At 55.2% G+C, this 57,671-nt stretch carries 38 protein-coding genes and 2 pseudogenes (2 of these 40 cut by a window edge); 20 read left to right on the top strand and 20 right to left on the bottom strand.

The features are described 5' to 3' along the window. Together BM485_09065 and BM485_09060 are read left to right on the top strand one after the other, a co-directional pair. Positions 1–419 carry the 3' portion of an exodeoxyribonuclease V subunit beta gene (locus tag BM485_09065; GenBank protein OKY75399.1) on the top strand. Its footprint begins 3,214 nt before the window's first position, so 419 of the gene's 3,633 nt are visible here — the last part of the coding sequence; its start codon lies beyond the left edge, outside the window; it ends in the stop codon at positions 417–419. 2 nt (positions 420–421) lie between these two features. Beyond that, positions 422–2,242, top strand: a complete 1,821-nt coding sequence (locus tag BM485_09060; protein OKY75419.1) for an exodeoxyribonuclease V subunit alpha — start codon at positions 422–424, stop codon at positions 2,240–2,242. Here BM485_09060 and BM485_09055 read toward each other — a convergent pair. The 9 genes from BM485_09055 to BM485_09015 form a co-directional block, all read right to left on the bottom strand. Next, on the bottom strand, positions 2,205–4,601 hold the full coding sequence (locus tag BM485_09055) for a hypothetical protein (protein ID OKY75398.1): 2,397 nt from the start codon (positions 4,599–4,601) through the stop codon (positions 2,205–2,207). The genes BM485_09060 and BM485_09055 overlap by 38 nt on opposite strands. A gap of 12 nt (positions 4,602–4,613) precedes the next feature. Further along, on the bottom strand, positions 4,614–5,138 hold the full coding sequence (locus tag BM485_09050) for a transcriptional regulator (GenBank protein ID OKY75397.1): 525 nt from the start codon (positions 5,136–5,138) through the stop codon (positions 4,614–4,616). A gap of 102 nt (positions 5,139–5,240) precedes the next feature. Beyond that, the gene (locus tag BM485_09045; protein ID OKY75396.1) at positions 5,241–7,943 is read right to left on the bottom strand and encodes a hypothetical protein; all 2,703 of its coding nucleotides are present in this window, start codon (positions 7,941–7,943) and stop codon (positions 5,241–5,243) included. A gap of 168 nt (positions 7,944–8,111) precedes the next feature. Then, positions 8,112–8,702: a hypothetical protein gene (locus BM485_09040; GenBank protein ID OKY75395.1), complete on the bottom strand. Its 591-nt coding sequence runs from the start codon at positions 8,700–8,702 to the stop codon at positions 8,112–8,114. Between the two features lie 47 nt (positions 8,703–8,749). Then, a complete protein-coding gene (locus tag BM485_09035) occupies positions 8,750–10,132 on the bottom strand; it encodes a hypothetical protein (protein OKY75394.1) in 1,383 nt (460 codons plus the stop codon). 192 nt (positions 10,133–10,324) lie between these two features. Continuing rightward, a complete protein-coding gene (locus BM485_09030; GenBank protein ID OKY75393.1) occupies positions 10,325–13,444 on the bottom strand; it encodes a cobalt-zinc-cadmium resistance protein in 3,120 nt (1,039 codons plus the stop codon). Then, positions 13,444–14,658: a hypothetical protein gene (locus BM485_09025; protein ID OKY75418.1), complete on the bottom strand. Its 1,215-nt coding sequence runs from the start codon at positions 14,656–14,658 to the stop codon at positions 13,444–13,446. Before BM485_09025 ends, BM485_09030 begins: the two co-directional genes overlap by 1 nt. Before the next feature lie 48 nt (positions 14,659–14,706). After that, complete coding sequence (locus BM485_09020; GenBank protein ID OKY75417.1) at positions 14,707–16,116, bottom strand: hypothetical protein; 1,410 nt, start codon at positions 16,114–16,116, stop codon at positions 14,707–14,709. Positions 16,117–16,130: 14 nt separating this feature from the next. Further along, positions 16,131–16,814 (bottom strand): TetR family transcriptional regulator, encoded by a 684-nt coding sequence (locus BM485_09015; protein OKY75392.1) that lies wholly within the window; start codon positions 16,812–16,814, stop codon positions 16,131–16,133. 305 nt (positions 16,815–17,119) lie between these two features. Between BM485_09015 and BM485_09010 the strand changes: the two genes are divergently transcribed. From BM485_09010 to BM485_08980, 7 genes are all read left to right on the top strand, one after another. Beyond that, positions 17,120–19,993, top strand: a complete 2,874-nt coding sequence (locus tag BM485_09010) for a hypothetical protein (protein ID OKY75391.1) — start codon at positions 17,120–17,122, stop codon at positions 19,991–19,993. Continuing rightward, positions 19,986–22,121: a hypothetical protein gene (locus BM485_09005; GenBank protein ID OKY75416.1), complete on the top strand. Its 2,136-nt coding sequence runs from the start codon at positions 19,986–19,988 to the stop codon at positions 22,119–22,121. The genes BM485_09010 and BM485_09005 overlap by 8 nt, the downstream gene beginning before the upstream one ends. Before the next feature lie 49 nt (positions 22,122–22,170). Then, positions 22,171–24,906, top strand: a complete 2,736-nt coding sequence (locus tag BM485_09000) for a hypothetical protein (protein ID OKY75390.1) — start codon at positions 22,171–22,173, stop codon at positions 24,904–24,906. 57 nt (positions 24,907–24,963) lie between these two features. Further along, positions 24,964–28,023, top strand: coding sequence for a hypothetical protein (locus BM485_08995; protein OKY75389.1), 3,060 nt, complete (start codon positions 24,964–24,966; stop codon positions 28,021–28,023). A 332-nt stretch (positions 28,024–28,355) separates the two neighbouring features. Continuing rightward, positions 28,356–29,615, top strand: a complete 1,260-nt coding sequence (locus tag BM485_08990) for a DNA repair exonuclease (GenBank protein OKY75388.1) — start codon at positions 28,356–28,358, stop codon at positions 29,613–29,615. Beyond that, positions 29,612–33,115, top strand: a complete 3,504-nt coding sequence (locus tag BM485_08985; GenBank protein OKY75387.1) for a hypothetical protein — start codon at positions 29,612–29,614, stop codon at positions 33,113–33,115. Before BM485_08990 ends, BM485_08985 begins: the two co-directional genes overlap by 4 nt. Positions 33,116–33,459: 344 nt before the next feature. Beyond that, positions 33,460–33,930 carry a hypothetical protein gene (locus tag BM485_08980; GenBank protein ID OKY75386.1) on the top strand — a complete coding sequence of 157 codons (471 nt, stop codon included), beginning with the start codon at positions 33,460–33,462 and terminating at the stop codon, positions 33,928–33,930. Between the two features lie 58 nt (positions 33,931–33,988). Here the strand turns inward: BM485_08980 and BM485_08975 are convergent, their stop codons facing one another. After that, positions 33,989–34,243, bottom strand: coding sequence for a hypothetical protein (locus BM485_08975; GenBank protein ID OKY75385.1), 255 nt, complete (start codon positions 34,241–34,243; stop codon positions 33,989–33,991). Between the two features lie 12 nt (positions 34,244–34,255). Between BM485_08975 and BM485_08970 the strand changes: the two genes are divergently transcribed. The 7 genes and pseudogenes from BM485_08970 to BM485_08940 all read left to right on the top strand — a co-directional run bounded on the left by BM485_08970 (position 34,256) and on the right by BM485_08940 (position 40,273). Then, on the top strand, positions 34,256–34,834 hold the full coding sequence (locus BM485_08970) for a hypothetical protein (protein OKY75384.1): 579 nt from the start codon (positions 34,256–34,258) through the stop codon (positions 34,832–34,834). After that, positions 34,824–35,456, top strand: coding sequence for a hypothetical protein (locus BM485_08965; protein ID OKY75383.1), 633 nt, complete (start codon positions 34,824–34,826; stop codon positions 35,454–35,456). Before BM485_08970 ends, BM485_08965 begins: the two co-directional genes overlap by 11 nt. Next, complete coding sequence (locus BM485_08960) at positions 35,200–36,135, top strand: hypothetical protein (protein ID OKY75382.1); 936 nt, start codon at positions 35,200–35,202, stop codon at positions 36,133–36,135. The genes BM485_08965 and BM485_08960 overlap by 257 nt, the downstream gene beginning before the upstream one ends. 113 nt (positions 36,136–36,248) lie before the next feature. Further along, positions 36,249–36,572, top strand: coding sequence for a hypothetical protein (locus BM485_08955; protein OKY75381.1), 324 nt, complete (start codon positions 36,249–36,251; stop codon positions 36,570–36,572). A gap of 153 nt (positions 36,573–36,725) precedes the next feature. Continuing rightward, positions 36,726–37,809 (top strand): annotated as a pseudogene (locus tag BM485_08950) (ABC transporter substrate-binding protein). A 160-nt stretch (positions 37,810–37,969) separates the two neighbouring features. Then, positions 37,970–38,410: pseudogene (locus tag BM485_08945) on the top strand (hypothetical protein). A gap of 510 nt (positions 38,411–38,920) precedes the next feature. Then, entirely contained in the window at positions 38,921–40,273 is a 1,353-nt protein-coding gene (locus BM485_08940) for a hypothetical protein (GenBank protein ID OKY75415.1), read from the top strand. Between the two features lie 106 nt (positions 40,274–40,379). Here the strand turns inward: BM485_08940 and BM485_08935 are convergent, their stop codons facing one another. From BM485_08935 to BM485_08910, 6 genes are all read right to left on the bottom strand, one after another. Further along, positions 40,380–40,589: a hypothetical protein gene (locus BM485_08935; GenBank protein ID OKY75380.1), complete on the bottom strand. Its 210-nt coding sequence runs from the start codon at positions 40,587–40,589 to the stop codon at positions 40,380–40,382. A gap of 21 nt (positions 40,590–40,610) precedes the next feature. Then, complete coding sequence (locus tag BM485_08930; protein OKY75379.1) at positions 40,611–40,826, bottom strand: hypothetical protein; 216 nt, start codon at positions 40,824–40,826, stop codon at positions 40,611–40,613. A gap of 404 nt (positions 40,827–41,230) precedes the next feature. Continuing rightward, entirely contained in the window at positions 41,231–42,286 is a 1,056-nt protein-coding gene (locus BM485_08925) for a hypothetical protein (protein ID OKY75378.1), read from the bottom strand. Further along, the gene (locus BM485_08920) at positions 42,283–43,497 is read right to left on the bottom strand and encodes a hypothetical protein (protein ID OKY75377.1); all 1,215 of its coding nucleotides are present in this window, start codon (positions 43,495–43,497) and stop codon (positions 42,283–42,285) included. The genes BM485_08925 and BM485_08920 overlap by 4 nt, the downstream gene beginning before the upstream one ends. A 214-nt stretch (positions 43,498–43,711) precedes the next feature. Beyond that, positions 43,712–44,848, bottom strand: coding sequence for a hypothetical protein (locus BM485_08915; protein OKY75376.1), 1,137 nt, complete (start codon positions 44,846–44,848; stop codon positions 43,712–43,714). 252 nt (positions 44,849–45,100) lie between these two features. Next, positions 45,101–47,125, bottom strand: coding sequence for a hypothetical protein (locus tag BM485_08910; protein ID OKY75375.1), 2,025 nt, complete (start codon positions 47,123–47,125; stop codon positions 45,101–45,103). A gap of 239 nt (positions 47,126–47,364) precedes the next feature. On the opposite strand from BM485_08910, the gene BM485_08905 reads away from it, so the two are divergent. From BM485_08905 to BM485_08895, 3 genes are read left to right on the top strand one after another with little or no spacing between them, the layout of a single operon-like run. Continuing rightward, on the top strand, positions 47,365–48,321 hold the full coding sequence (locus BM485_08905) for a histone deacetylase (GenBank protein ID OKY75414.1): 957 nt from the start codon (positions 47,365–47,367) through the stop codon (positions 48,319–48,321). A 10-nt stretch (positions 48,322–48,331) separates the two neighbouring features. Next, positions 48,332–49,009 carry a hypothetical protein gene (locus tag BM485_08900; GenBank protein ID OKY75374.1) on the top strand — a complete coding sequence of 226 codons (678 nt, stop codon included), beginning with the start codon at positions 48,332–48,334 and terminating at the stop codon, positions 49,007–49,009. Between the two features lie 30 nt (positions 49,010–49,039). After that, positions 49,040–50,503 (top strand): hypothetical protein, encoded by a 1,464-nt coding sequence (locus tag BM485_08895; protein OKY75373.1) that lies wholly within the window; start codon positions 49,040–49,042, stop codon positions 50,501–50,503. Positions 50,504–50,523: 20 nt separating this feature from the next. Here the strand turns inward: BM485_08895 and BM485_08890 are convergent, their stop codons facing one another. Then, a complete protein-coding gene (locus tag BM485_08890; protein ID OKY75372.1) occupies positions 50,524–52,461 on the bottom strand; it encodes a hypothetical protein in 1,938 nt (645 codons plus the stop codon). A gap of 11 nt (positions 52,462–52,472) precedes the next feature. Beyond that, positions 52,473–53,687 carry a hypothetical protein gene (locus BM485_08885; protein OKY75371.1) on the bottom strand — a complete coding sequence of 405 codons (1,215 nt, stop codon included), beginning with the start codon at positions 53,685–53,687 and terminating at the stop codon, positions 52,473–52,475. A 204-nt stretch (positions 53,688–53,891) separates the two neighbouring features. Here BM485_08885 and BM485_08880 point away from each other — a divergent pair, with 204 nt between their 5' ends. After that, the gene (locus BM485_08880) at positions 53,892–56,804 is read left to right on the top strand and encodes a hypothetical protein (GenBank protein ID OKY75370.1); all 2,913 of its coding nucleotides are present in this window, start codon (positions 53,892–53,894) and stop codon (positions 56,802–56,804) included. Positions 56,805–56,887: 83 nt separating this feature from the next. Here BM485_08880 and BM485_08875 read toward each other — a convergent pair whose 3' ends face one another. Next, the gene (locus BM485_08875) at positions 56,888–57,424 is read right to left on the bottom strand and encodes an HPP family protein (protein OKY75369.1); all 537 of its coding nucleotides are present in this window, start codon (positions 57,422–57,424) and stop codon (positions 56,888–56,890) included. Positions 57,425–57,427: 3 nt separating this feature from the next. Continuing rightward, positions 57,428–57,671 carry the end of a hypothetical protein gene (locus tag BM485_08870; GenBank protein OKY75413.1) on the bottom strand. It continues 347 nt past the right edge of the window, so 244 of the gene's 591 nt are visible here — the last part of the coding sequence; its start codon lies off the right edge, out of view — the gene reads right to left on this strand; the stop codon is at positions 57,428–57,430.

Below are 57,671 nucleotides of genomic sequence, written 5' to 3'. Positions count from 1 at the left end.
GCGGCCACTCCGAAATGTTCGGGGAGCGGAGTCGCGGGCTTCATTTTTCCCCCTTGCACGGCTATATGCACGGTTTTATCGATCTTGTCCTGGAGCATGGGGAGAAATTTTATCTCATTGACTGGAAGTCGAACCATCTGGGGGATAGTGCGGCGGATTATAACGCAAACGCCCTCAGCCGGGTGATGATCGAAAGTTATTACTTCCTGCAGTATCATCTCTATACCCTGGCCCTTCACCTGCATTTGCGCGCTTCGCTTCCGGATTACAGCTACGAACGTCATTTCGGCGGCGTTTATTATCTTTTTCTCCGCGGCATTGACGCCGGCCGTCCGGCGGCCACCGGTGTTTACTTCGACAGACCAGCCCGGACCCTGGTGGAAAGGATGGAAGAACTGTTTCTTCCCGGAGTTTGCTGATGATGGATATTGTGGATAAACTGTGGCAAGAAGGTCATATCCGGTCGGTTGACCGCCATCTTGCCCGCTTGCTGACGGATCGTTTCGGCGGCCACGACTCGCTTGCCCTGCTGTATGCCCTGGTGAGCGCGAACACCGGCGACGGCCACACCTGTCTTGATCTTGCCGGGGTAGGTGATCTGCCCTTTTACCGGGAGTATGCCGGCGAGCTCAACCGGCTGGTCGAGGAGGACCCGGCAAGTCCGGCCATCGGCGGACCGGGGGATTATTTGCCGCTGATTCGCGATGGGAAGCGGTTGTATCTGCATCGTTATTATCAGTATGAAACCATGATAGTGCACCATCTCGCGGCGCGGATGAAGCGGCATGACGGCTGTCCGGCCCCGGAACAGTTACGCCGCGCCATGACCGATTACGGTTATTTCCCCACAAACGGCGGCAATGATATCGACTGGCAGCAGGTGGCCGCGGCCATGGCGGCGCTCAATAATTTTGCCGTGATCTCCGGCGGACCGGGTACCGGCAAAACAACCACGGTGGCCAAGGTGCTTGGCGTGCTCATCCGGATGGGGCTTGTCGCGCCGGGGCGGGTGGCCATTGCCGCGCCCACCGGCAAGGCGGCGGTCAGGCTGCAGGAGGCGATCGGCAAGGCAAAAAGCAAGCTGGGTTGCGACGCGATTCCGGACCGGACCTCAACCATCCACCGACTTCTCGGCGTCATCCCCGGCAGACCGGCTTTCCGGCACAACCGGGACAATCTTCTGCCCGTTGATCTTGTCATTGTCGACGAGGTGTCGATGATTGATGTCGCCCTCATGGCGCGGCTGCTTGACGCCGTGCCGCTCCGGGCGAAGCTTGTCCTGCTGGGCGACAAGGACCAGCTTGCCTCGGTTAATCCCGGTTCGGTCTTCGGTGATCTGTGCGGAGCGGGCGATATCGATGACTTCAGCCCGGCAGCGGCCGCTCTGCTGACACAGGCCACGGGTTTTGCTGTTGCGGCGGGCAAGAACGTCACCCCTATTCAGGATCATATCGTCGGCTTGCGCCGAAGCTATCGCTATGCGGCGGAAAGCCGCATCGGCAGGCTTGCCGGGCGGATTAACGCGGGACGGGCGGAGGAGGCCCTGCAGGTGTTTGCGCAGCGTGGGGCGGGCGATGCCGCCTTTTTTCCCCCCGCGGCAATGGAGGAGGAACTCGGCACGCTGATACGAGATCATTACGGCCTCTATCTCCGCGAAATGGAGGTTGAAAAAATATTTGCGGCCTTTGACCGATTTCGTATTTTTTCCGCCGTGCGCCGAGGGCCGTACGGTATTGCCGGCATCAATTCCTTTGTGGAAAAAATGCTTGGCCGGCAGGGCATTATCGATCCCGTGGGCAATGCTTCCTATCATGGCCGTCCGATAATCGTTACCCGCAATGATTATTCGATCAGGCTGTTCAACGGCGATACCGGTATCGTCCTCCACGACCGGGAGGAAGACCGGCTGCTGGCCTTTTTCCCTTCGCCGGATGGAGGCTTCCGCAAATTTCCTCCTTCCCGCCTGCCGGAGCATGAAACGGCCTTTGCCCTGACCGTGCATAAGGCCCAGGGCTCCGAGTATGACCATGTTGTCGTTGTTCTTCCCCCCGGGAATGTGCCGGTCGTAACCCGGGAGCTGATTTATACCGCAATCACCCGCGCCAGAAAGAGTGTAACGGTTTTTGCCGAGCACGGCTCCTTCTCGGAAGGTGTTGCCCGGCAGGCGAAACGGATGTCCGGTCTGCGGGAAAGACTGATGCGGATCAGCCGGGAGCCGGACGGCTGTCCAGCGCCGTTCTGATTGCCCCGGCGAGATCGCGGGTCAGCACCGGCTTCATGAGGAATCGATATATGCCGCATTGCCGGGCGGTTTCCTCGTTGATCAGCTCGCTGAATCCCGTGCAGAGGATAACCGGCAGGTCGGGACGCAGGCTCTTCACCTCACGGGCCAGGTCCAGTCCGCTTATCCTGGGCATGGTCATGTCGGTGACAATCAGGTCGATGTCCCCCGGATGCGTCCAAATTTCCTTCATGGCCTCTTCACAGTCGGTGAAGGGCTTCACCTGGTAGCCCAGCCCTTCAAGAAGTTTCTGCTGCATGGAAACAATCGCTTGTTCGTCATCCACCACGAGAATCCGTTCTCCGTTGCCCCTGGGGATTTCCTCGTGCAGGGTGGACCGGACCAATGATGGTTCTCCCGCAAGGGCCGGCAGGTAGATGTGAAAGGCGGTGCCCTTTCCCGGTTCGCTGTAGACCGAGATGTGGCCTCCGTATGATTTGACGATGCCATGCACCACGGCAAGGCCCAGGCCGGTACCTTCGCCTTTTTGTTTGGTGGTGAAATAGGGCTCGAAAATTTTATCCTGAATCATGCGGTCCATGCCGCAGCCGGTGTCGCTCACCACGAGCTTGACATAGGGGCCTGGGGCAAGTCCCAGTACGGAGGTTTTGCTGTCCGATTGATCCAGGGTGAGACGGCTGAGGTTGATGGCCAGCACGCCGGCGGCGGTCGCCTGCATGGCGTGGTAGGCGTTGGTGCAGAGGTTCATGAGGATCTGATGGATCTGGGTTGGATCCGCCAGAACAACCCCGCTGTCCGCCGTGATATTCCGGCGGATTTCGATGGAGGTCGGCAGCGAGGAACGCAACAGCTTGAGCGCCTCCTTGATAATGAGATGGATCTGCAGCGGTTTGCGTTCCCCGGAGCTTTGCCGGCTGAAGGAAAGGATCTGGCGGACCAGATCCCGTGCCCGTTTGGCGGCCTGGAGGACATGGGCGAGATCGGAGGAGATCGGGTGATTCGGCCCGATTTTTGTCAGGGAAAGCTCGGTGAAGCCGATGATGGGTGAAAGAACATTGTTGAAGTCATGGGCAATGCCGCCGGCCAGGGTGCCCACCGCCTCCATTTTCTGGGCCTGGCGCAGCTGTTCCTGCAACAGGGACTGTTCGGTTATGTCCTTGGCGATGTGGACAAACATGTTTGCGTTCCCCAGTTCATCGAGAATGGGAGAGGAGGAGACGCTGAAGGTTCTTTTGATATCCGGATGATATATTTCGTTGCTGTGCGGGAGGAGATCGGCCTTGGCCCGCAGTTCCGGGCAGTCGGCGCATGGTTCGAACGTTTTGCGGAAAACTTCATAACATTTCCTGCCGATCAGGGCCTGGGGGGCGAGGCCGAAGAGCCGGCCCGCGGCCAGGTTGGCCCGGATAATAGTCATCTCGCGATCATGAATGGTGACCACCTCATCGATGGCGTCAAAGGTCAGTTCCCATTCCCTTTTGGCCTTGCTGATTTTTTCCTCCGCCTCCTTTTTTGCGGTGATGTCGGTGGCGATTTCCAGACGGACCGTTCTGTTGTCGACCCAGCGGATGGCCCGGTCAATGATGTGATACCAGTGGTTTGTTCTGCTGTTTTGGAATTCCCAGATATGGGGTGGAAGGATTTTTCCTTCATCATCGACCAGATATTTGTTGGTGCAGAAGGGGCATGGCCCGTTCTGACCCTCCTGGATCGACTGCCAGCAGATTTTCCCACGGATATCCCCCAACAAATCGCGGCAATATTTGTTGATGAAGAGCACCTCATGGGTCTGCATGTCGGCCACGTAGACAAAGGCCTCGATGCTGTCAAGAATGGCGGCAAGCCGGTTATGGGCAAGCCGCAACTCCTCCTCGGCCCGGCCGCGGTCGTTTATTTCCTTTTCCAGCCGTTGCGATTTGTTCAGCAGTTCAAGGCGCGAGGCGGTCAGCTCGTCCAGGGTTCTGTTTAAGGCGAGGAATTTGTCGGTTGATTTTTCCGGGGAAGACACCTGAATGACGATGAAAGTGTGCGGCGTGCCCGGAGAAATATGCAGGCGGAATCCGTGGCATGGGGTTTTCAGTTGCCCGCCCGAGGAGGTGCGCCAGGTGATGACGCCGGGCACCGGGCTGTTGGTCCGGCTGCAGCTCTGGAGGTAGGCCGTCAGCTTTTCTTCCCTTTCGACGGTTTGCGTGCTGATGTTGCCCCCGGAGAGGCTGTCGCGGCTCAAGCCGAGCATGCGCAGGGCGGCCTCGTTTGCCGCCAGGATCAGTCCGCCGCGGTCAAGCAGCAAGGAGGCGTCCCGCTGTGCCGCGGTAAAGGCATGAAAACATTCCATGATGTGCGGCGGATATTGGTGCATGAGAGTCGTCCCTTACTCCCCGAAATATTCCCGTCCCGCAGTCGCCCGTGATTCATCCGTCTGTTTGATAAAGACGGTGACCAGGCAACGGGAACAGCGGCCGGCAATGGTTTCGTGCAGCGCAACCTTGGCGTAGCCGAGATTTTCGGCGGTGATGACGCCGAAGACATTGGAGGTCATCATGCACATGGAAGGGCGGTCGAGCACCTTCTCCCCAAAGGGGCAGGCTGAGCTGCTGAGTACCATCTTTTCTTCGTTCAGCTCAATGAGGGAAAAATGGCCGTCAAGACGCCGCTTCAGGTCAACAAGCACCCGGGCCGTCTGTTCCGGGGAAAGGGTTGGCAATCCAAGGGATTGCCGGTAGATGCCGTTGATCCAACTGCCCATTTTTTGGCCGACCAGGCTGATGTAGCCGGCTGTTTCTTCATGACCGATAACCTCTTCAAGGATACCGGCCAATTCCCTGATGAGGGTGCGGAGAAACAGGTCGCGGTTCAGCGGGATATCATGATGTTCCAAGGAGGGTGCGGACGGCATACTTGTCTCCGGGTAGTTTTTTTGATGCATCGGGCACTATGTCATTTTGTATCATATCGATGTGGAGGGAGTCAACGCGAGATGTCGGCGGTGCCATCCTTCTTACGACTTCAGGACGGCTTGGATGATCTCGGCCAGCTTGTTGAGCTGCAGGGGTTTCATGAGAAAGGCCCTGATGCCGAGGCCGCGCGCGGTTGTTTCGTCAATGATGTCGCTGTGGCCGGTGCAGAGGATGATCGGCAGATCCGGTTTGAGTGCCAGCAGCCTGGCTGCAAGTGCCGCGCCGGTCATTTCCGGCATCGTCTGGTCGGTTATCACCACATCGAATGCGGCCGGATCAGCTTGAAAGGCGGCAAGCGCCTCGCTGCTGCTGGAAAAGGTGCTCACCCGGCAGCCGATGCTTTCCAGGCCCATTTTCCCGAGTTCGGCAAGGTCCTGCTGGTCGTCAACAAAGAGGACGTTCGCCGTGAGGCGGGGAAAAGCGTCGTCCTGTTCATCCGCAACCCCGGCGTTTTTGGCGAAATGGATGGGGAAGTATGCGGCAAAGGTGGTTCCTGTTCCGACTTCGCTGTCAACGGTGATTGCTCCATGGTGATTGGTGACGATACCGTGCACCACGGCAAGGCCGAGTCCCGTGCCGTCGCCTTGGTTTTTCGTGGTGAAATAGGGTTCAAAAATGCGGTCGATGATGCGTGCGTCAATACCGTGGCCCGTGTCGCTGACCCGTAAACGAACGCATTTTTTTGCGGCAAGCGACGGGTTTAAAAGCAGAAACCGGTCATCGACCTCCACCGTGTCAACCCTGACGGTCAGCGTGCCGCCGCCGGCGCGCATGGCATGATAGGCATTGGTGCAGAGATTCATGATAACCTGCTGGAGCTGAGTGGGGTCCGCCAGAATGGGAGGGCAGTCCGGGGCAATGTCATGTTCTATTTTGATTGTCGCGGGCAGGCTGTGGCTGATCAGTTTGATCGCTTCCTTGACCAGGGGGGGGATGAGGATGCAGATTTGTCTTTCGCTTGAGGGGCGGCTGAAGGTGAGGATCTGTTTCACCAGTTCCGCCGCCCTTTTCGACGACTGCATAACCTTTTTCAGATTTTGATGGCTGTCACTATCCGGCGGCAGTTGCAGCATGGTCAACTGGGTGTAGCCCATGACCGCGGACAGCAGGTTGTTGAAGTCGTGGGCAATGCCGGCGGCCAGGGTGCCGATGGCCTGCATCTTCTGGGACTGGCGCAGCTGTTTTTCGAGCTCCTTTTGTTTGGTGACGTTCCGGAATATGCAACGGGTGAAAAGCGGCGCTCCCTCGGGGCTTTTTCGGCAGTTGGCCGAACCTTCGAGGATGATTTTGTCGCCGTTTTTGGCGACAAAGGTGGAGTGGATGGAGGGGACGTTGCCTTCGACCAGGACCCGGTTGAATGTCTCCAGGCAGTGGTCCCGGCAATCCCGGTCGATGAGGTCGAAAATGGTGAGCCTGGCCACTTCCTCGTCGTCATAGCCGAATGTCTGCCGCCATGCCCGGTTGACATACTGCAGTCCACCGTCCGGTTTGACGATCTGGATCAGGTCGGAGGCGTTTTCAAACAGGTCGCGGTAGCGTTCCTCGCTTTCCATCAGGGCCTGTTCCGCTTTTTTTCGTTCGGTAATATCGGTGATGATGGCGGTAAAGCCGGTTACCACGCCATTGTCGTCCCGTTTGTAATTCCAGTCAACCTGGACGTCGATGAGGCGATTGTCCTTGGTTTTGTTGCGCGCCATGTAGGGCGTGGGGGGCGGTATTTCCCTGACCAGAAAGGCAAAATATTTTTGCAGCTCCTCCCGCTCTTTTTCCGAAGCCGCCATGTTCCAGATCGGTTTGCCGAGAAGCTCTCCCGGTTCATAACCCAGCAGGCGGTGATGCATGGCGTTGCTGAAGGTGATTATCCCCTCCGTGTCATTTTCCTGGATGCCGTGGGGCACTGTCTCCACCAGGGTGCGGTACTGTGCTTCCCGTTGCAGTAATTTTTCCTCGGCAGCCTTGTGGGCGGTGATGTCGTGAATAATCAGAATCATTGACTCCGTGCCGTCGGTATGCAGCGGGAGAAAATCTAGGGTCACCTGCCGCTTGTTCAGGCAGCGAATATCATGGGAGTCGGTATGCCGGCGGGATGAAAAAACATCTTCCGTGAGTTTTGCCATGAGCGGACGGGATGGTTGGTCAAAAAGATCAAGAACATTCCGTCCCAGCAATTTTTCCTCGGCTATTCCGCAAAGCCGCAGCGCGCTGCTGTTGGCGTAGACGATCCGTAGCCGGCGGTTGAACTCCAGCACCCCTTCGGCAAGGTTGTTGAAGATGACATCCATATGAGTCAGGTTTGACAGGAGTTCCTTGGTTATCTGGCGGTGATGGATTTCATCCTTGCCGAGAATCTGTCCGGAAAAATCCTTGATTTCATCGCGTTCCACCATGTCAAGAATGGTCTGGATGTGTCGGGCAACCATGGTGAACGGGCCCTTGGCGATACAGGTGTCGGCGCCCCATTCGCCGACATCGTGGTTCCCTTCGACGGCGGTGGCCGACAGGATGGCGATATAGGTCTTGGTGAATTTGCTGTTGCAACGGATGATCTTGCAGAGATTTTTGCCGCTGATGCCGGGCATGATGAAGTCGATGAACATGACGTCCGGGGTAAAGGTGTTGACGATATCCAGGGCGCGGATGCCGTCTTCCGCGGTCAGGACTTTGTGACCTCTTTCTTCCAGGTAATGGGAAAGAAGCTTCAGCATCAGCGGATTATTATCAACTGCAAGGATTTTCAACGGCATTTGCCTGCGTTACCAAATGAAAAAAAGGTGGGTGTCGAATGAAGCATCGATAGCTGTTTTCCGAAGGATGTCCATGATTACTTGTATAATCGGCACCATGGCACTGTCAAGAAAATAGGGCCGCGGGAGGGTATTTGGTGAAAAAACAGGGGAGAGCCCGGGGTGTTGCTATTGGATGGCCCGTTTTTTTTCTTCAAGCCGCAGATCGAGCATCTTCAATTGTTCGATGCTGTTTCGCATCTTTTTATTTTCCTTGCTGAGGCGATCGAAATTTCTCTTCAGCTCCGCGCACTTTTTTTTCAAGGATTGATTGTCTGCTTCCAGAAATTTTTTATCCGCGGCCAGGGTGTCTTTTTCCTCGCCCAGCTGCGCGCATTCGCCTTCCACCTGCGCGAAGTTGTTGATGGTATGGAGCAGGTCCAGTGTATGCAGGAGACGTTGTTTTTCCGGTCCGTGAGGAACATCGGCGCTATATCCGTCAAGCAGGGCGGCCGCCCTGGCGTAATTCGGCAACGGGTTGTTGTGATGGGAATAAAGCAGGGCAAGGTAATAGGATGTTTCCGGTGTGACCGCTTGCTTCTGGGCGGAGTCTTTTCGGGAAAGGTTTTCCTCCAGGTTGGAGATTTCCCGGTTGATCTGCTCACCGGAAAGGGACAGGTAATAATCCGCCGGGTTTTCCTTGTGTTGACTTCCGGCGCAACCGCTTAACAGCAGGAGGGCGATACAGAGAAGCAGCGTGAATCCGGTTGGTTGCGTCATGAAAAATAGTGTCCTGGATGGTCTTTGTTTTATGGGCGTTCTTTTCATTATTTTACCAGCTTGGGAACAAAACGTTCAAGCTGTTCCTTCTGGGGCGAATCTTCTTTCCTTCTATTCACCACATAGACGCTGCCCGGCAGCGATTTGGCGTGTTCCTTAATTTCCGCCGCGATCTCGGAGAGTTCTATGTGGTTCATCTGCCTGATGTTTTCGTTGGTGACAACGGCAATGGAAATGGACATGATGGGGAAACGAACCTCCATGCCCTGGCGGGTGCGGCCGCTGATGTATCCCCGTGCCCGGTCCTCGGCGCTGTAAAAGGAAAGAACATTGCGGTCGAATTCCCTGATAACCGTTTCACAGATGGCAACTGCCCGGCCCGGGGTAACGATGACGGCAAAGTCGTCGCCGCCGATATGGCCGACAAAATCATCCTCGCAGCCGTTGGCGCTGACCGCGGCAACGATGATCTCGGCGGTGGCTTTGATGACCTCGTTGCCCTTGGCATAGCCGTAGCGGTCGTTGAATGATTTGAAGTTGTCCAGGTCACACATGCAGAAGGCGATCACTCTGCGCGTTTCCAGTCGCTGCTTGAGGATGTTTTCGATGGCTATGCCGCCCGGCAGACGGGTCAGGGGGCTTGAGTCGACATAGCTCGATTCAAGCTGGCCTAATCTTCTGGTCATGGCGTTAAATGATTTTGCCAGTTCACCAAGCTCATCCTCGCTTTCCACATCCGTCTGCTGGTCGAATTTGCCGAGTGAAACGATCTCGGTTGCCGCCTGCAATCGCCGAACCGCCCGGGAGACGCTTCGGGTGATGATGGTAACCGCGCCGAGCCCCATGATGATGCCGAGGAAAGAGAGAAGAAGGGTGGTGCGGAAAATAGCCACTCCGGTTTCGCCGAACTGTTCCATTTTTTTCTGCCGGTTGCTTGCCCCGATGTTTTCGATGGTTTTGATAAGAGAAAGAATGCCGTCGAGTTTGCCCTTGATGAACCGGTCAAAATCATCTCCGTTGACTGCGGCGGCTTTTTCCAGCCGGGAAAACTCCTGCCGGTAGAAGGCTGCATATCCGTCATGGGCCGAGGCGAGCTGCGCCAGGGGGATGCTTTCCCGGTCCGGCAGGGTGGACATTTGCGCGACAAGTTTCATGAAGTCGTCGTGCCGTTGGTTGAACATCTCTTTCATTTCAGTGCTTTGCAGAATCAGATAGCGGCGTCCGTACGCCTCCTGGGCCAGCAGGTTATCCGTCATGAGTCCGGCGAGCTGTATCATCTCGGTATCGCTTTTCATGATGGCTTCGTTGATGCGGTCGAGTTTCTGCAACCCCTGCAGCGAAACGGCGGCAATGCAGATAATGACGAGAATGACCGGCAGGTAGCCGATAACCATTTTTTCTTCCAGGGAGAGCCGTAAAAATTTTTTCATCCGCTTCCATTTTTTTGTCAAAGTTGTTGGAGAAAATCAGGTCGGCAAAAGCCATTTGTCATACTCGACCAACCAATTTTAGCAATTATCCTGATTGAAAAAAAGGGGGTGTGACAGTTTGCCGCAAGCAAAATGATGGCGTTTATTTCTGCAAAGATCGTGCCTTGTGTTTTGCGCGTGGACAAACAGGGATCAGCGGGAAGGGCGGGCCAGCTTGCGGATGTCCTCGATGATGAGGTAGAGGCACGGCACGAGAACCAGGGTGATGAGGGTGGCAAAAAGGACTCCGAAGCCGAGGGAAATTGCCATGGGGATGAGAAAACGGGCCTGGCGCGAGTTTTCCATGATCATCGGGGCAAGTCCGCCGAAGGTGGTCAGGGTGGTGAGGACAATCGGCCGGAAACGCTGCATGGCTGCTGCGCGAATGATATGACGGGGGTCGCCGTCACCCTGGTTTTTCAGTTCATTGGCCCGGGTGATGAGCACCAGGGAATCGTTCACCACCACCCCGGAAAGGGCGATGATGCCCATCATGCTCATAATGCTCAGTGAATAGCCCAGCAGCAGGTGGCCATAGATGGCGCCGATGATGCCGAAGGGAATGGCCGTCATGACGATCAGGGGCTGGATGTAATTGCGAAACGGGATGGCCAGCATGGAAAAGACCACCATCATGGACATGGCAAAACCCATCTTGAGGCTGGCCATGTTTTCCCGCATATCGGCCTGCCGTCCTTCAAAGCTGTAACGGAGGCCGGGGTATTCGGCGACGAGCTGGGGAAGCAGGGTCTCTTTCAGGTCGGTCAGGACTTCCCCCGCCCTGCTGCGGGGGGTCACATCCGCCTGAACCTGCACCACCCGCCGTCCGTTTCTGCGGTTGATTTCGGTATAGGCCCGGCCCCGGGTCAGCTCGGCGATTTCCCGCAGCGGCACTTCCTTGCCGCCGGGGGTGAAAAGAAAGAGTTCATCGATGTTGTGCAGGGAAATTCGTTCCTTTTCCGGTAAACGGACCATGACCCTTACTTCATTGCGTCCCCGCTGCTGACGCAGGACCTCGGCTCCGTAGAAAGAGCTGCGAATCTGACGGGAGATTTCCCGCGCGGTGAAGCCGAGGCTTTTGCCTTGCGGCCGCAGGGTGAAGTCAAGCTGTTCCTTGCCCGGGGTGAACCCGTCGTCGACATCCTTGACAATGGGGTAGTGCAGCATGCCCTGGGCCAGCTTGCCGCTTGCCTTTTGCAGTATTTCCAGGTTGCGATGGTTGAGTTCCACGGTCAGCGCCTGGCCGGAACCGGGGCCGCCCGAGTCGGATTCAAAGCGCAGAGACTTGATGCCGGGCAAGTCTCCACTCAGGGTCCGCCATCGCTCGGTAAAGGCGGCGGTGCTTAAAATTGCATCCCGGATATCCGGGTCGGCCAGATAAACGGTTATTGTTGCCTTATGGCTGCCGTCTTCGGCGATCTCCGTAAAAAATCCCTCGACCAGATCCTGTTGATGTCCGGTTTCCTCCGCTGTCCGGCGGGCGGCGGCAAGTACCTGCGCGGCGATTGCTTCTGTTTTTTCCAGGGCAATGCCGTAGGGCATGGTCAGACTTGCCCGGGCATAGTCGGATTCAACCTTGGGAAACATTTCAAGCCCCATCCTGCCGCTAAAGGCGTATGCCAGGGTGATGATGAGTACGGCGCAGGAAATTGTCATCGTAATGTAACGGTACGAAAGGACAAAGCCGAGAAAGGGGTCGTAGCTGGTGCGGACCCAGCCGGTGAAACCGGTGCTGAATTTCTGCTGTCCGGCATGGAGCAAGGCATTGATTCCCGACCTGGTTTTTTCTTTCTGATGAGCGAGATGGGCCGGCAGGACAAAGACGCTTTCCAGCAGTGAGATGATAAAAACGGTACAGACCACCAGGGGGATGACCCGGAAGATTTTCCCGTCCGTGCCCGGAATGAAGTAAAGGGGCATGAAGGTGGCGATGTTGGTGAGAATGGAGAAGGAAACCGGCGTGGCCATTTCCTTTGCGCCGCGGATGGCGGCGGCAAGGGGGGCAAGGCCGCGCTGGCGGTGATAATAGATGTTTTCGCCCACCACGATGGCGTCGTCCACCACGATGCCGAGTGCGATCAGATAGGCAAAAAGCGAGATCATGTTGATGGAGACGCCAAGCAGCGGCATGAGGAAAAACGAGCCCATGAAGGAAAAAGGGATGCCCATCATGACCCAGAAGGCCAGGCGGAATTCAAGAAAAAGGGCCAGCACCAGCAGGACGAGGCTGAGTCCCATGGCGCTGTTGCGCAGCAGCAGGTCAATGCGCTGGGCGAACATTTCCGAACGGTCGCTCAAGACGTTGAGTTCGATGCCGGCGGGCAGGGCCGGTTTCATTTCCTCGATATGCGCCCGCACTGTTTTTGATACCTGAATCGGCGTCTGCTCGCCGACGCTGTAGACATTCAGCATGACCGCCGGGTTGCCGTTATAGGTGGCGTAATAATCGGTGTCCCGGTATCCGTCGGTGACGGTGGCGATCTGTTCAAGGGTTATTCGGCTGCCGTCCGGCAGCGTGATGATGGGCAGGCGGGAAAATTCGCGGCCATAGTCCCGTTTCTCCGTGACGCGGATGAGGATTTCGCCGCCCGTGGTCTTGATGGACCCGCCCGGCAGGTCGATGGAGGCGTTTTTCAGTATCTGGGCGACCTTGTCGATGGTGAGATGGTAGCGTCGCAGATTCTCCTGGGGAATTTCAACACTGATTTCCAGGGGGCGCACCCCGGCAAGGTCGATCTGGGTGATGTCCGGGTCCTGCAGGAGTCGATCCCGCATCTGTTCCGCCAGCTCATGCAGGGATGCCTGGGCGGCGGCGCCGGACAAAACGATGGAAATCGTTCTTCTTTTGGTGGTGAGGACTCTCACCTGCGGCTGTTCCGCATCCTCGGGAAAGGTGGTGATGCGGTCGACTTCACTTTGTACATCCTGGCCCAGCTTATTCATGTCGGTGCCGACAAGGGCCTCGATGGAAACCATGCCCATCCCTTCGCCGGCAGTGGATTTGACCTCGTCCACCCCGTCAAGGGAGCTGACCGCCTCCTCAATGGCCAGGATGATGCCGCTTTCCACCTCTTCCGGGCTTGCGCCGGGATAGGGCACGTTGACGGTGACCGTTTCCATTTCAAATTCAGGAAACACTTCCTGTTTGATGGTGCTGAGAAAGAAATACCCGCCGATGAGGCAGGCAAACATGATCAGGTTGGCCGCCACCGTGTGTCCGGCCATCCAGGCAATGGCGCCGCTGTTTTTTGTCGGGGAATCGGTGGACGGCATCACTGCTGCTCCATCGTGTTTTGCGGCTGTTCGCTGCGCAGTTCCATCCCTTCGACCGGTGCGGCAAGGGAGCTGGTAATGAGGCGCTCCCCGTCGTGCAGATTCCCTGCCGCAAACACGGTTTCCTCCTCGCTCCAGATGATGTCGACCCGGCGTATGTTCAGGGTGTTTTCCGGGGTCATGATCCACAGCCCGCGGCCTTCATGCAGTGCCGCGCGCGGAATGGCGTAGACGCCCGGCAGGGTGCTGCCGGCAATCTCCACTTCGACAAAGGTGTTGATTGTCATGCGGGGTTTCCCTTTATTGGCCGCGGTCAGGCACAGGGGGTCCGGAACACTGACCAGCAGACCGGCCATCCTGTTTTCCGGGTCAACACCGGCCAGCAGGGATTTGACTCTGCCGCTGCGAAAGAAGTTTTCTTCCCAGCCCGCCATGTTGATAATCTTTGCCGCCGCGCCTGCTTGTCCGTCGGCATCCGGAATGGTGATCCAGGGGAGGCGGTCCATGGGGACGGAAACCTCCACCCAGTATTCATCGGTGTCGATCAGCGAAGCAAGTTTTGTCCCGGCGGCAATCTGGGAGCCAAGGCCGGCATTTTTTTCCATGACAAGCGCGTTAAACGGGGAAGAGATGCGGGTACGCTGCAGATCAAGTTCCGCCTTGGCCAGCGATGCCCGGGCGGAAAGCAGGGCGGCCCGCGCTGCTTTCAGTTGCGGTTCGCGCAGGATGAGCTCCTCGTTTTCCTGGGTGACGGTTTCGCCCAGGAGCTGGTATTCCCGGCGCGCCACCGACTGTTTGCCCATTTCGAGTTTCAGTTCATATTCGGCCTTGGCCACCTCGCCCTTGCGTTGTTCCACGGTCAGCTCATAGTCAATCGGATCGATGAGCAGGATTTCCTCGCCCGCGGCAAAACGGCCGCCCGGCAGAAATTGCGGCGAGATCCGCACCACGTCGCCGGCGATTCTGGCGGCGAGATCGATGCGTTGGGAAGCAATGACCGTACCCATGGCATGAACCGTCGTCTGGTGATCAACGCGGCGCAGTTCCACGGTCCGGACCAGGGCAGGTCGCTGTTCCGGAGTTTTTCTTTCGGCCCGGGGCCGGTTTTTCATCCAGTAGCCGGCCAGGGCGGCTGCAAGGACAAGAATGAGCAGGATGATAAAGATACGGGCGGGTATGCCCAGGTTTTTCTTGGCGAATGAATTATTATGCATGGCGGTCATTATTGTGTGATGGCATGGGAGAAAATCGGGTTTGCCGGCTCAACTCGCGTTATGGGACTCGCGCGCTGTCGCCGGTGCCCGTTCAAGTTGCCAGCCTCCGGCCAGGGCGCGGCAGAGATTGATGCGGTATTCGATCAACTCGCGTTGGGCTCGGATGAAGCTTCGCTGCAACTCCTGATGGCTGATAAGGGCGGTGAGGAATCGGAGAAAATCCATGGCCCCATGGATATAGCGTACCTTGATTTGTTCGGTGGACTGGCTGGACAGGACGATCCTGCTTTCCAGGTTTTCCAGCAGTTTTCGTTGCTGGGATTCCGCATGGAGGGCGTCCTCCACCTCCTTGAAGGCGATGATGATCGTCTGGCCGTAATTGTGGAGCGTTTCTTTTGCCGCGCTTTTCGTTCGTTCCATTTCGAATTTTCTTCGTCCCCCGTCAAAAAGGGGAGCGGTCAGGTTGCCGGCCAGGGTATTCAGCCAGTTGTTGAAAAGATCGCTTGGGGCATTGCCGCTGGTCTCGGCTTGAGCCGACAGGCTGATACGTGGAAAGCGGTCGGCAATGGCCGCGCTCACCCGCTTGTCGGCGGCCCGCACCCGAAAATAGGCTCTGCGGATATCAGGTCTTCTCTGCACCAGTTCCGCCGGAAGGCCGGTGTCCGGCAGCGGCGGCGGCGAAGTCAGGGTGCCGGGAACGGGTGGTTGAAAGGCTTGCGGGGCGCTGCCGGTCAGGATGGCCAGTTGGTGAAGAAGCAGCTGCCCGGCGGTTTCGGCGCTGATCATGTTCGCCTTCGACGTTTCAAGGATCTGTCGCTGCTGCAGCACATCCGTCACCGGGACCTGGCCGCTGCCGAACTGGTGGGTCACCAGGTCGAGATATTTTTCATTGGTTGCTGTTTGATCGTGCAGCAGTTCAATCTGTCGTTGCTGCTCGACCAGCCGGAACCATGTCGTTGCCACCTCCGCGGAAAGGGTCACCGCCGCAGCCTGCAGGTCTTCGCTCGCGGCAAGCAGGTCAAGACGCGCTGCCTGATCGACGGAACGAACTCTGCCCCAGAGGTCGATTTCATAGCTTGCGCCAAGGCCAAGCAGATAGGTTGTGGTGGTTTGCGTTGCCCTGCCGGAAAGTTTTGTTGAGTTGTGCACAAGCCCGGCCTCGCTCGTGAGCGCGGGCAGAAGGTCGGCGCCGCTTTTGCCGGCAACGGCCCGGGCCTGTTCCAGCCGATCCCGGGCCATCTGCAGGGAGAAATTGCCGGCCAGGCTTTTGTCCATTAATTCGTTTAATTTTTCATCTTGGAAGGCAAGCCACCACTTTTCCGGCAGGGGGTCGCGACCCGTAGTGCTGAATGAGCCGGGAACCGTAAGCGGCGGATTTTCGTTCATCACCCGTGTTCCGCATCCTCCGATAAAAAAAAGAACAAGGCAGAAAAGCGCGGCCGGCGGCAACAGGGACAAGAACCCGTTTTTTTTCATTTGTTTTTTTCCTGTCCGATGCTGTCGGAAACATGCCCGGGGGAAGGGGGGCGCCGGAGGGCCAGGATGCCGGCCAGGGAAAAACGAAAGACATGTTCGCCATAGGCCGCAATGTCGTCAATGTCGCAGGGGGTTCCCCCGTTTTTTTCCTTGGCGGGCAACTGCCTGATTTTCAGCAGATGAAAACACTGGCCGACGATGCTGGTGTGGCAGAAATGGACCTGCTGTTCGGAGGCTTCGGGGCCGAGGATCTCCCTGATAATGGCGTGGATGGCTTCCCGCTGCGGGTTGATCTCCTTTTGCAGGATCTCCTGCAAAAGGCCGGTTGGACTGGCCAACTCCTTGTGGATGATGGCAAAATCATGAAAAGCAGGGGACGAGATGCGTTTCAGCAGGGAGGTGATTCGGCCCCGCAGTCTTTCTTCCGCCGGTGCGCCGGGGGATATCCCGCCGTCCGGAGGGCAGGTTCTGAGGGTTTGGTTGTAAGCGTGACGCCATGCCTCTTTGTAAAGGTTTTTTTTGTTGCCGAAATGATAGTTGACCGCCGCCACGTTGGTTCCCGCCCTGCTGCAGATTTCGGCAATGGTGCCGGCCCTGAACCCTTTTTCGGCAAAAATCCCGCATGCGGCGCAAAGAAGCTGCCGGCGGGTGCGGATCGTATCTTTACGCAAATCTGTCATGCTGCTTTCCCCAGGTATATTTTGAAGCGTCTATTTTAAATGCATATTTGAAATCGTCAATGGTTTTTGTCGCGGATTTTGTTAAAGAACTTGTTTGCCGGTTCATGCTGCTGCTATAGTATTTTGTGCCGGCCGCGCCTGTCGGCGGGGCCGGGAATGTCGGCTGACAGGAAAAAATGTAGTCATTTCTGAAAAAAAACGGGATATGGCGGATATTTTAATTAAATAGAAACACGGTATTCCGGTTTTGCGGTGGCGTCATCCCGACAAATCGAAATTCGGAACTTTTGCCCAGGGAGCGGAAAGTGCGGAGATTTCGCGATATTTCCATCAGAACAAAATTTCTTTTCCTCATGAGCTTTGCCGCCTTTGTCGCGCTGCTTCTCATTTCCGTTTCACTGTATATTTATGAAAAGCGAACCGCTGAAAGATTCCTCGCCTCGCAGCTTGTATCCATGGCCGATATCGTTGCCTTTAACAGCGCACCCTCGGTGGCCGCCCATGACTATGTCGCCGTATCCGAGATACTTCGTTCGCTGCGGTTCAAGCCTGATATTGCCTCGGCAATCATTTCCGATCGTGAAGGACGCCTTTTCAGCAGATATGACCGGCAGGGGGAGGATGCGGCGAAAGTGGCGGTCGAGATGCGGAAGATGTTTCCCGATACAAAAGCCATCGGCGAGCAGTTGAGAAAAAACGACAAGATTATGCGCCGTTCCGGCGGCTATCTCCATGTGGTGCGGCCCGTGCTGGTCGACAGCGAGATGGTGGGCGCGGTTTATCTGGTCGACGACATGGGGCAGATGCGCAGACGGCTGCAGGTCTATGCTTTTGTTGTCCTCTGCGTCTCCGCCGTGACCCTGTTTGTTGTCCTGTTTGTTGCCGCCAAGCTGCACAACCTTTTCACCGCTCCCCTGCGGGAACTGATGCGCTCGATGCGCGATGTGACAACGGGACGGGAATATTCCGTCCGCATGGAAAAACAGGGCAACGACGAGTTCGGCATTCTGATTGATCATTTCAATGCCATGTTGAACGAGATCCAGAATCGGGATAAAAAATTGCAGGACTACAGCACTTCGCTGCAGAAAATGGTAGGGGCGCGGACCGACGAGCTGTCCCGGACCAACAAAGAGCTTGAACAGGTGGTTGGCGATCTGGAAAGAGCCAAGGCGGCGGCCGAGGCGGCAAGCAGGGCGAAAAGCGAGTTCCTGGCCACCATGAGCCACGAGATACGGACGCCGATGAACGGTATCCTCGGCATGACGGAACTGCTGCGCGGCACCGGGCTCAATAACCGCCAGCTCCGGTTCGCCCAGACCATTCAGCGCGCGGTTGATTCATTAATGGGGGTCATTAACGATATTCTCGATTTTTCCAAAATCGAGGCGGGCAAGCTGGAGTTGGAGGAGCATTCCTTTGACCTGCGCGAGCTGATTGAGGATACTGCTGAAATGATGGCCGAGGCCGCGCATCTCAAGGGGCTTGAGCTGATTCCCGTTATTCCGGCAGGCATGCCGCGGCTCTTTGCCGGGGACTCGAACCGGTTTCGTCAGGTGCTGGCCAATCTGCTGAGCAATGCGATTAAATTTACCGAAAAAGGGCAGATTCTGCTGCGGGTGGAAACGGTCGGTGAAAACGATGAAGACGTAACCTTCCTCATTGCCGTGGAGGACAGCGGCATCGGCATCAGCGCGGAGATCAAGGAACGCATATTCGACGCCTTTTCCCAGGCGGACAGTTCCACCACCCGGAAATACGGCGGCACCGGACTCGGACTGGCTATTTCCAAAAAACTGGTGAGCCTCATGGGCGGTGATATCGGCGTTGTCAGTGAACCCGGCAAGGGTTCCACCTTCTGGTTCAGGGTTGCCTTGCGCAGGTTGCCTGACGAGGTGCATGACGATGAACAGTTGATGAAAAATCTTCTTGGTCTGCGGGTATTGATTGTCGACGACAATCCTTTGAACCGGTCCATCCTGAAAAATCAGGTACGGTTATGGGGCATGAGCAGCGAAACCGCGGAAAATGGGAGCGAGGCCCTGGCAATGCTGGGAAATGCGCATGCCGCCGGGAGGTTCTATGATATCGTGCTGCTGGACTGGCATATGCCGGAGATGGACGGAATTGAGCTGACGGAAAGAATACGGGAGAAATACGGCAAAAAAAATCTGCTGCTGGTCATGCTCAGTTCCGCGCCGTTTGACGAGGAGGCGTTGAGGGCCGGCAAGGCCGGCATTGATTTGTATCTGACCAAACCGGTGCGGCAAAGTCTGCTTTTTGACTGTCTGATTAATTTGCTTGAGAAAGCGAGCCGAAAGGCGGTGGAAGCGGCGGATGACCAGGTTGCTTTTTCACGGGTGAACGTTTCTTACGGCGGGCGCGTTCTGCTGGTTGAGGACAATTTGGTCAATCAGGATGTGGCGCGCGAGATGCTTGGTCATATGGGGTGTCGGGTGGAGGTTGCTGAAAACGGCCGCGGTGCGGTGGAGGCCTTTGCCGGGCAGGAATTTGATCTGATCCTGATGGATTGCCATATGCCGGAGATGGATGGTTTTGCCGCGGCACGGGAAATCCGCAGACTTGAAGCGTCCCGCGGCGGCGAAAAACAGGTGCCGATTATTGCCCTCACCGGTGATGTGCAGCTGGGTATCAGGGATGAATGCCGCGAGGCGGGCATGAATGATTATCTGAGCAAGCCTTTTTACATGACGGACCTGCAGCAGGTGCTGGGGCGCTGGATGACCGGGCGTGTCGTGCCACCGTCAACCGGTTTTGCCGATGAGGAAAATCGGGTCCATGAAGATGGGAACGATCATTTCGTGCTTGACCGGGAAAGGCTGGATATGATCAAATCCATGAGTAGTCCGGATAATCCCGCTGTGCTTGACCGGATAATCGGAATGTACATGGAAAGCTCGCCGGAAATCCTGCGGGCGATTCACGGGGCCGTGCACAAGGGAGACGGCGCGGAGTTGGGCGAGGCGGCACACAGCCTTAAAACCAGCAGCGCCAATCTTGGCGCCATGGATCTTGCCTCCCTCTGTAAAAAGCTGGAGGATTTCGGCCGTGAGCAAAAGGCCGGAGAGGCCGAAGAGTATCTCGATCACCTGGACGCCCTTTATCAGGGAGTGGTTGATGCCCTGGGAAAAGAGTTGGAGAAAAAAAACGATGCATAAAACAGGAAGCGCCGAGGGGCAGCCCGTTGTCCTCATCGTTGATGATGACATGGCACAGCGGCTGCTCATGCGGCAATCACTCCGTGAAACCAGGCTTCTGATCGAAGAAGCGGCGGACGGGCGGGAGGCTTTGAACGTTTTTGAACGTATCTCCCCGGACCTGGTGCTGATGGATGTGAAGATGCCCCATATGGACGGGTTTGCCGCCTGCGCCGAGATGAGGAGATTTCCCGGAGGGCAGGACATCGCCATTGTCCTTGTCACCGGCCTTGATGATTATGAATCCATCAAAAAGGCGTTTGAGGTCGGCGCCACCGATTTCATCACAAAACCGGTCAACTGGCCGCTGCTTGCCCATCGGGTCCCTTATCTGCTGCGGGCCAGCCGGGCATTCCGCAACCTGCGGCGCAGTGAGAAAAGACTTTCCATTGCCCAGGATATAGCAAGTCTGGGCAGTTGGGACTGGGACAGGGATAAAAACAGTATCTGTTTTTCCGCGCAGATGTACCGCATTTTCGGTCTGGCTGCCGACCGGGACGAGGCGGATTATGAAACCTTTCTGGCCTTTGTCCATCCCGATGAACAGCATCTGGTCAAAGAGACGGTTCTCCGTGCCCTGGCGGAGAAGAAACCTTACAGCTTGGATTACCGGATCATCCCGCCGGACGGTTCCCTGCGCACGGTGCATGAACAGGCGGATGTGGTGCACGATGCCCAGGGAAATGTTGTCAGTATGCACGGGACGGTGCAGGACATCACGGCACGGATAAACGCCGAGGAAAAAATACGTTTTCTGGCTCACTATGATTCTCTGACCGGCCTGCCCAATCGGCAGCTGTTCCTCGAATATGTCAGTCAGGCCATTTTTACCGCCCAGCGGGATAACAGCAAGGTGGCCCTGCTGTATCTCGACCTTGACCGCTTCAAGCGCATCAACGACACCCTGGGCCACAGCGCGGGCGACAAGCTGCTGAAGGAGATTGCCAATTGCCTGGGCGACAGTGTCCGATCGTCCGATATTATCGCCAAGGCCAGTTTTACCAAGAAGCCGGGAGTCACCCTGTCCCGGCTTGGCGGGGATGAGTTCACCATTCTGCTCACCGCGCTGGCCGAGGAGGAGCATGCCGCCCGGGTGGCCCACCGTATTCTTGAGCTTCTCAGCCATCCCGTCAGAATCGCCGGACAGGAGGTCTATGTTTCCGGCAGTATCGGCATCAGCATCTTTCCCAGTGACGGCGATGATGTGGATACCCTGCTCAGAAACGCCGATGTGGCCATGTATCATGCCAAGGAGAACGGCAGGAATACCTTTCAGTTCTTTTCCGAGCAGATGAATAACCGGGCCATGGAACGATTGAACATCGAAACCGCCCTGAAAAAGGGTCTGGAAAGAAATGAGCTCATCCTCTATTATCAGCCGCAGATTGATCTGCGAACAGGCGAGCTTGCCGGGCTCGAGGCCCTGGTGCGCTGGCTGCATCCGGAAATGGGACTGGTGCCGCCCGGCATGTTCATCCCCATCGCCGAGGAGTCCGGACTCATTATCGCCGTCGGTGAGTGGGTGATATTCGAGGCCTGCCGGCAGGTGCGGCAATGGCAGGACGAGGGTTTGACGCCGATCCGCATGGCGGTCAATATATCGGGCCTGCAGTTCAAACAGCAAAGTTTGATTCCCGTCGTCCAGCAGGCCCTGCGGCAAAGCGGCATCGAGGCCCGATATCTTGAGCTTGAGCTGACGGAAAGCTCCATCATGCAGAACGTCGATCAGGTCAATGAAACCCTTATCCGGTTGAAGGAAATCGGCGTTAATCTTTCCGTTGATGATTTCGGTACCGGCTATTCCTCCATGAGCTACCTCAAGCGTTTCCCCCTTGATGCCCTGAAAATTGACCGCAGTTTTGTCATGGATATCACCACCGACCCCAACGATGCCGCCATCATCAAGGCGATAATCGCCCTGGCCCACAGCCTTGGGCTGAAAACCGTGGCCGAAGGGGTGGAAACCAAGGAACAGCTTGATTTCCTCCGGGATGAAAAATGTGATTCGATTCAAGGCTTTTTCATCAGCCGTCCGGTGCTTGCCTCGGATCTGGAGCAGTTCCTCAAGCCCGGTGGGAAGTTCTGTTAAACCACCAATTGCGCATATTCGAAAGATGAGATTGAAGGTTGGCCCTTGCATGAATGAACGTCAAAAGATAATCGCCATTTTCAGTGCAACCATCGTTGTCCTCGTGTCATTGGTTGCCGGAGGAAGTATTTATTTCCTCTATAAAACCGCGGTGAGTGAGCAGGGAATCAGGCTGTTGGAAATGACGATCAGCAGGGCGCGTTTGCTGGAGGCGCTGGATCGGGATCTTCTTTTTGCGGCAACGCAAAAAAAGGCCGAGGACGGGGAGGGAAAGACGGGACACGACGCCCTTCTGCATCTGTTGCAGAATGCGACGGAAAAGCCCGGTGAGGAAAATCGTCTGGCCACATTTTTTACCAAGGAAAACGAGCAGCGGGCGGAGAGCCTCGAATTTGTCGTGGCCCACAAGGTGGATGATCAGGTTTTTTTCATTAACTCCCGGGGCAAGGAAATGCAGCCGACCCCTTTTGCAAAACTTGCCGAAAAACCTATCGGTCAGGCCCTCTCCGGCAAGACAGGGGTCCGACAGGTGACGGATCATCTCGGCGTACCGGTGCTGGTGGCCTTCACCTCCATTAACGACACCGGATTCGGGCTTGCGGCCAAGGTTTCCATTGTGGATCTGCAGAGCGCCTTTGTCCAGGCCGGCTATTCTTCCCTGGTCGTTACCATCATCGTCTTGATGGTGGGGATCGTCATTTTGCTTGCCATTGTCAATCCCCTTATTCTCAGTCTTGAGGAGGCACGGGATCAGGCGGCGGCGGCAAACCGGGTAAAGGGTGAATTTCTGGCCAATATGAGCCATGAAATCAGGACGCCGATGAACGGCATCATCGGTATGACCGCCCTGGCCCTGGAAACGGATCTCAGCGATGAGCAGCGCACCTACCTGCGAACCGTGGAAAATTCGGCAAAAAATCTCCTTGGTTTGTTAAACGACATCCTCGATTTTTCCAAGATTGAATCAGGCCAGCTGGAAATGGAGATCCGCCCCTTTAATCTGCGGGAAACCATGGAAAACTGCATCCAGATCTTTGCCGCCCAGGCACATGAAAAAGGGGTGGAGCTCTTTGCCCATATTCCCGCCGACATTCCGGTTGATGTGGTCGGCGATCAGCTGCGACTTAATCAGATTTTGTTTAACCTGGTGAGCAATGCGGTGAAATTCACCTCTTCCGGCGAAATCGTCGTTTGCGTCGATCGACAGCAAGCGGCCGGTAATAGAGGTGACGGCATGTTGCAGCTTCATTTTACCGTGACGGACACCGGAATCGGGGTTGCCGAGGACAAGCAGGAGATGATTTTCGACAGTTTCAGTCAGGCGGACAGCTCGGTTGCCCGTCTTCATGGCGGCACCGGACTCGGGCTGGCTATTTCCAGGAAACTGGTGGAAATGATGGACGGCCGTATCTGGATGGAAGGAAATCCGGGGGGCGGCAGTGTTTTTCATTTTACCGCCTTTTTCCGCGAGGGAACCGCGATCAGCGCGCCGGCCGTCTTTTATGCCGATACCGATCATTTTCCCGTGCTGGTGGTGGATGATAACGAAACAAACCGTTATATCCTGAAAGAGATACTGCGGGGCTGGAATTTTCCCGTGGCGGAGGCGGCCTCGGGTGAAGAGGCGCGGCGGGAAGTGGAGCGGGCCTTCCGTACAGGCTATCCGTATCGCCTGCTCATACTTGATTTCCGCATGGGGTCTTTAAACGGGCTGCAGCTGGCCGAGGAACTGAGCACCCAACTGGGTGAGGCGATGATGCCCTTTCTTCTCCTTTCCTCATCAGTGGAACGGGGGATCTCCAAACGGTGTCAGGGCATGCCGGGATGCTTTTTTCTCATGAAACCTTTCAAAAAGGATGAACTGGCCCACTGTATCCAGGCAGCCATCAGCGGCAAAAAGACGGACACGAAAAAACGCCTGGTTGCGCCTGTCTCGCCTGCGATGCGGCCGATTGATGTGCTGCTGGTGGAGGATCACAAGATCAACCGGGATCTGGCCCGCCTGTTGCTTGAAAAAAGAGGGCATCGGGTTATTGAGGCGGAAAACGGTATCGGCGGTCTGCAGAAGCTTGCCGAAATGCACCATGATCTTGTTTTGATGGATGTGCAGATGCCGATCATGGACGGTTTCACCGCCACCAGGATCATCCGTTTCTGTGAACGGGAAAAATTCGCGGAAGCGCTCAAACTGTACCCCTTTTTGGCGGATAACGGCGGCGAGCGGATGCTTGCCGGGATTGCGGCGAATTCCGCCGGACGCCGGATTCCCATTGTCGCCCTCACCGCCCGCGCCATGCAGAAAGACAAGGAGCAGTGTCTGGAAATGGGCATGGATGATTTTCTGACCAAGCCGTTTAACGCCTCTGCCATGTATGACGTCATCGAACGACTGACCGGCAGCAAGGGCAGCGGCGTGAACGGCGGCAACGGCGGTTTGCTTTCCAGCCGGCCGGTGTCCGCGGCGGAAGTTCTGGAAAATGTGCGGGAAAAACTGCGGAATGAGTATAATCTGCAACCTGAAAAAATCAGGGATATTCTGCACAGCACCGTGAAAAATCTTGAAGTGCATCTGGTGACCGCCGAAGGGGCGCTTGCCGTGGGTGACCTGGAATCCTTGGGGTTTGCCGCCCATGGCATGAAGGGTATCCTGCTCAATTTTTCCATGGATGAGCTTGCCGAGCTGGCAAACCGTATTGAGCTGGCGGCCATGGACCGGGCTGCCGCCCCGTTTGCGGAAATGGTTGCTGATCTCAGGCGCGGCCTGAATGATTTTTTTACGGGTTGATCATACGCTGATTTTATGAAAATGTCCTCTACCTCACTCCCGCCCGCATCTCCCCGCATGCTCAGGATTAATATCATCTTCGGCGTGAGCATCGGCATACTGCTGCTTGTTTTTAACTGGTGGTCGTTCCGGGAGATGAAATCCGAGCGGGTCCGCTATCACACCTTGCAGGAAGTGATTCTCTCGCTGGGAAAGGATGTCAATGGCGCGATTCTCGAGGAGCGTCGCATTCTTTCCTTTCTGCTTGATCCGGACACGGATATCCCTCTTACGGCGGATCGCCCTGATTATGCCGGCTTAATTGCCAGGTACAGGCCGTTGGCCGATCATGCCGACAGTGAAAAAGCCTTTGATGAATTCGCCGACGCCTTGCTGCTGTTGGAGAAAAATCGAACGAAATCTTTTGCGTGGCGGGATCGTTTCCTGCTTTTGAGGCAGGAAAACTCCGATGCGCGGCTGAATAGCTCCGGGGTGCGGGCCGATTCGCCGGCGGAGGAGCGGGAAAAGTTGCGAGCCGCGGTCATGCAGAGTTTTTTTGACGTCCGGCAAACCCAGCAGGATTTTACCACCGCTCTTGTTGATTTCAGTAAGAAAAAGAGCCTCGCGGCCGATCAGATTCTCGGCCGCAGCTGGATGGCGGTGGTTGTGGTCAGCATCGTCATGACCTTCATTTTTATTGTTGTCTCCAGGAAGTTAATCGGAATTTTCGAGAATGCAATAAACGACCGGGAGGAATTTTTTGCTGAAATAAAAAATTCTCATCACCAGCTTGATCAGATATTCAACACCGCCGGAAACGGCATGGCGGTTATCGACAGGGATTTTACGATCATCAAGGTCAATGATATATTTTGTGACCTGATTGGAAAACAGCGCGCAGACGTTGAGAAGATGAAATGTTACGAGGTTGTTCCCGAAGCGAACTGCCATACCGAACACTGCCCTGTTGCGCTTCTCCGGCAGGGTTCCGGCAGGGTGGAGTATGAAATCGAAAAGCAACTGGCCGACGGCCGGCAAATCAAGTGTCTGCTCCGGGCCACTCCCTGGTGCGACGACCAGGGAGGATTTTTAGGCATCATCGAGGATTTTCAGGATGTCGGCCACATTCGTGAAGCCCAGAAAGCGTTACGCCTGGCCAAGGAAGAGGCGGAGGCCGCCAATGCCTCCAAAAATGAATTTCTGGCAAACATGAGCCATGAAATCCGCACTCCCTTGAACGGCATCATGGGCATGACCGAACTGGTGCTGAACTCGGACTTGTCCTCCGACCAGCGACGATTTCTCGAAATGGTCAAGACGTCGGCCCATCGTTTGCTGGATGTGGTCAACGAGATTCTTGATTTTTCCAAAATCGAGGCTGGTACCTTTGAAATTGAACACATCCCCTTCAGCCTTTCGGATGTTATCGGCAATTCCCTGCGCATCCTCTCTTTCAAGGCTCATGACAAGGGGTTGAAGCTTACCTATCAGATTGATCCGGAACTGGTGGATGGATTTATCGGCGATCCAGGTCGTTTACGGCAGGTGTTGCTGCATCTGGTGGGCAACAGTATCAAATTCACCAATGAGGGCGAGATCACCGTTGCCGTCAACCGGGCGGGAACGCCCGAAAGAGGAATTGAGGGAAAGAAACATGGTGCCCGCGACATCTCCCTGCACTTCAGTGTTGCCGACACGGGGATCGGTATTCCCCGTGACAAGCAGAAGATCATTTTTCAGGCCTTTAATCAGGTGGATGGGTCGTCGTCACGCCGTTACGGCGGCACAGGTCTTGGCCTGACCATCTGCGCCCAGCTGGTGGGGCTGATGGCCGGCGAACTCTGGCTGGAAAGTGAATCCGGCAAGGGGACGACCTTTCATTTTACCCTGCTGCTTCAGGCCCAGGCGCGTCAGGGCAAGGTTGTCGAGCCGGTAAAAGTCGGTGATCTGGGGGCCATGTCTTTTCTGCTGGTTGCCGACAATGCCGCCGGCCGCTTTGTCCTCAAGGAAATGATCGGCGAATGGAACAAAGGACTGCATGTTGCGGAAAACGCCGATGTGGCCCTGGCAATGGCCAGGGAAAAACATTTCGATATTATCCTGCTCGATTCCCTGCCGGCCAATGAGCATGTTTTTGATCTGGCCGAACGACTGCGCGAAATCGTGAAAGGGGCACGGATGATCATGCTTACCGCCACCGGACAGCGTGGTGACGCGTTGCGCTGCAAGGATGTCGGGATTTCCTCATACCTGCTCAAACCGGTGAGCAAGGCCGAACTGCTGGAAGCCATCCGCACCATTCTTTCCTGCGCGCCGGAGGATCTGGCCAACATGCCCCTGGTTACCCGTCATTCAATTCGGGAAAATCAGCAAACTCTGCATATCCTGCTGGCAGAGGATGAGGAGATCAATCGGACCCTGGTGGTGGAACTCATCCGCTCCGAGGGATGGCGGATTACCACGGTGGAAAACGGCCGCCAGGCCCTCGACGCCTTGCGGGAAGATTATTTTCACCTGGTGCTGATGGATATTCAGATGCCGGAGATGGATGGTTTCGAGGCCGTTGCCCGGATTCGCAAAAGAGAAAAGCAAAGCGGCGGCCATCTTCCCGTCATCGCCCTGACCGCGCATGCGCTTGTCGCCGACCGGCAGAAATGTTTTGACGCCGGCATGGACGGTTATGTCTCCAAGCCCGTTCACCGGGACAGTTTGTGTCGTGAGATTGAGAAGGTTCTCGGCAAGGATCTCAGCATGAAATCCGTTACCCTGACGCCGAAAAGAAAAGGAGCTGAATTCCTCGATTACGATGCCTTTCTTTATGACAACTGTAACGGCAAGGTGGAACTGGCCAAAAAACTGCTCAGACATCTCATTCATGTCAGCGGGCCCCAATGGCTGCAGGATGCCGAGGCGGCGATTGCCGCGGGGGATGAGGTAAAGCTGCGCAAGGTCTGCCATTCTCTCAAGGGGACGGCCGCAACCGTTTGCGCCCATTCCTTTGCCCGCTCAGGGGCGGAATTGGGCAGGCTGGCCCGGGAAGGAAAAATGGAAGAGACCCCTAACGGCCTGGAGCAGTTGAAGAAAGAGTTCAACCGTATCCGGCAATGGGCGCAGACAAGTAATCTGGATCTCTTGTGACACCGTGTTCCTTGATTGCCGCAATGGCAACTTTTGCCGTGAATGCAGATGAGTGCGTTGTGTTCTTTTTGTCATGTTTTTTGCTCCTTTTGTGTTTTTGTTGAATTTAACGGACTGGAGCAACCTTTTTACGTAACGTCCTGTCCAAATTTCCCGGACCGGCGCTCCGGGTCCGGTCCTTCGTTTCTGCCGAAAGTATTCTTGTGCGTCAATTGAACAATTAAATATTCCTCATTTCCGTATTTTCCTTGCACATTATTGCCCTGAATGGAATAACGCATTATATTCCAATTTCATATCCTGAAATGTGAAACTTTCTTAGGTATAACAACATGTTCCGTTTTATTCATGCTGCAGACATCCATTTGGACAGTCCGTTGAAAGGACTGGAAGCTCATGAAGACGCTCCGACGGAAGAGATACGGGGCGCGACCAGGAGGGCTTTCGACAATCTGATTGACCTTGCCATCGACGAGAAGGTCGATTTTGTTCTGATAGTCGGCGATCTTTATGATGGTGACTGGAAGGATTACAACACCGGCCTTTTTTTCGTCAGTCGCATGGGCAGACTGGCGAAAGCAGGTATTAAGGTGTTCATCGTTTCCGGCAATCATGATGCCGCAAGTCTTATTACCAAAAACATGCCCTTGCCGGACAATGTGACGCTCTTTTCGCCCGGAAAGCCTCAATCAAAAACCATTGATCATCTTCGCGTTGTCATCCATGGCCAGAGTTATTCCGTAAAGGCAGTCATCGATAATCTTGCCGCCGGGTATCCCCAGCGTGATTCAGACTATTTCAATATCGGCCTGCTCCATACCTCTTTGACCGGACGGGCAGATCATGAAAATTACGCCCCATGCAGTGTAAGTGACCTGAAAAGCAAGGGATATGACTATTGGGCCTTGGGCCATATCCATAAACGGGAAGTTGTTTCAGAGGAGCCGTTGATTATTTTTTCAGGGAACATTCAAGGGCGTCATATCAAGGAGACAGGCTCAAAAGGCGCCATCTTGGTGACGGTGGAGGAAGGCAGAGTCATTGACGTTGAAGAGCGAGAACTGGATGTACTGCGCTGGGCAATCTGTGACGTCGACCTTTCCGAATGCGAGACGACGGAAAATATATACGCAGCAGTGCGGGCCGCCTTTGAAGGGGAACTGGCGAAGGCAGACGGCAGAACCCTGGCCGTACGTCTCATCCTTACAGGGAAATGCCCTGTACATGCCCAGCTCCTTGAGCGGACGGGACCATGGACCGAAGAATTTCGTGGCATTGCCGCAAGCCTTGGCGATGTGTGGCTGGAAAAGGTAAAGTTTAACACAAGTCGGGAAGTGAGCCTTGAGGAAATTATCGGCGAAGACTCGCCCATTGCCGGCCTGATCAAGTCCATCCGGGAACTCGTACTCGATGGCGAGAACCTCACGGCGTTGCTGCCGGAACTGGCAACTCTCAAGGCCAAGTTGCCGGCCGAGATATACGGCAGCGAAGAACCCTTTCTGGAAACCTCCCCGGAAAAAATCGCGGAACTTCGTACAGAAGTCCGGGAAATGCTCATCTCCAAACTGCTCCGGCATGGAGGTGCAAGATGAGGCTGAAAAGTCTTGATCTCAAAGCCTTTGGCCCTTTTACCAACCGGACTCTGGAGTTTGACTCCAGGGAGCCGGGACTCCATATTATCTTTGGTGCCAACGAGGCCGGCAAAAGCAGTTCACTCCGGGCACTCAAGGCCCTGCTCTATGGCTTTCATGTCCAGACTCCCGATAATTTCATCCACTCCTATGACCAGCTGCTGGTCGGCGGCTGCCTTGAAAACAAAGACGGGAATGAGATTTTTTTTCAGCGCCGCAAAAAACGCGTGGGAGATCTTCTTGATGCGGCGGGAAACCCCATGGACCCGGATGCATTAGCAACATTTCTTCATGGCGTGGAGCCGGCAATCTTTGAGTCCCTGTATGGCATTGACCACAACCGTTTGGTTGAAGGGGGAAATGAAATTTTGTCGCAAAAGGGTGAAATCGGTCAGGCGCTCTTTGCGGCCGGCGCTGGGCTTTCGTCCCTCAAGGCGGTTATTGATCAACTGGAACAGGAAGCTGCCGGCCTCTTTAAGTCCGCCGGGCAACTGCCGGAAATCAACAAGTCCATCAAACAATTCAAGGAGCTGCAACGAGAGGCCAAAGAGGCCAGTCTTTCCTCAAAGGAATGGAAGGACCTACAGGAAGCCTTGAAAGAAGCTGATTCAGCGCGGGCCCGCCTTGAAGACACACGGGAGGACAAGAACAAGGAACTGCGCCGCCTTGAGCGTCTGAAGCAGGCTATCCCTGAGCTTGCCGAGCTGAAAATGTGGCGGGAGCGTTTAGGAGACCTGGGTGAGGTGATCTCCCTGCCGCCTGATATCCGCGAAAAGCACCACCAGGTGGAACAGGCTGTCCGTGAGGCAAGGATCCAACTGCAAAACAAATCCGACCGCTTGCAACAGCTCGGCAATAAGCGCAAGGACATCTCGCTCAACAGGGTTCTTCTGGAAAATGCCGAGTTGGTGGATGATTTTCACCAGCGTCTGGGGGAATACCGGAAGGGCCGGCAAGACAGGCCTGAGCGCAACGGCATGCGGATCAATCTGCGCAAGGAGGCAGCTCAGTTACTGAAACAGATACGACCGGATCTGTCTTTGGAAGATGTTGAGCAACTGAGACCGATGCTTATCAAGAAACGAACGGTGCAGGAGTTGAGCGCCCGCTTTGCAGCGATTCATCAGCACGAGATGCAGGCCAAAAAGCAGAGAAAGGCCGCGGAACAAGAACTGCAGGAAGTGAGAAAGGCTCTTGAGGCCATGCCTGTCACCAGGGATACTCATGACCTTAACCTGGCCGTAAAACCGGCTCGCAAGGCGGGTGATATCGATGGCCGGATAGACAATGCCCGAAATACTGTTGAGCAGGGCAAGAAGGAATGCCTTGCTGAACTGAAGCGGATTGGCCACTGGTCAGGAGAGCTTTCCGCGCTTATGGAATTGCCCCTCCCCCTTTCCGAGACTGTGCGGAAATTTGAGCAGGGCTACAGCGAGATACGTGATGAAAGGCGTGTCTTGGAAAAAGACCGAAAGAATTCAACCTCGGAACTCAAATCTGCCATGGCTGAGCTTAAAAAGCTCGAATATGCCGGAGAAGTCCTTTCAGAAAATGATTTGACCAGGACGCGGGAAAATCGGGAGCAGGGCTGGCGGCTCCTGCGGAGGCAATGGCTTGACAATGAGGATGTGTCGGAAGAAAGCCGGGCTTTTAATTCTGAAAAACCACTTCCTGAGGCTTACGAAGGCCTGGTTCATCTGGCAGATGTCATTGCCGACAAACTTCGGAACGAGGCTGACAGAGTGGCCGGTGCCGCCAACCTCAAAGCCCTGGTGGACCAACATCAAGAAAAATTAGCGGAGTGTGAAAAGGAAGAAAACGACCTTGATCAGCGTGCGGAGAACATAGCTGGAGAATGGTCCCGAATATGGGAGCCGCTAGGGATCAAACCTCTTTCTCCCAAAGAAATGAGCGGCTGGCTCAACGCCATGGAAAAGCTTCGTTACCGGGTGGGAGATCTTCTGAAAAAGACAACGGAAATCGCAACCGAGAACTTGAAAAGGGGAGAACTGCGACAAAAACTTTTCAATGCGCTTGAGAAAATCGCGGCCAAGGGGATTCCCGGCGGCGATGCCCTCGGCCCGATTCTTGTTTTTTCCGAGGACTTACTGGAAGAGATTGCTCGTCAGAAAACGGAAGTGGAACGTTTGCAAGAGCGGCAAAAAGAGGCAAAGAAAATTTTTGACAGGTCGGAAGGCGACTTGACTGACGCCCAAGATTCGCGGGCCTTGTGGAAGGAGCAGTGGGAAAAAGCGCTCTCCGGACTCGGCTTGCAAGGGGAAATTTCTGTTCATGAGGCCAACGATTATTTCGATACCCTGCAAAATTGTCTGGACAAGGTGAAAGAGGCAGGTGATCTGCGAAAGCGCATCGAAGGGATAGATCGAGACGCGGACGAACTGAAAAGAGAGTTGCAGGCAGTCCTCCGGAAGGTTGACCCGCTCATGTTGTCATTGCCCCTGGATCAGGCGATTCTGCAATTAAAGGCCGCACTCGCCCGGGCCCTCAAAGACAGCATCCGGCACGACCAATTGACCGAGGAGTTGGAAATTTTACAGGATGAGGTGTCGGCGACGGAAAAAATCCTCCAGGCAGCCAATGAGCAAAGGGCTGAACTCATGAAAATTGCCAAATGCGAAAAGGCGGAGGAACTTGGGGGGATTATCGGCAGGTTCGAGAAATACCGGCAAATTCAGGAGAAGATTTCAGTAATCGAGGCCACCTTGGCCAAGATAGGAGCCGGGGCAGGTGTTGACGAACTTACCAGGCAGGCGGCAGACGTGGATGCCGACGAATTGTCTGGTCATATAACTTCCTTGCACCAGGAGCTGGAAGAGAAAATTAATCCTGCGATTAACCAAATCTCCCAGGAGATCGGGGAGATAAACACCAGGCTGAAGTCAATGGATGGCAGTGCCAAGGCGGCAGAGGCCAGGGAAAGGATGGAGCGGGAACTGGCCAGGATGAGGCGTCTTGTGGAAAGGTTTACCAGGGTGAAGCTTGCCTCCAGGATTCTGCAGCAGGAGATTGAGCGTTACAGGGAAGAAAATCAGGACCCGGTGATGCAGATCGCGGGAAGATATTTTGAGGCCCTTACTCTGCGCTCCTTTGCCGGGCTGAAGGCGGATGTGGATGATAAGGGGGAGCCGATCCTGGTGGGTATCCGTCCGGACGGCAGGCTGATAAAGGTAGAAGGTATGAGTGACGGCACCCGTGATCAGCTCTATCTGGCCCTGCGTTTGGCCACTTTGGAGTGGCGGATGAAGACAAGTGAACCCATGCCGTTTATTGTCGATGATATTCTCATCAACTTCGATGACGATCGTGCACGGGCCACACTGAAGGTTTTGGCTGATCTTGGTAAGAAAAATCAGGTCATTCTCTTTACCCACCACCGCCAAATAGTTGAGGAGGCTGGAAAGCTGGGGGGCAAAGCCGGCGTAGAGGTGCATGAGTTATAGAGTTCAATGCAATGCATGTGGGCGGAGATGGATTTCGTCCGGATCCGGGTTCATAAAAAGGGAGGCGGAGTCAGCACGCTGGAGATTGCCGGATAAACGGCGGGTTGTTTTTCGACAATCATCGATTTCAGCTCGACAATAATGTCGGAAGAGAAGCGCGGAAAACGGATTTTCAGGAGTCATTGCGCATGGCGATGATTGCTTCTTTTTGTATACTTCTTTTAAAATCAACATGTTAAGATTTTCTATTGCGTGTTGGCACGGCTGTTGAATAATGGGATAAAGCAAAAGCGGAAATCAAAATCACTTTTTATGCCATTACTCAATTACAAGGAGGCAACAACATGAAAAAAACAATCGCAGCAATCGCACTGGCAGCAACAATCGGTCTTTTCGGGTTTTATAATGCAGACGCACAGCGGGGTCCCCAGGGTTGGGGCGGTGGTCCGGCGGCAGCCGACTGCATGAAGGCGCAACCCATGGATGCGGAAACCAAGAAAACCTATAATACCTTCATGGATGCAACTGTTGATCTGCGCAAGGATATGTTCAGTCTGCAGGAGCAGATGCGGGCCTTGAGGTTTGCCGAGAACCCGGACCAGAGTGCGATCGATGCCCTGGCTGATCAGATGTTTGATCTGCGCGGCCGGATTCAGGCCAAGGCTGAAGAACTCGGCTGGCAAGGCGGCGGCGCCGGTTATGGCTGCAATTTTGATGGCAACGGCCCCTGTGCCGGGATGGGGCAAGGATGCGGCAAGGGCATGGGGAAAGGTTACGGACGCCATTGCCGGGGACCGGTAACCGAGCAGAACTAAATCATTTTTCACTCCTTTCTTTTTCTTCATCTTCTCTCCTCCAGGGCAGCCCGTCCGCTTACGCGGACGGGCTGCCCTTTTTTATTTCAAAATGGCCGCATCCCCATGCTTGATAAAATATTCTGTTTTTTTCCGTACCTCTCTTGCCCCGGTCGGCTGAAGCGGGTGTGCGGGACTTGCAAAAGTTCGGCAAGTAGGATAGAGAGGGGGACTGAATGCGTTGACCGTTACCGGTTTTGAGCCTGCGAGGAATTTTCTTGATTCCGGGGAAAAAGCTTTTCACCGTTAACCGGCAGCCGTCAACCGGAAACATTGTGGCCCCCTGATGAGTGATAATTTTTTAGTTCCTCTGCTCACGCGCCTTTGCCGCCTGATCGATCAGACCAATCTCTGGATCGGCCGAACGGTCTCCCGGCTTGCCGTGCTCCTTGTGCTGGTGGTTTTCGGCAACGTGGTGCTGCGCTATCTCTTCCACGCAAGTTTTGTTTTTCTGCATGAACTTGAGTGGCATCTCTTTGCCCTTATCTTTCTCTTGGGCGGCGGCTATACCCTGCTCAAGGAAGGCCATGTCCGGGTGGACATCGTCTACCAGCGCCTGGGCGCCCGCAGCCGGGCCTGGATCAATCTTGCCGGCGTGTTGTTGCTTCTGCTGCCCGGCTGCTGGCTGGTCATTGCCACGGGTGTGCCTTTTGCGGTTTCTTCCTTCCGGATGGGGGAGGGGTCACCGGATCCCGGTGGCATTCAATTTCGTTTCGTCCTGAAATCCATCATCAGTTTGGCATTTTTGCTGATCGGCCTGCAGGGGGTGTCACTCGGCCTGAAAAGCGTGCTGCTGCTCCGCGGTTGTCCTTTGGAACAGAAAAATTGCAGGAATCCGGAGGAGGCTGCCGGCGATGTTTGCTGAGTTTCTTCCCCTTTGGATGTTTGTTGCCCTGACCGTTTTGCTGATGGCGGGATTCCCGGTGGCGTTCACCCTGCTCGGCACCTCCTTGGTGTTCGGTTTCGTCGGTTTCGGCTGGAATTTTTTTAATCTGCTTCCCTTGCGCATCTGGGGGATCATGAACAATTCCACCCTGCTGGCGGTGCCGCTTTTTGTTTTCATGGGGGTCATGCTGGAGCGATCGGGGCTGGCGGAGAGGCTGCTCGACACCATGGCTCTGATTTTCGGACGCATGAGGGGAGGGCTTGCCGTTTCCGTGGTCATGGTCGGTGCGCTTCTCGGCGCCTCAACCGGCATTGTCGGGGCCACGGTGGTGACCATGGGACTTCTTGCCGTTCCCGCCATGTTGCGGCGGGGGTATCAAAAGGAGCTGGCCTGCGGCACGGTGGCTGCTTCCGGTACCCTGGGGCAGATCATTCCCCCCCAGCATCGTTTTGATTCTGATCGGCGACATCGTCGGCGTGCCGGTGGGCGATCTTTTTCTGGGGGCCGTGCTGCCCGGTCTGGTGCTGGTGGTGCTCTATGTAGCCTATATTGTTGTCTGGGCGTATCGAAATCCCGCGCAGGCTCCCGCCGTTGTGCGTGACGAGGGAGGACCCGGGGCGAACCGGCTGCGGATTGTCAAGGCCCTGGCACCGCCCCTGGTTCTCATGGTGGCTGTGCTCGGTTCCCTTTTTGCAGGCATTGCCTCGCCCACCGAGGCCGCCGGCGTCGGAGCGGTTGGAGCCTCGCTTCTTGCCATGGCTTCGGGCCGATTCAATCTGCGCATGGTTGACCAGGTCGCCCGTTCCACCATGCAGCTCACCTTCATGGTCTTTATCGTGCTGGTGGGCGCCGCGGCATTCGGCCTGGTCTTCCGCGGCACCGGCGGTGACGGGCTGGTCCGCGAAGCGCTGCATTCGCTGTCCCGGGGGCTTGGTCCCTGGTCGGTGCTGGCCCCCGTCATGATTGATCTGGGGATTGATCCGGTCTGGCTCTGCATCCTGATCGCGGTCAATCTGCAGACCTCCTTTCTAACCCCTCCCTTCGGCTTTTCCCTTTTTTATCTGCGGGCCGTTTCTCCGCCGGGAGTGACAACCGCCCATATTTACCGGGGGGTGATTCCCTTTGTGCTGCTGCAACTGACCGGACTTCTGATTATCGCCCTTTTCCCCGGACTGGTCGGTTTTTTTTCTGTGAAACCATGTCGGACCGGCGGGCGAATTCCGTTTCCTTTTTTTCGTCAATCACCTTTCATATTGCGCTTGCATAAACAGGGGTGGTAGTGTAACCATGATGTTACAAAGTAGCGTTTTTGCCCTGTTTGGGTGAGTGGATTGAAAAGTCAAGAAATGATGGCCGGGTGAAGATTCCTTGCCGACTGATGAGAGGAAAAAAAATGAATGTTGCACACCATGCGGGAACACACGATTTGTTCCCTGACGGCAGGCTTGCTGAAAGATTTCCCGCCGAGAGGCTGAGCGGAATTTCGTCGATGATGCTCACCATCCGTGATCTGTCCATGACGATGATGGATGCGACCCTGCTCAACATCAGCGAAACCGGCCTCGGTGTCGTTATGCGGCAGGAACTGGCCGTCGGACAGATGGTTGCCGTTTCCTCGGTTCGGGACGACGTCATGCCGACCAAGGCCGTGGTCATGTGGTGCAGCAAGGAAAACAAGGATTGCCGCGTGGGGCTGAAATTTATCAACGCCTCCTGAAGCTGTTTCCCATTGGGAAGTCAAAACCCGGATTTTCGTAATTAACATTGCGGAAATTTGGGTTTTTTTTTGCGCGCTCTTCTGTTGACTTGGCGGGATGAGTCAATTAGTCTTTGAGGGGGCATGTGAAAAAAAGAAAGAAGCGCACGAACTATGGAACGACGTGAATTTCTGCGAAAAACAGCAACAACCGCCCTTGCCGTTGCCGGCGTCTCGACATTCGGCACATCAGTCGCCCGGTCGGAAGAGCAGGCATTTCGCTGGACCATGGTCAGCACCTGGCCACCCAATATGCCCGTGTTGCAGACCGGCGCCGAACGCTTCGCCGAACGGGTGAAAGAGATGAGCCGGGGCCGTCTGCAGATCCAGGTCTTTGCCGGCGGTGAGCTTGTTCCGCCGCTCGAAGTCTTTGATGCGGTTTCCGGCGGCACGGTGCAGCTCGGCAGCGGCGCCTCGTATTACTGGGCGGGAAAGGTCCCTGCCGCCCAATGGTTCACCTCGGTTCCCTTCGGACTGAATGCCCAGGGCATGAACAGCTGGCTCGGCAGCGGCGGGCTTGTGCTGTGGGAGGAGATCTATGAACCGTTTAATCTGATTCCTCGCCCCTTCGGCAATACCGGCATGCAGATGGGCGGCTGGTTCCGCAAGGAAATTAAGGGGATTGATGATTTCAAGGGGCTGAAGATGAGAATTCCCGGACTTGGCGGCAAGGTGGTGGCCAAGGCCGGTGGGACGGTGGTGCTGCTTCCCGCTGCTGAGATATTCACCAGTCTGGAACGAGGGGTGATCGACGCCACCGAATGGGTGGGGCCCCTGCACGATCTGCGCATGGGATTCTATAAGGCCGCTCCCTATTATTATTATCCCGGCTGGCATGAACCGGGCAGCTGTCTTGAGCTGCTGGTCAACAGGCAGGCCTACCTCTCCCTGCCCCGGGATCTGCAAATAATGATCGACACGGCGGCAATGGAGAACAATATCTTGACCTTAAACGAGTTTGAGGCCGGCAACGGCGCCGCCTTAAGCGAGCTGGTGGAAAAACATCAGGTGCAGCTGCGCCGTTTTCCCGATCAGGTGCTGGAAAAACTGAAAGTCATGGCCGCGGAAAGCCTTGAAGAAGAGGCCGGCAAGAATCCCTTGTCCCGCAAGGTGCATGATGCCTTTAAAAAAATTTAAAAAAGATATAGGCAGTTGGGGGGAAGTGCCGGAAAAACCCTATTACCAACTCATGGCCTGAAAACTGGAGCAATATGGAGCAGCCCGCCGAGACAAACATTTTTGTCCATTTTGATTCCCTGCGAGACAGTCTGAAAAGGATTGTCTTTGATCAGGACGAGGCCGTTAATGATGTGGTTGATGCCTTTATTCACCTCAGTTACAAACCGGTTGACACCCCGCCGAAGGCTCTCTTTACCTTTCTCGGCCCTCCGTCGGTGGGTAAAATTTTCTTTGCCCAGACCCTTTCCTCCTTTCTCGAGGGCTATTCCGCCTTCAAACAGTTCGATATGGAGCAGTACAGCGATCCGGACAGCGGGGCCCTGCTCTTTGGCCAGAAAATGACGGTGGACGGCATGGTCGAGGGTGATCTGTCCGGTTTTGTCAAGGAGCATCCGAAGTCGGTCATCCTTTTTGATTCCATTGAAAAGGCGGATAACCAGGTGCAGCTGGCGCTGTTGAAACTGCTCACCGGCAGTGTTCAGGAAAGCGGCCTTGATTGCAGCGAGGTGATCGTCATTTTCACCTCAACCCTGGCCAGTGGTTTTTTGCAGGATCGAAAGTATCGGGCGGACTTGAAGGACAACAAGCCGCGCGCCCAGGCCCTGGTGATGGATGCCATTGCCAGGGAACGGAAGGTGGTGTTTGATTCGGTCCAGTTCTCCATTGCCCCCAAGCTGCTTGCCGTCCTTGCCCGCAGTTTTATTATTATTTTTCAGCCGCTCAGTCTCGATACCATGGTCCGCATCGGCTCCGAAGCCCTGGCCGGCCATTCGGATCAGTTTGCCGAGGTGAGCGGCATGAAGCTGGCCTATCACGATTTTGACCGACTGGTCAAGCTGTTGACCCTTTCCTTTGCCCCCACCATCAGCATCAAAAAGGTGAAACAGAAATTGCCGGATCTGCTTTTCGCCCGGATAACGGATTTTGTCCGCGATCAGCACAAGTATCCCCAGCACGTGCTGTGCAAGATTTCCAAACAGGCGATTGCCTTTGTTGATAAAATTTACAGCGATAAAGAGAATCTGTTGCGGCAACTCTTCAAAAAAAATGAAACGCTGGATATCAGCTGGAAGGAATCATGGCGCGGCAGGACACTGACCTTGACCATCAGTCGGGTGGAGCTGAAAAGAATGCCCCAGTCACCCGATCTGCTGCGGGAATTGCTGCCCATCATCGAATTTTCCGACCTTGCCTTCAGTGATATTGCCGGCAATAAAACGGTGAAGCAGAATCTGAAACAGGTGGTGAGAATCCTTAAAGGGCCGGAGCTGCTGAAGAAATTCCGTATCGACATGCCCAAGGGCATGCTGCTCTACGGTCCGCCCGGTGTGGGTAAAACCATGCTTGGCAAGGCCTTTGCCCGTGAAGCGGAACGGCCCTTTGTCTATGTGTCGCGCAGCGATCTTTTTGATCCCCACTATATCAAGCACGCCTATGCCAAGGCCCGTGAATATGCGCCGAGCATCGTTTTTCTCGACGGCATCGACGTCAAGGGTTTGATTGACGGCGGAGTGTATGCCTCCATGCCGGACGAACAGCTCATCCTTGAACTTGATTCCCTGCCGACGGATCCGGAGGAATCGGTTTTCACCATTGCCACCGCCCAGAAAAGGGAAGAGGTAAGTTCCCGGGTCATTGCCCCCAACCGTATTGACACCTTTGTCGAGGTCCCGGAGCTTGACCGGGATGCAAGGCGGTTTTTCATTGAAAAGATTCTGGCCAAGCCCAATGACGGCAAGATCAACGTGGAACGGGTCATCCGCTATATTTCCGGCATGAGCGGCTATGATCTGCAGCGCATCGGCAAGGAGGCCTCGCTCCATGCCATTCGGCACGGACTGGAGGCCATCACCGAGGAGATCCTTATCGAACAGATCAACATCATCAAATACGGCTACAAACTGGAAAAGAAGCATATCCGCAACCTGGAACAGGATCTCAAAATCACCGCGTTCCACGAGGCGGGCCATGCGGTGCTTTCCCACCTCCTCCTGCCGGACATCAAGATAGAGCAGGTGACTATTGCCCCCCGGTTGAAGAGCATGGGGTTCATTTCTTACAGCATCGAGGATTTTCCCGGCAATATCTGCCGGGACGAGGTGTTCAACAATATCTGCGTCCTGCTGGGCGGAAGGCTGGCCAGCATCCGCAAATTCGGTCCCAAGGGCGATGACACCGGCGCATCCAATGATCTCGAGGTGGCGACCCATCAGGCCTATGCCGCGGTGGCGAGTCTCGGCATGGATAAAGAGATCGGCTATGTGCATACCGACACCCTGTCCCAGAATGTCTGCAAGCAGATGTTTCTCGTCCTGGTGGAGGAGCGGGTGATTCACTGGATGCGGGAGGCAACGGTCAGGGCGCAGGAGTTAGTCGATAAACACTGGAAAAAGGTGGAGCAGTTGGCCGAAATCCTCATCCGCCAGGAGATTGTCGACGGCGCCGAGCTTGAGCATATCATGAAGGGCGTGACGGAGGGGTAAGGTGAGAGACCAATGAGCGCCACGTTCCGCTGCGAATCGATTTCCTGGAAAAAGGTCTCCGTCCTGACACGACGCCTACGGATTGTTTCAACGATGAAGCCGATGATTACATGCCGGTCACTGCGGTCAAAAAACCTTGCATCATGCTGACCGGACCGTTGGCGGCGAATGCAGCCGCAAGGCAGACACCTGACCAGATGCCGATTGACAGGGAAATGCCGCCCATCAAGGCTATGCTGCCCATTGCTGCTTTCTCAAGGACCGCGACGTTTGCTGCTGCTTTGCTTCGTGTTTTGTTGATGGCTGTTGCTTTCATTTTATCCTCTCCTTTGTTTGTTTATAATCCCGTCAGTGCGGTGAAGAAACCGATCGTCATTGCCCATGGACCGCCGCCGGCAACCAGGCCGCCGATGATGCAGGCGGTCGACCAGAGGCCGATAAGAGCAGGGACCGCGCCGAGAGTGCCCAAGGTGCTCATCATTGCCTCAAACTCGGCCTGGTCCCGAGAGTTTGTCTGGATTCTCTGTTTGGTTTTTATTGCTGTTTTGTCCATGCCCGCCTCCGGATTGTGTTCATCTGTCGTCTGCCTGTTTTTATTGCCAGTTTCGTGCCATGAGATAAAGTTGTTTTATCCCAACAGGTTACGAAGGAGTGTCCCCTGATTTGTGCCAAAATGACAAAATCCCATGCCATTATGGCATGGATGCTGTCCGTGACTTTTTTGCCCGTGCGGTGGGAGGGGATCTTGTCGGCAAGGTTTGGAGAAATGAGGCGGCCGAGGGTGTGGAAACCGGCGATGCTGTGAGGTTGGCATGCCGAGGATCAGGCATTGGGCTATTCTTTTATGAAGAATACGGGAGGGAAATGGAGTGGAGCATCGCCCCTGATGCGGGAAAAGAGACGGTGGCGTCACCGTCTGTTGCGAGGCCGGCGGATGCGGCGAAGGCGGCTGGGCAATTACGTAATCGAAAGGGACACAATAAAACGGGTGCCTTGAGCCGGACTGCTTTTTACCTCAATCCGGCCCTGATGTTCGCGGACAATGGCCTTTGCTCCGGCAAGTCCCAGTCCGTGACCTTTGCTTTCCTTGCCTTTGTGAAAGGCATCAAAGATATAGGGGAGGTCATCGGCCGCGATTCCCGGGCCATTGTCCCGTACCTCTACCATCACTTCATCGCCGTTTTTTTTGGTGGTGATATCGATTTCCCCTTTTTCCTGAACAAATTTAATGGCATTATCCAGCAGATTTTCAAAAACCCGCTGCAGCTGTTTGCCGTCGCCTTTGATCAGGCCGCTGAAATTATGATTGGTGCGAATAACAATCTTTTTTTCCGCGGCCCGTGATGCATGTCGCCTGATGAGCTGGTCGAGCAGCACCGCCAGGTCGATATCCGTCATGTTCAGGGTAATGTTATCCGTGCTTTGGCGTGAATATTCGAGAAATTCCCTGATTCTGTTTTCCAGTTGCGCGCCGGCGTCGATGATGGTTTGAAAGTATGTATCAATTTTTGCCTCGTTCATTTCGCCGTGATGGGCGCGCAACCTTTCCATCAGTCCCTGCATGGCGATAAGCGGCGACTTCATGTCATGGGCCACCATGAAAAGAAAATTGTTTCTTTCGCGCAGCAGCGCTTTTTCCCTGGAAATGTCCTCAATAACCTCCAGATAACCGATAAAATCGCCTTCCTGATTTTCAATGGCGGCGGTACCGATCCTCACCGGGATATGTTCTCCATGGCGATTGATCAGTTCCGCTTCAATGCCGGTGGCCGATTCGCCCAGATCGCGCACGGTCTGCAGCGGGCAGTCCGACTCGCACAGGCTGCTGTTTAAGATCTCGTGGCAGGGACGGCCGAGCGCCTCCTCTGTCGTATAGCCGGTCAACGTTTCCGCCCGCCGGTTGAAACAGGTGATCTTGAGATCGGCATCCATGGTGACCATGGCCACCGGCACATTGTCCAGAATAAAGCGCCGGAATTGCTGGGCCTCTTTTTCCGGGAGAGGGGTGCTCATCGTTTTGTCTCCTGTTCCGACAATAATCTCTGGTTCAGCTTGGCATTGACCCGGATGGTCTGGACCAGCACAAACAGCAGGGGCGCCAGCAGGATGAAATAGGGCGGGGAAAAAATATCCAGCAGGCCGGTGTGGATTAAGCCCTTGTCAAGAAAGAACATGCCGAAGACCCAGAATGCCACCCCCGGGCAGATAAGGGCGTATGTGGCGGGGCCTGCCGCCGGTTCGCCGCCGTTTGCGGACAGCGGGCAGCCGTGAATGAATTCCGGGAAATAGTTGTTTTGCCGCATGACCTGGTAGCCGAGCAGGCCGAAGAATATCTGCAGGGAGATGATGCCGCTGCCCAGAATAAAATAAAAGGCCGGGCCGAATTGAGTATGAAAAAGCAGGTGAAAACCGTGGGCCAGACGGATGACGGTTATGCCGAGCAGGGTCAGGATCGGAATGAGGATCCAGAGGCTGGCGCTTCCTTCGCGATTGATACCCTTTTCCAGCATGGCATGAAAGCCGAGCACCAGATTTTTGACGGCCAGCAGGGCGGCGATGAGAAGAAAAAACAGGGCGCAGAAGGCTGATATTGCTACGAGAAGCCGGTTTTCGCTCATGGCCGCCGGAGCGGCAAAACCGACGGCGTTCATGGCAAAGGCAAAGGAGGAAATCATCTGGGCCAGGGAATTGTTCAGGGTGTGGTTGAAATGGCCCCGGAGAAGCAGTTTGCTGTAGTAGCGGTAAAAGATGCGCAGGCTGTAGATGCCGGTGACGAAAAAGGCGAGGAAGGCAACGGGGAAAAGATATTCGACCACGCTCCACAGGCCGGGCACCAGCATGGCGCCGAGGACGAACATGACATTGATGGTCATGGTGAAGGTGAGCGGCAGGGCCATCAGGCTGATTTCATTGTTGCTGTGGAGCATGGCGCGGTAGTGCTCGGTTTTTTTGTAGCGGTTGAATTCCCGTATGTTCCAGACCAGCATCCTGATATGGCGGAAGGCGAACCAAAGCATGCCGAGATACCCTGCGGCGCAAAGGAGGCGGATAAGCGGGCTGCCGTCCAGCAAAAGGGGGCGCACCGCGTCAAAGGTGGCGATCGGCGTGTCCGGATGGGCCGCCATGAACATGAAAAAGATGAAAAAGGCCACGGTCAGGCCGCCGTTGCCCAGGGCGGCCAGGAAATAAAGGGGAGAGTAATGTTCATCCAGGTTTTTTTTCATGAAAGAGTTTGTTCCTTGGTGTGATGCGTTCCGGCCATGCGGCCATGTTATGTATTGACAACGTTTGTGCGGCTGTCATTCATCCGGGCCGCGGAAGAAATTAACCATGAATTGGATGAGAAAGACAAGACAGTAGACCGCCAGGATAACGGCGGCCCAGTCAAGAAACCCGCTTGTGTGGCGCAGCAGCCAGTCGATCATTGCAGAATCCTCTTTATTTTTTACAGCTTTCCGCTTCAGCCTCCATGGTGAATATGCGGGTGATGGCTTCCTCAATGGAGACTTTCCGGTCGAACCAGAGGCGGAAGCAATTGGCCTCAAGACCCCATTCGGAGTGGGTCAGTGCCAGTTCCGCCCTGATCTGGCCGAGAAATTCCGCCAGGTCCTGTTCGGAATTCGCCTCGGAGTAGATCATGTAATCGCAGTGCTTGCGAAACAGCATGATGGAGCCGTCGTATTTTTTGCGCGGTTCCTGGAAACAGGCAACGGTTTCCTTCAGCCGCTGGCCGATTTCGTCGTGCACCTGGTTGGCGACGATAAAGCCGTTTTCCTGCTGGAATTTGCCGAATTCCTTGAAGTTGATAAGCTGCAACTCAAAGCCCCGTGCGCCGGTTTCCCCGAGCAGCTGCAGGTCGTCGAGGACAAGCAGATAACGGTAGTTGTACAGTTCAGTCAGGGTGTCGCGGAAAAAGGAGTCGCGGCGGAAATTTTCGATTTCCTCCATGAAGCCGGCGGTGGGATACAAAGTCGGCGGCGCCGTGATCAGATCATCGCCCAGCCGGGTCAGGGCCTCCACCGCCTGCCGGTCAAGATGGCCGCTTGCCGCCTCCTGGACGACAATCTGCAGGGCGATTGCGACCGGCAGCGGTTTCTTGTAAGGTCTCTTGGCGGTCATGGCCTCGAAGACATCGGCCACCGAGGTGATGCGGGTCAGCATGTCGATCTCGTCTCCCCGCAGCCCGAAGGGATAGCCACTGCCGTCAAGCCGTTCATGGTGGCGGAGAATGATGTTGGTGATGCTGTCATCCGTCAGACGTTTGGCAAAGAGCTTGGCGCCGATGAGGGGATGATACTGCATGATGCGCCGGTCCTGGACATTGAAAAGGTCCGGCTTGAGCAGGATATCGTCGGGAATGGCGGTTTTGCCGATATCGTGAACCAGCCCGGCCAGTTCGAGGATTTCCAGATCCGTGTCCGGCAGGCCCATGACGCAGCCGATCCGCCGGGAAATCCGGGCAACCCGGGTCGTGTGTTCATAGGTGGGGTAATCCCGGTTGGCCAGCACCTCGCTCATGATCTCAAAGAGATCCCTGATGAGCATATTCGTGTCATAGCTGAGTATGCGATCCATGTATTACCCCGCTCGCCGGGCCGCCCTGTTTTTTTGTTTCAGGGTGTGCACGGCGGAGTTCGCAGCTTTGCAACCAGGTTCCGGAGTTCCGGAATGGTGCGGTGAACCTGTTTTTTTGTGATGCCTGAATATGCTCATGCAGTCCTTATTATCAATGAACGACAAAAACGAACTCGAGGTTGCGGGGGGTGACAGGTGAAATGAATATATGCGCAAAATAAGAAACCGGGGTCGTTGTGTCAAGTTAAGAATTTAATTAAGCTCTATCTTGTGCCGCTGTTCCTCCATGGAGTCCACCTGACGATTTATCAGGTCATCCATCCGGGCGAGATAGATTTCAAGCGGTTGCCGCATCAGGGAGGCAAGCCCCACCCGCAGATCAAGTATCTGGATGTCGCGGGAAAGAAGAGGGGACGACAGCACTTTTTCCGCATCATCATAGCGTTTTAACTTGATCAGGGCCTTGGCGCGGTTGACGGTCACCTCGGTGCCCGAATTGCCGATGCGGCTGAGCAGTTCTTCGGTTTTATCGGGACGGTTACTCGCCAGCAGAATGCGGGCCGCATGTTCGTGCATGGAACCGTCGGCAGGCAGCAGTTCGAGCAGGGAGTCACCTTTGTCCCGGAAGCCGAGGCGCATATAAAAATTTATCAGGCCGAGAAAGTCGGTCATTTCCTGGGTGAGTTTCCAGGGGACTGATTCCCTGAGGGCCAGGTAATAGAGGTTTTCATTCCAGCGCCGCAGGCCATCCAGGTCGTTGAACCGGTAAATGTTTCGCGGCGCCTGTTCGAGGAGGTCGCGCCACTGGGCAATCGCCACCGGTTCCATCACCTGATGCAGATGGACCTGGAAGGTGGCGAGGCGGCCGGCAAGTGATTTGTTGCCGTAATCAGCCGGAAAACGGACTTCAAACTGGTTGACCCGGCCGGCCGTCATGCCCTGCATGCCGGCATCGAAATCAGCCAGCAGGGTACCGCCGCCCAGCACCGCATCCTGAAAATAGGCCTCGGTTTCCGGCTCCATCCGGCCGTCGATGATGCCCTTGCAGTCGTATATGATCCGGCATCCCGGCGCGGCCACCCCGCGTCGCTTGAACTTGTAACAGGTGATGGGGCGGGCAAGGAACTTCTCCACCTCAAGGTTGCCGGCAAATTTTTCGGCAAGCCGCGTCAGGCAGCCATGGGCCGCCTCATACTCCTCCAGGGCGAGATAAATACGGGAAAGCATCATGTCCGTTTCCGGGCGGCAGGCAACGGCGTCGAAATGGGAGGTAATGAAACCGGCAACTTCAAAAAGCCTCGTGCCGGTAGCCACGTTTTCGGCAAAATCCTCCCGGTTGAGGCGCCAGATGATGCTCATCTGTTCTATTTCGTCGGCGGTCATGGAGTCAGTTGCGAAATCACGGCAAAGAGACTGGTAGGCGGGTTTGGTGATGGGAGTCGGGACAATGCCGTGACTGCCGGGGTCATCGAGCATCGGGATGCCGAAAAAGAGGTGAAGTTGCTGGGAGATGGAGTTGCCGTCGATACTAACCTTGCCGGCCTTGACATAGTCCAGTGTTTTCTGGGCCTGGGCAAAAGATTCCCCCGGCAATCCGAAAAGGGAAAAAAGCTCGACGGTGATGCCGGCCCCCTGGACTTGCGCAATCACCGCCGAGAGTTTCTCCGGGTCAAGACCCTTGTTGATTTTTTTCAGCACATCCGGATCGGCTGATTCCAGCCCGAAGGCAATGGTGTGGACACCGGCTTTTTTCAGCAGGGAAAGCAGATCCCCATCAATGAGGTTATATCTGGTCTGGCACCAGAAGGTGATTCCCGGCACCTCGGTCAAGGGCCTTTGGCGGTCAAGGGCCCGGCCAAGGGCGGGAAGCACGGTTTCCGCCTCGCCCCGGCAGAGGATGTCCGCCTCGCTGAAGTGGTGCAGGGCCAAGGCCGGCATGAAGGTGATCTGCGGGCCGCCCAGCACGACAAGGATTTCCGGCAGAATATATTTGGCGTAACGGGCCCAGACCCGGACACGGTTGATGTTTTCCTCGTAAACGGAAAAGCCGAGCACCGAAGGCCTTTCGTTGAGCAGGGTTTCCCGGAAAAGCCGGGGCGAAAGGGGGCTGCCCTTGTAGTCGCCTAAAATCGTCCCCGGATATCCCTGTTTGCGAAGGCCGGCCAGGGCGTAACCCTGGGAGAGGGGGATGGTGTCGGGGGAATCAATGGTCGCCCATTCATTGACATGGACAAAGAGAAATCTGCTTGCATTTGTTTGCTCTTCTGCGTTCATCATTTGACTGCTCCTGCGACTGTCACTTTACCGTGAAAACAGGCCGCGGAGATCACGGTAAAAGATTCAATTTCCGTTTCTTCTCAGGAGTCCGCGGCAACGGTTTAGATCGTATCGCGCACTACCTTAGCCTGCGAGGCAGCGCTTGTCAATTCGCATTGACAAAGAATCCGTTCCAGGATACACCAAAAGTATCAGCTTGATTGGAGGGTGACCTCCGGCTTCTTCTTTTGGGTAACATGATGCCCCGATTCAGACCCCTGGCCATAATCAGTCATCCCCATTATCTTCTCCATGACACCGGCGGCGGAGAGCATCCCGAGGTTGCCGAGCGTCTTGTCGCCATCCGTCGCCGGCTGGAAAAGAGCCCCCTTTTTCCCGCGATCAGGGAAAAAACGGCAAGGACGGCAGAGAGATCGGACATCCTTACGTATCACGATGAGTCCTATCTCTTCCGGCTGGAGGAAACCGCCCTGCGGGGGCAGACCTACATCGATCACCCGGACAACCAGATCTGCTTTGAGTCTTTTGATTCGATCATGCTGTCGGCCGGCGGCTGCCTGACCGGCATTGATCTGCTCGAACAGGGTGAGGATCTTGTCTTCTGCGGCGTGCGGCCCCCCGGCCATCATGCGGAGCGGGCCATGGCGCTGGGTTTCTGTTTCGTCAACAATGCGGTGATTGCCGCCCGCTACTGGCAACGGCGCTACGGCAGAGAAAAGATTGCCGTCATCGACTGGGACGCCCATCACGGCAACGGTATTCAGGATGCCTTTGAGGAGGACCCCTCGGTTTTTTACATCAGCATCCATGAACACCCCACCTTCAGCTTTCCGGGAACCGGCTACGCCGAGGAAAAGGGATTGGGCGCGGGAAAAGGAACAACTCTGAACGTGCCGCTGCCGCCCGGAGCCGATGATGGCGTGTTCCTGCAGGCCATGAAGAAAGTGGTTGAGCCGGCCCTCGATGGATTCAGGCCGGAGAGAATCATCGTCTCCGCGGGATTCGACGGCCACCGGCTTGATGACATGTCGGGCCTTGCCTACAGCACGGATCTGTACGGGCTTATCGGTGAAAAGATGGCCGGGATGGGGCAAAAATATTGCCGGGGCAAGGTTCTTTCCATTCTTGAGGGAGGCTATCATCTTGATGCCCTGGCCGCCGGGGTTGAACAGTATCTGCTTGGTCTGGCAAAATAAGGAGCACCACATGTACATATCACGACACATGAAAACATCGCCCGTCACCGTCACCCCGGAAACATTTCTGCCGGATGTCCGGGCGCTGATGACCAACAATAAATTTCGTCATCTGCCGGTCGTGGACTGCGGCAACCGGCTGGTGGGCATGATCACCGACCGGGATCTTCGTTCAGCCTATCCTTCCTCCCTTTTGCCGGAGGAAAAGCGGACGGCCATTCTGGCGGAGGTGGCGAACACCCTGGTTTCTTCCGTCATGAGCACTGATGTTGTCTTCCTTACCCCGCTGTCGACCCTGGATGATGCCCTGCATTATTTTTACCGGGATAAAATCGGATTACTGCCGGTGATTGACGAGGAAAAACGGGTGATCGGCGTCTTTTCCGTGCAGGATCTGATGAAGGCCTATAAAAAATTGTACGGCATCGGTGATCGTGGCTCCGCGCTGATTGCGGTGGTGGATGACGGCAATCCCAAGCCGCTCACCCGCATTGTCCGGGTACTGGAAGAGCAGAACGTGCGTTTTTCCCGATTGACGCGGGCGCAGAACGAAGCCGGTGATAAAAATATTATCTATCTCCGGGTGCATACCTTTAATCTCAGTAATGTCCACCGGGCATTAAAGGAAATCGGCATGCAGATTGTCGCGCCCGACGTTGCGGGGGGGGCATCGGAACGGCCTCTCTAGAAGGCATGCCCTCTTCAGCCCCATGCACAGATGAAAAACATTTCACCCGAAAAAATATTCGTCGGTTTAGCCGTTGTCATCGTCCTGATCGAGAGCGGCCTGATGTATTTCCTGGATGCTTTCGACATGCCGCTGGGTCCGACGGCTCTCGGCCTGCTGGATTCCCTGCTCCTGCTCATTTTCCTCGTGCCTTTCATGTATCTGCTTGTTTACAAGCCCTTGCAGGAAAATATCCGGCAACAGATCAAGGCCACGGCAAGGGCGGAGGAAGCTCATGCCCGGCTGCTGTCCGTGCTGGACAGCATTGACGGCATTGTCTATGTGGCTGATATGCGGACCTATGAATTGCTTTTTGTCAACAAATACGGCAAGGATATTTTTGGCGACGTCACCGGCAGGATCTGCTGGCAGTCATTGCAGACGGGGCAGAAGGGGCCGTGTTTCTTCTGCACCAATGACAAACTGGTCGATGCGGATGGGGAGCCGCAGCTCTACAGGTGGGAATTTCAAAACACGGTGAACGGGCACTGGTATGACATTCGCGACAGGGGCATGGGCTGGATTGACGGGCGGCTGGTGCGCATGGAAATTGCACTGGATGTTACCCGACGGAAAGAAAATGAGGAAAAAATCCGCCAACAGAACATTTTTCTCCACAACGTGCTCGAATCCCTTCCTTATCCCTTCTACGTGGTGAACACCCGCAGCCATGAAATCGAACTGGCCAACAGCATGGCGAAACTGGAAGGGATCGAGCCGAAAATGAAATGTTTTACCGCCACCCATAAGCAGGACAAACCGTGCGATTCCGCCGAGCATCAGTGTCCGCTAAATCTGGTCATGGAGAAAAGAGAGCCGGTTATTGTCGAGCATATTCACCGGAACGCGATGGGCGATGAAGAGTATGTGGAGATTCACGGATATCCCATTGCCGATGAAGAGGGCAATATCACCCGGATGATCGAATATCAGATCGACATCACCGACCGCAAGAAAGCGGAGGCGAGGTTGCATGAATTATCCGTGACCGATGAGCTGACCGGCCTCTATAACAGGCGGGGGTTCCTGCTGCTGGCCGAGAAACAGGTACGGATCGCCGACCGGCAACCGGGGGAACTTTTCATCCTCTATGCCGACTGCGACCGGCTGAAGATGGTAAACGACGGTTTGGGCCATAAGGTCGGGGACCAGCTCATCAGGGAAACCGCCGATGTGTTGCGCGACACCTTCCGGCAAGCGGATATCGTCGGGCGGCTGGGAGGGGACGAGTTTGTGGTGATGATGGTCGACGAATCGGGCCGGGAAACGGAGTTCACCGTCAAGGAGCGGCTTCGTCGGGCCATTGCCGAAAGAAATGCCCAGCCGGACCGACTTTACGAACTGTCAATCAGCTACGGCATTGTCCGCTATGATAAAAGCAATCCCTGTTCCATGGAAAAGCTGCTGCTCAAGGCGGACCATTTGATGTATCGGGATAAATCGGCGGGTCGATAAGCAGGTCTTGGGTGGGGCATTCAGGCGGGTTCGGTCGGCAGCAGGATGGTAAAGGTCGCGCCTTTGCCCGGCTTGCTCTCCACCTCGATCCTGCCGCCATGCCTCTTGATGATGCCGTAACTGACGGAAAGACCCAGGCCGGTGCCCTTGACCGTTGGTTTGGTGGAGAAAAAGGGCTCGAAAATTTTGTCCATATCCTCGGCTTTGATGCCGATACCCGTGTCGCCGATGCGAATGGCGATTTCTTTGCCCCTGTTTTCCGTGGTGATGGTGACTGTCCCTCCTTCTTGGCCGATGGAGCCGCCGGCGTTATTTAAAACATTCAGGACAACCTGCTTGATCTGATCCGTCACTCCCTTAATTTGCGGCAGATCAGGGCAAAATCGTTTTTCCACGATGATTTTTTTCTGCTTGAACTCTTTTTTGACCAAAAGCAGCATGTCGTCGATTGTTTCATGGATGTTGACCGAGGTCATAATGCCGCTGGTCGGCCGGTTGAAGCTCTGCAGGTCCTTGGTCAGCCTGGCGACGCGGTCGCATTCCTTGATGGCCAGTTTCACCATGGCCATGTTTTTTTCATCCATGGCCTGACGCTTCAGAATGCCCTCCAGGACGTTGCGGATGCCGTAGATGGGATTGTTGAATTCGTGGGCGATGGAGGCGGAAAGTTTGCCGATGGCCGAGAGCTTTTCAGCATGCAGCAGCTGGTCATAGGTTTTTTCCAGCGCCTCGGTCCGTTCCCTGATTCGCTCCTCAAGTTTGTCGTGGGCTTCCTGCAGTCCCTCCTCGGCGAATTTTCTTTCGGCGATTTCTATCTGCAGCCGGCGGTTGGTTTCGGTCAGCTCCGCGGTCCGCTGCGCGACGTTTTCCTCCAGGTATGCCTTATGGCGTTGCAGCTCATCTTCGATACCGGCGCGGTTGGCGATTTCCTCGGTCAGTGAATTGTGGATTTTGACGAGTCCCTTCTCCATCTTGCCGATGTAAACATAAAACAGGGAAAAAAGAAGGCCCAGCACCGCCATGCAGACAAAAATCAGGATGGCGAAGACCTGCTGCTTGGCCACCTGGTTGGTATAGTCCCGGATGGCGATGATTTCGCCGATATCCTTGCCGCCCACCACTTTGAGCGGCGTGAATCCGCCCCGGTATTTTTTGCGGTCATAATTGATTTTAAAGATCAGTCCCTCTTTCTTCTCATGGGGCATCAGGATGTATTCGATGATCTTCGGGGGCAGGGTTTCCATGGTGCGGGCAATGATGACATGGCGGGGAATTTCGTCCCAGGTTCCCTGGCGGCCCGATATCTTCTGCCCTTGCTCATACATCTGCCGGTTGAGATGGCGTGTGTTGACCAGAAAGAAGAAATCATAGCCGAGAATTTCCTTCATGGCGGGAATGATGTACTCAATCTCCCGGCCCAGCTCAATATAACCTATCACTTTATTGTTGACTCTCCAGGGATGGACGATGCGCAGGGTCAGGGTGCCGAAGGGGCCGAGTTCAATGCCGTAGGAGCTTTTCTTGGTTTCCGCCGCTTCATTCAAGGTGAAGCGGTCGATGGTGTCGCCGTAGCTCGATGGTTTGTGCACCCGGAGAAAGCAGGTGCGGTCAAGGTTGTGAAAATAAAAATGGGTGACCTGATGTCTCCCCCTGATGTCCAGCATGATTGACTTGGCGTTATTGTATAATTGCTCCCGGTTGCGGGCAAGAAAGGGATGGGAGAGGTTCGGGTCGTTCATCATGAAATCCATGAAGATGCCCAATTGATCGGCCTCGGTGCGCAGGGTGGCGTGAAAGAGCTGCTCGATGCTGTCGAGCTGGATTCGGACGGTATTGTCAAACTGGTGGCGCTGCAGAAAGAAAGCGATGAAAATGGAAAAAACAAGAAGAAAAAGCAGGGCAAAGGCAAGGGGCAGAAGAATCGCCTTGCGTATCCGCACATTGAAAGGTTTTGTCATGTCTTCCGGGTTCACGGGCCGAGAGCGCCGGCGATTTTTTTCTGAACGGCGTCCATCAGATCCTGGGCCTGGGTGAAGTCCGAATGCAGACGCAGTGTCTTCTTCAGGTACGATTCCGCGGCTTCATATTGGCGCTGGATGAAGAGCAGGTTGGCCATGTTGTAATTGACGATCTTGTGTTGCGGATCAAGCTTGAGGCAACTGAGATAAAATTCCCGGGCCTTGTTGAAATCCCCTGATTTTCTGGCGCGCAGCCCGAGTCGGTTGAGGAAATGGATGGTTGTTTCCTTATTGTCGTCTTCCAGCTTGTGGCTGAAAAGCTCATCCGCCTCATCCACCAGCCCGGCGTCGATGTACCCCTCCACCACTTCCTTGATGAGATCCGGGTTGTTTTTTGCCAGCCGCACGGCTTCGTCGAGGTGGGTGCGGGTTCGGTCGATGTCTCCTGTCTGGGTGCAGGCCCGGGCCAGGCCGATATGGATTTCAAAGGTGTCGTTCACCACCTTGGTCGCCTTTTCCAGGTAGACAGCCAGGTTGACATAGTCCAGCCGTGATTCGTAGATTTCAGATAAGGCCAGCAGGGAGCTGATGAACTGTTCTTCGATAATCAGGGATTTTTTGAAGTTGCGCTCCGCCATTTTCTCATTGCCGAGCTGCTGGTGGATGAGCGCCATGTAATAGTAGGGCAGGGCGCTGTCGATGCGTTCGCGGCCGGCGGTTTCAAACTGTTCCATGGCCGGCTGGTATTCGCTGTTTAAGAAAAAATATTTTCCCCGGCTGACCGCCTTGTCAAAGGCGCTGGGATTTTTCCTTGCCGCGATGGCCTTTTTCAGCAGCATCTGCAGCTGACTGATGTTGGGAGGCTTGAGCAGGTAGTGGTCCACCTCGGCCTGCACCGAACGCATGAAATCAGTCCGGTTGTCGGCGCCGGTAACCATGATGAAAGGCATGTCGTAAAAACTTTTTGATTTGCGGATAAGGCGCAGCAGTTCCAGGCCGTTCATTTCCGGCATCAGGTAGTCGCAGAGGACCAAGTCGATGGTGCCTTCCTGAATTATTTCCCAAGCCTTCAAGCCGTTGACGGCGCTTCCATAATTATGGTAGCCCAGTTCGATCAGCATCGACTCGAGCATTTTGCGCATGGCCTGATTGTCTTCAACAACAAGTATCTTGGATTGATCGCCGTTCATGATGTTTTTTTCGATTTTGCGGGGAGTTGCCGACACTTCTTTTATAATGCCTGTATTGATTCGGCGACGCAAGAATAAAAAAGATCGTGCGCTTTGGAAAATTGTTAAAAAACAACCATCACGAAACCGAGCAATGATTGCAATCCTTCCTGATTTGCGCTTAGATAAAAGAATCGATGCTGTTTCATATGAACGGACGCGAGAAAAATCGGAACCCATTCCCCCCCACTTGAGAAGTCGATGCCCTTTAAAAAAAGATTTTTGATCATACCGCTCATCATCTTTTTTTCTCTTTATCTGCCCTTTCTTCTTTATCAGGAGATAAAGAAGAAAACCATCGAGGAGCACAACCGTCAACAGATGGTTTATGCCAGACAGGCAGCCCGGGGCATCGAAAATCTTCTTTCCCGTTTTGCCAGGGAGCTTGCCTATATTGCCGCTTTTGACGACATTGTTTCCTTGAACGCAAAAGGCGAAGAAATGATGCGTTTGTATTATGAAAAAAACCGGGATGAAATTCTCGGCATTTCCCGGATGAATGGGGCGGGTCGTCTTATCCATACCCAGCCCTCTCATGAAAAGGTGATCGGCACCGATCTCTCTTCCCAGAAGCATGTGCGGGAAATAATCCGCAGCCGGCAGCCGGTGGTCAGTGATGTCTTTACCGCCGTGCAGGGCTATCGCTGCATTGCCTATCATGTGCCGGTCATGCAAGGCGAAACCTTTGCGGGCAGCCTCGCCATCCTGATTCCTTTTACCAAAATTGCCGGTGATTATCTGGATACCCTTCAGTCACGGATGGCCGGCCGCACCATTATCATCAGCGAGGAGGGCGTTGCCCTCTACTGCAGTGAGCCGGGACAGGCCGGCAGAAATATCCGGGACATCTTTCCCGCATCCGCTTCGCTGCAGGCGCTTTTTAGCATGATGCTGACCGGCGGCGAGGGAACAACGGCTCTGCGTTTTCCCGCCGGGGAAAGGGACAAGGAGGATCCGGGTATCCATCATGCCGTCTATACCCCCGCGGACCTGCATAACACCTTCTGGTCCATTGCCGTCACCACCCCGGAAAAAAGTGTGCTGGCCACCATGCGCGGCTTCAAGAACAAGCTTTTTTTTCTGCTTGCGGTATTGGTTGTCGCAACCGTTGCCGGTTCATATTTTATTTTCAGATCCTGGGTCGGCGCAAAAGAGGAGGTAAAAAGGCGAAAGGCGGAAGAGGCCTTGCTGGAAAGCGAAAGAAATTACCGGATGCTGATTGAAGGGGCAAACAGCATTGTCCTGAAATGGGACACCGACGGCATGATTACCTACCTTAATCCCTTCGGGCTGCAATTTTTCGGATTCAGCCGGGAGGAGATAATCGGCAAAAATGTCATGGGCACCATTGTGCCGGAAACGGAAACCACCGGTCGCGACCTGCGTTTCATGATTGAAGACATCATGACAAACCCGTTGCAGTATAAAAATAATTTTAACCAGAACATGAAAAAATCGGGTGAACTGGTTTGGATATCCTGGACCAACGAGCCAATCGTTGATTCCGCCGGCAGATTCGTTGAAATCCAGAGTATCGGTAATGACCTGACCGCCCTGAAAAAGGCCGAAGAGGCCCTGCAGGAGAGCGAAGGCAAGTACAAGATGGTGGCCGAGGCAACGTCGGACGTCATCTATGAATATCAGGTTGATGAACAAAGGTTGAATTATGTCTCACCCCATTGCGTTGATATCCTCGGTTACACCGCGGAGGAGCTCATGGCCGATTACGGAGGGGATGATTTCGTCGTTGCTCGGGATGATGTCGATGAGGTGCGCCGGAAAACCAGGGAAATATTTGCCGGCAACGGCCTTACGATGAGCCGGGAATATCGGGTGATCTGCAGGGACGGCGGTATCAAATACGTGGCGGACAGCGCCACCCTGATCCGGGATGAAATGGGCCGGGTACAGAGGATCATCGGTTCGCTGAAGGACATTTCCCGCCAGAAGGATCTTGAGGAGAAATTGCGTCGAGCGGAAAAGATGGAGGCCATCGGCACCCTGGCCGGAGGCGTGGCCCATGATCTCAACAATATTCTTTCCGGGCTGGTCAGCTATCCGGACTTGCTGCTCATGGGATTATCCGAGGAGAGTCCCATTCGCAATACGGTGCTCACCATTAAAAAATCGGGTGAAAAGGCGGCGGCCATCGTTAATGATCTCCTCACCCTGGCCCGCCGGGGCGTGACCGTGCGCAAGGTGGTCAATATCAACAATCTCGTCCGGGAGTTTCTTGATTCGCCGGAGTACGCGAGACTTGCCGCTCTTCACGCCGATGTGCGGCTCGAACTTGCATTGGCTGAGGAGCTGCTTAATATCGCCGGTTCGCCGGTTCATCTGCTCAAAACCATCATGAATCTGGCGGCCAACGCCTACGAGGCCATTCCCGCCGGCGGTGTGGTGACAATCAGCACCGCCAACAGATATGTGGATCAGCCGGTGCGGGGCTATGATGAGGTTAAGGAAGGTGATTATGTCGTGCTGACCGTTGCCGATACCGGAACCGGCATCGGCAGTCAGGATTTCGACAGAATTTTTGAGCCTTTTTATACCAAGAAGGTCATGGGGAGAAGTGGCACCGGACTCGGTCTTGCCGTGGTCTGGGGCACGGTGAAAGACCATTACGGCTACATCGACGTTCAGTCCGTGGATGGCAAGGGGGCGGCTTTCGCTCTTTATTTCCCCGTCACCCGGGAAAAGCTGCAGGAAAAAATCGACCGACTGTTTTCAGTTGAGGAATTTCGCGGCACCGGAGAATCAATTCTTGTGGTGGACGATGTTTTCGAGCAACGGCAGTTGGCGTGCATGATGCTTTCCCGCATGGGGTATCAGGTTGATTCAGCGGAAGGCGGACAGGGGGCGATTGCCTGCCTGCGCACGAAAAAGTATGATCTGGTTGTCCTTGATATGATCATGGCGCCCGGCATGGACGGTCTTGACACCTTTAAGGAAATAGTCAGGATCAATCCCGGCCAGAAGGCCATCATCGCCAGCGGCTATTCCGAGACCGATCGGGTGCGTGAGGCGCAGCGGCTGGGGGCGGGGGCCTATCTGCGAAAGCCCTATACCCTGGAAAAACTTGTGAAGATCGTGCAGGAAGAGCTGCGACGATGACGGCCCCGCAGTTCCCTGATTTCCGGTGAGGTCGGATGCCCGGCAGCATGGGATAGCCGCACGGCAAATTGCGATTCATCGTTTTAAAACCAGAATTCCGGATATTGTCGTTTTTCCGGGATATTGTTGATCAGCAGGGCGATGATCAGCATGATTGCCGCCCCGGACGCCACCGGGGTCAGGGCGTACAGGTAGCCGAGCGCATGGACTTTTTCGCCGCCGATGACGGCAATAAGCGCCGTGGCGCCGCCGGGCGGGTGCAGGGTGCGGGTGAGATGCATGACGGCAATGGCGGTGGAGACGGCAAGGGCTGCAGCCAGCCACATCTGACCATGAAAGGTCTGGTAACAGAAGACGCCGATGAGGGCCGACAATATGTGACCGCCGATGAGGTTGCGGGGCTGGGCCAGCGGGCTTTTGATCGCTCCGTAGATAAGCACCGCGGATGCACCGAAACTGCCGATGACCATGACGAGATCGTTTTGCGGCAGAAGGTTGAAGTGCATCAGGGAAATTGCCGATATGCCCAGAAAAGCCCCGATCCATGACCAGATGATTTCCCATGTCCCTGGTCCTGGCGGCCCCTTGCTGTTTCCTTTCATTTTTTGGAAGTATTTCATCGTTTAACCCGCCTGTTGCAGCAGGTGGGCGCGGATCAGGTCATTTCTGGTCAGGATGCCCACCATATTGTCTCCTGTCTCGGCAAGCACCGGGAGACGGTTTATCTTGTTAGCGGACATCATTGCCGCGATTTCAAACAAGGCAACATCCTCCCGGATGGTAATCGCCGGCTTCGTCATGATGTCCGCCGCCACCCCCTTGCGCACGGAGACGGCGGCACAGCCCTTTCCCCGCAGACAGCCGGCG

Source organism: Desulfobulbaceae bacterium DB1 (assembly GCA_001914235.1).
In the GTDB taxonomy this organism is placed as follows: Bacteria; Desulfobacterota; Desulfobulbia; order Desulfobulbales; family SURF-16; genus DB1.
The sequence above is the reverse complement of the archived record's forward strand: the minus strand, read 5'-3'. Positions and strand labels throughout refer to the sequence as shown.

Coding starts and splice junctions, on each gene's coding strand:
- BM485_08895 (OKY75373.1), top strand. CDS start 49,040: ATGAAAAACATTTCACCCGAAAAAATATTCGTCGGTTTAGCCGTTGTC.
- BM485_09060 (OKY75419.1), top strand. CDS start 422: ATGGATATTGTGGATAAACTGTGGCAAGAAGGTCATATCCGGTCGGTT.
- BM485_08965 (OKY75383.1), top strand. CDS start 34,824: ATGTTTGCTGAGTTTCTTCCCCTTTGGATGTTTGTTGCCCTGACCGTT.
- BM485_08890 (OKY75372.1), bottom strand. CDS start 52,461: ATGACAAAACCTTTCAATGTGCGGATACGCAAGGCGATTCTTCTGCCC.
- BM485_08920 (OKY75377.1), bottom strand. CDS start 43,497: ATGAAAAAAAACCTGGATGAACATTACTCTCCCCTTTATTTCCTGGCC.
- BM485_08910 (OKY75375.1), bottom strand. CDS start 47,125: ATGATGAACGCAGAAGAGCAAACAAATGCAAGCAGATTTCTCTTTGTC.
- BM485_09025 (OKY75418.1), bottom strand. CDS start 14,658: ATGCATAATAATTCATTCGCCAAGAAAAACCTGGGCATACCCGCCCGT.
- BM485_08980 (OKY75386.1), top strand. CDS start 33,460: ATGAAAAAAACAATCGCAGCAATCGCACTGGCAGCAACAATCGGTCTT.
- BM485_08940 (OKY75415.1), top strand. CDS start 38,921: ATGCCCCAGTCACCCGATCTGCTGCGGGAATTGCTGCCCATCATCGAA.
- BM485_08905 (OKY75414.1), top strand. CDS start 47,365: ATGCCCCGATTCAGACCCCTGGCCATAATCAGTCATCCCCATTATCTT.
- BM485_08995 (OKY75389.1), top strand. CDS start 24,964: ATGCTCAGGATTAATATCATCTTCGGCGTGAGCATCGGCATACTGCTG.
- BM485_08925 (OKY75378.1), bottom strand. CDS start 42,286: ATGAGCACCCCTCTCCCGGAAAAAGAGGCCCAGCAATTCCGGCGCTTT.
- BM485_08900 (OKY75374.1), top strand. CDS start 48,332: ATGTACATATCACGACACATGAAAACATCGCCCGTCACCGTCACCCCG.
- BM485_08930 (OKY75379.1), bottom strand. CDS start 40,826: ATGGACAAAACAGCAATAAAAACCAAACAGAGAATCCAGACAAACTCT.
- BM485_09005 (OKY75416.1), top strand. CDS start 19,986: ATGCATAAAACAGGAAGCGCCGAGGGGCAGCCCGTTGTCCTCATCGTT.
- BM485_09050 (OKY75397.1), bottom strand. CDS start 5,138: ATGCCGTCCGCACCCTCCTTGGAACATCATGATATCCCGCTGAACCGC.
- BM485_09035 (OKY75394.1), bottom strand. CDS start 10,132: ATGAAAAAATTTTTACGGCTCTCCCTGGAAGAAAAAATGGTTATCGGC.
- BM485_08985 (OKY75387.1), top strand. CDS start 29,612: ATGAGGCTGAAAAGTCTTGATCTCAAAGCCTTTGGCCCTTTTACCAAC.
- BM485_08970 (OKY75384.1), top strand. CDS start 34,256: ATGAGTGATAATTTTTTAGTTCCTCTGCTCACGCGCCTTTGCCGCCTG.
- BM485_09055 (OKY75398.1), bottom strand. CDS start 4,601: ATGCACCAATATCCGCCGCACATCATGGAATGTTTTCATGCCTTTACC.
- BM485_08875 (OKY75369.1), bottom strand. CDS start 57,424: ATGAAATACTTCCAAAAAATGAAAGGAAACAGCAAGGGGCCGCCAGGA.
- BM485_08955 (OKY75381.1), top strand. CDS start 36,249: ATGAATGTTGCACACCATGCGGGAACACACGATTTGTTCCCTGACGGC.
- BM485_09000 (OKY75390.1), top strand. CDS start 22,171: ATGAATGAACGTCAAAAGATAATCGCCATTTTCAGTGCAACCATCGTT.
- BM485_08915 (OKY75376.1), bottom strand. CDS start 44,848: ATGGATCGCATACTCAGCTATGACACGAATATGCTCATCAGGGATCTC.
- BM485_09015 (OKY75392.1), bottom strand. CDS start 16,814: ATGACAGATTTGCGTAAAGATACGATCCGCACCCGCCGGCAGCTTCTT.
- BM485_09040 (OKY75395.1), bottom strand. CDS start 8,702: ATGACGCAACCAACCGGATTCACGCTGCTTCTCTGTATCGCCCTCCTG.
- BM485_08935 (OKY75380.1), bottom strand. CDS start 40,589: ATGAAAGCAACAGCCATCAACAAAACACGAAGCAAAGCAGCAGCAAAC.
- BM485_08990 (OKY75388.1), top strand. CDS start 28,356: ATGTTCCGTTTTATTCATGCTGCAGACATCCATTTGGACAGTCCGTTG.
- BM485_08880 (OKY75370.1), top strand. CDS start 53,892: ATGCCCTTTAAAAAAAGATTTTTGATCATACCGCTCATCATCTTTTTT.
- BM485_08975 (OKY75385.1), bottom strand. CDS start 34,243: ATGTTTCCGGTTGACGGCTGCCGGTTAACGGTGAAAAGCTTTTTCCCC.
- BM485_09045 (OKY75396.1), bottom strand. CDS start 7,943: ATGCCGTTGAAAATCCTTGCAGTTGATAATAATCCGCTGATGCTGAAG.
- BM485_09030 (OKY75393.1), bottom strand. CDS start 13,444: ATGCCGTCCACCGATTCCCCGACAAAAAACAGCGGCGCCATTGCCTGG.